At 55.4% G+C, this 57,671-nt stretch carries 49 protein-coding genes (1 of these 49 running past the window's edge); 26 read left to right on the top strand and 23 right to left on the bottom strand.

What is annotated here, in order from left to right:
- Positions 1-271, top strand: partial view of a F0F1 ATP synthase subunit epsilon gene (locus tag ACT3XD_RS05185; protein ID WP_192536783.1) — the 3' portion only. The gene continues 158 nt to the left of window position 1, outside the view; the window shows 271 of its 429 coding nt (coding positions 159-429); its start codon lies beyond the left edge, outside the window; it ends in the stop codon at positions 269-271.
- A gap of 108 nt (positions 272-379) precedes the next feature.
- On the top strand, positions 380-1,762 hold the full coding sequence (gene mgtE, locus ACT3XD_RS05180; protein ID WP_192536784.1) for a magnesium transporter: 1,383 nt from the start codon (positions 380-382) through the stop codon (positions 1,760-1,762).
- Between the two features lie 20 nt (positions 1,763-1,782).
- Here mgtE and ACT3XD_RS05175 read toward each other — a convergent pair whose 3' ends face one another.
- Entirely contained in the window at positions 1,783-2,382 is a 600-nt protein-coding gene (locus ACT3XD_RS05175) for a phosphatase PAP2 family protein (protein ID WP_192536785.1), read from the bottom strand.
- Between the two features lie 119 nt (positions 2,383-2,501).
- A complete protein-coding gene (locus tag ACT3XD_RS05170; protein WP_018918441.1) occupies positions 2,502-3,695 on the bottom strand; it encodes a cation diffusion facilitator family transporter in 1,194 nt (397 codons plus the stop codon).
- A gap of 198 nt (positions 3,696-3,893) precedes the next feature.
- On the opposite strand from ACT3XD_RS05170, the gene ACT3XD_RS05165 reads away from it, so the two are divergent.
- The 5 genes from ACT3XD_RS05165 (at position 3,894) to nhaD (ending at position 10,697) form a co-directional block, all read left to right on the top strand.
- Positions 3,894-4,694: an undecaprenyl-diphosphate phosphatase gene (locus ACT3XD_RS05165; protein WP_192536786.1), complete on the top strand. Its 801-nt coding sequence runs from the start codon at positions 3,894-3,896 to the stop codon at positions 4,692-4,694.
- 9 nt (positions 4,695-4,703) lie between these two features.
- Positions 4,704-5,822 (top strand): FAD:protein FMN transferase, encoded by a 1,119-nt coding sequence (locus ACT3XD_RS05160; protein ID WP_412767939.1) that lies wholly within the window; start codon positions 4,704-4,706, stop codon positions 5,820-5,822.
- Position 5,823: 1 nt separating this feature from the next.
- Positions 5,824-7,194, top strand: coding sequence for a bifunctional UDP-N-acetylglucosamine diphosphorylase/glucosamine-1-phosphate N-acetyltransferase GlmU (gene glmU, locus ACT3XD_RS05155; RefSeq protein ID WP_192536787.1), 1,371 nt, complete (start codon positions 5,824-5,826; stop codon positions 7,192-7,194).
- 48 nt (positions 7,195-7,242) lie between these two features.
- The gene (gene glmS, locus ACT3XD_RS05150) at positions 7,243-9,072 is read left to right on the top strand and encodes a glutamine--fructose-6-phosphate transaminase (isomerizing) (RefSeq protein WP_192536788.1); all 1,830 of its coding nucleotides are present in this window, start codon (positions 7,243-7,245) and stop codon (positions 9,070-9,072) included.
- Positions 9,073-9,230: 158 nt separating this feature from the next.
- On the top strand, positions 9,231-10,697 hold the full coding sequence (nhaD, locus tag ACT3XD_RS05145; protein ID WP_192536789.1) for a sodium:proton antiporter NhaD: 1,467 nt from the start codon (positions 9,231-9,233) through the stop codon (positions 10,695-10,697).
- Between the two features lie 130 nt (positions 10,698-10,827).
- Here the strand turns inward: nhaD and ACT3XD_RS05140 are convergent, their stop codons facing one another.
- The 3 genes from ACT3XD_RS05140 to ACT3XD_RS05130 all read right to left on the bottom strand — a co-directional run bounded on the left by ACT3XD_RS05140 (position 10,828) and on the right by ACT3XD_RS05130 (position 13,565).
- Positions 10,828-11,430, bottom strand: coding sequence for a CBS domain-containing protein (locus ACT3XD_RS05140; protein ID WP_192536790.1), 603 nt, complete (start codon positions 11,428-11,430; stop codon positions 10,828-10,830).
- A 99-nt stretch (positions 11,431-11,529) separates the two neighbouring features.
- Positions 11,530-12,888 (bottom strand): ATP-binding protein, encoded by a 1,359-nt coding sequence (locus ACT3XD_RS05135; protein ID WP_192536791.1) that lies wholly within the window; start codon positions 12,886-12,888, stop codon positions 11,530-11,532.
- The gene (locus ACT3XD_RS05130) at positions 12,885-13,565 is read right to left on the bottom strand and encodes a response regulator (RefSeq protein WP_018918449.1); all 681 of its coding nucleotides are present in this window, start codon (positions 13,563-13,565) and stop codon (positions 12,885-12,887) included. Before ACT3XD_RS05130 ends, ACT3XD_RS05135 begins: the two co-directional genes overlap by 4 nt.
- 113 nt (positions 13,566-13,678) lie before the next feature.
- On the opposite strand from ACT3XD_RS05130, the gene ACT3XD_RS05125 reads away from it, so the two are divergent.
- Both ACT3XD_RS05125 and ACT3XD_RS05120 read left to right on the top strand, forming a co-directional pair.
- Positions 13,679-14,596: a GNAT family N-acetyltransferase gene (locus ACT3XD_RS05125; RefSeq protein ID WP_192536792.1), complete on the top strand. Its 918-nt coding sequence runs from the start codon at positions 13,679-13,681 to the stop codon at positions 14,594-14,596.
- 506 nt (positions 14,597-15,102) lie between these two features.
- Positions 15,103-15,576, top strand: coding sequence for a c-type cytochrome (locus ACT3XD_RS05120; protein ID WP_318782729.1), 474 nt, complete (start codon positions 15,103-15,105; stop codon positions 15,574-15,576).
- 109 nt (positions 15,577-15,685) lie between these two features.
- On the opposite strand, the gene rep is transcribed toward ACT3XD_RS05120, so the two are convergent.
- A complete protein-coding gene (gene rep / locus ACT3XD_RS05115) occupies positions 15,686-17,755 on the bottom strand; it encodes a DNA helicase Rep (RefSeq protein ID WP_192536793.1) in 2,070 nt (689 codons plus the stop codon).
- 76 nt (positions 17,756-17,831) lie between these two features.
- Here rep and ACT3XD_RS05110 point away from each other — a divergent pair, with 76 nt between their 5' ends.
- Entirely contained in the window at positions 17,832-18,302 is a 471-nt protein-coding gene (locus ACT3XD_RS05110) for a tRNA (cytidine(34)-2'-O)-methyltransferase (RefSeq protein ID WP_018918454.1), read from the top strand.
- Positions 18,303-18,316: 14 nt separating this feature from the next.
- Here the strand turns inward: ACT3XD_RS05110 and pyrE are convergent, their stop codons facing one another.
- Entirely contained in the window at positions 18,317-18,982 is a 666-nt protein-coding gene (gene pyrE / locus ACT3XD_RS05105) for an orotate phosphoribosyltransferase (protein WP_192536794.1), read from the bottom strand.
- A gap of 141 nt (positions 18,983-19,123) precedes the next feature.
- Here pyrE and ACT3XD_RS05100 point away from each other — a divergent pair, with 141 nt between their 5' ends.
- Positions 19,124-19,891 (top strand): exodeoxyribonuclease III, encoded by a 768-nt coding sequence (locus tag ACT3XD_RS05100; RefSeq protein ID WP_018918456.1) that lies wholly within the window; start codon positions 19,124-19,126, stop codon positions 19,889-19,891.
- A 76-nt stretch (positions 19,892-19,967) separates the two neighbouring features.
- On the opposite strand, the gene rph is transcribed toward ACT3XD_RS05100, so the two are convergent.
- On the bottom strand, positions 19,968-20,705 hold the full coding sequence (rph, locus tag ACT3XD_RS05095; RefSeq protein WP_192536795.1) for a ribonuclease PH: 738 nt from the start codon (positions 20,703-20,705) through the stop codon (positions 19,968-19,970).
- Between the two features lie 115 nt (positions 20,706-20,820).
- Between rph and ACT3XD_RS05090 the strand changes: the two genes are divergently transcribed.
- Together ACT3XD_RS05090 and ACT3XD_RS05085 are read left to right on the top strand one after the other, a co-directional pair.
- Complete coding sequence (locus ACT3XD_RS05090; protein ID WP_192536796.1) at positions 20,821-21,699, top strand: YicC/YloC family endoribonuclease; 879 nt, start codon at positions 20,821-20,823, stop codon at positions 21,697-21,699.
- A 464-nt stretch (positions 21,700-22,163) separates the two neighbouring features.
- Positions 22,164-23,018, top strand: coding sequence for a LuxR C-terminal-related transcriptional regulator (locus ACT3XD_RS05085; RefSeq protein WP_192536797.1), 855 nt, complete (start codon positions 22,164-22,166; stop codon positions 23,016-23,018).
- On the opposite strand, the gene ACT3XD_RS05080 is transcribed toward ACT3XD_RS05085, so the two are convergent.
- The 7 genes from ACT3XD_RS05080 to ACT3XD_RS05050 form a co-directional block, all read right to left on the bottom strand.
- Positions 23,006-26,263 (bottom strand): DEAD/DEAH box helicase, encoded by a 3,258-nt coding sequence (locus tag ACT3XD_RS05080; protein ID WP_192536798.1) that lies wholly within the window; start codon positions 26,261-26,263, stop codon positions 23,006-23,008. The two genes, ACT3XD_RS05085 and ACT3XD_RS05080, sit on opposite strands and share 13 nt — an antisense overlap.
- The gene (locus ACT3XD_RS05075; protein WP_192536799.1) at positions 26,260-27,690 is read right to left on the bottom strand and encodes a restriction endonuclease subunit S; all 1,431 of its coding nucleotides are present in this window, start codon (positions 27,688-27,690) and stop codon (positions 26,260-26,262) included. The genes ACT3XD_RS05080 and ACT3XD_RS05075 overlap by 4 nt, the downstream gene beginning before the upstream one ends.
- Complete coding sequence (locus tag ACT3XD_RS05070) at positions 27,687-29,261, bottom strand: class I SAM-dependent DNA methyltransferase (protein ID WP_192536800.1); 1,575 nt, start codon at positions 29,259-29,261, stop codon at positions 27,687-27,689. Before ACT3XD_RS05070 ends, ACT3XD_RS05075 begins: the two co-directional genes overlap by 4 nt.
- 55 nt (positions 29,262-29,316) lie before the next feature.
- Positions 29,317-29,853 (bottom strand): hypothetical protein, encoded by a 537-nt coding sequence (locus ACT3XD_RS05065; protein ID WP_192536801.1) that lies wholly within the window; start codon positions 29,851-29,853, stop codon positions 29,317-29,319.
- 4 nt (positions 29,854-29,857) lie between these two features.
- Positions 29,858-31,042: an AAA family ATPase gene (locus ACT3XD_RS05060; RefSeq protein ID WP_192536802.1), complete on the bottom strand. Its 1,185-nt coding sequence runs from the start codon at positions 31,040-31,042 to the stop codon at positions 29,858-29,860.
- A gap of 93 nt (positions 31,043-31,135) precedes the next feature.
- A complete protein-coding gene (gene hsdR / locus ACT3XD_RS05055; protein ID WP_192536803.1) occupies positions 31,136-34,648 on the bottom strand; it encodes a type I restriction-modification system endonuclease in 3,513 nt (1,170 codons plus the stop codon).
- A gap of 172 nt (positions 34,649-34,820) precedes the next feature.
- Positions 34,821-35,846 carry a PDDEXK nuclease domain-containing protein gene (locus ACT3XD_RS05050; protein ID WP_192536804.1) on the bottom strand — a complete coding sequence of 342 codons (1,026 nt, stop codon included), beginning with the start codon at positions 35,844-35,846 and terminating at the stop codon, positions 34,821-34,823.
- A gap of 246 nt (positions 35,847-36,092) precedes the next feature.
- On the opposite strand from ACT3XD_RS05050, the gene ACT3XD_RS05045 reads away from it, so the two are divergent.
- A complete protein-coding gene (locus ACT3XD_RS05045) occupies positions 36,093-36,968 on the top strand; it encodes a pirin family protein (protein WP_192536805.1) in 876 nt (291 codons plus the stop codon).
- A gap of 11 nt (positions 36,969-36,979) precedes the next feature.
- On the opposite strand, the gene ACT3XD_RS05040 is transcribed toward ACT3XD_RS05045, so the two are convergent.
- Positions 36,980-37,591, bottom strand: a complete 612-nt coding sequence (locus tag ACT3XD_RS05040) for a DNA-3-methyladenine glycosylase family protein (protein WP_192536806.1) — start codon at positions 37,589-37,591, stop codon at positions 36,980-36,982.
- A 207-nt stretch (positions 37,592-37,798) separates the two neighbouring features.
- On the opposite strand from ACT3XD_RS05040, the gene ACT3XD_RS05035 reads away from it, so the two are divergent.
- Both ACT3XD_RS05035 and ACT3XD_RS05030 read left to right on the top strand, forming a co-directional pair.
- Positions 37,799-39,001 carry an MFS transporter gene (locus ACT3XD_RS05035; protein ID WP_192536807.1) on the top strand — a complete coding sequence of 401 codons (1,203 nt, stop codon included), beginning with the start codon at positions 37,799-37,801 and terminating at the stop codon, positions 38,999-39,001.
- A gap of 69 nt (positions 39,002-39,070) precedes the next feature.
- A complete protein-coding gene (locus ACT3XD_RS05030; protein ID WP_192536808.1) occupies positions 39,071-39,322 on the top strand; it encodes a hypothetical protein in 252 nt (83 codons plus the stop codon).
- A gap of 73 nt (positions 39,323-39,395) precedes the next feature.
- Here the strand turns inward: ACT3XD_RS05030 and ACT3XD_RS05025 are convergent, their stop codons facing one another.
- On the bottom strand, positions 39,396-40,091 hold the full coding sequence (locus tag ACT3XD_RS05025) for an extensin-like domain-containing protein (protein ID WP_192536809.1): 696 nt from the start codon (positions 40,089-40,091) through the stop codon (positions 39,396-39,398).
- A gap of 180 nt (positions 40,092-40,271) precedes the next feature.
- Between ACT3XD_RS05025 and gmk the strand changes: the two genes are divergently transcribed.
- From gmk to ACT3XD_RS05005, 4 genes are all read left to right on the top strand, one after another.
- Complete coding sequence (gene gmk / locus ACT3XD_RS05020) at positions 40,272-40,886, top strand: guanylate kinase (RefSeq protein ID WP_018918466.1); 615 nt, start codon at positions 40,272-40,274, stop codon at positions 40,884-40,886.
- 107 nt (positions 40,887-40,993) lie between these two features.
- Positions 40,994-41,254 (top strand): DNA-directed RNA polymerase subunit omega, encoded by a 261-nt coding sequence (gene rpoZ / locus ACT3XD_RS05015; protein WP_018918467.1) that lies wholly within the window; start codon positions 40,994-40,996, stop codon positions 41,252-41,254.
- Positions 41,255-41,279: 25 nt separating this feature from the next.
- On the top strand, positions 41,280-43,415 hold the full coding sequence (locus ACT3XD_RS05010) for a RelA/SpoT family protein (RefSeq protein WP_018918468.1): 2,136 nt from the start codon (positions 41,280-41,282) through the stop codon (positions 43,413-43,415).
- A 172-nt stretch (positions 43,416-43,587) separates the two neighbouring features.
- Complete coding sequence (locus ACT3XD_RS05005) at positions 43,588-43,977, top strand: RidA family protein (protein WP_192536810.1); 390 nt, start codon at positions 43,588-43,590, stop codon at positions 43,975-43,977.
- Positions 43,978-44,089: 112 nt separating this feature from the next.
- On the opposite strand, the gene ACT3XD_RS05000 is transcribed toward ACT3XD_RS05005, so the two are convergent.
- The gene (locus ACT3XD_RS05000) at positions 44,090-44,971 is read right to left on the bottom strand and encodes an SDR family oxidoreductase (protein WP_018918470.1); all 882 of its coding nucleotides are present in this window, start codon (positions 44,969-44,971) and stop codon (positions 44,090-44,092) included.
- A 153-nt stretch (positions 44,972-45,124) separates the two neighbouring features.
- Between ACT3XD_RS05000 and ACT3XD_RS04995 the strand changes: the two genes are divergently transcribed.
- Both ACT3XD_RS04995 and recG read left to right on the top strand, forming a co-directional pair.
- Positions 45,125-46,054 carry a hydrogen peroxide-inducible genes activator gene (locus ACT3XD_RS04995; RefSeq protein WP_018918471.1) on the top strand — a complete coding sequence of 310 codons (930 nt, stop codon included), beginning with the start codon at positions 45,125-45,127 and terminating at the stop codon, positions 46,052-46,054.
- A complete protein-coding gene (gene recG / locus ACT3XD_RS04990) occupies positions 46,051-48,129 on the top strand; it encodes an ATP-dependent DNA helicase RecG (protein ID WP_192536811.1) in 2,079 nt (692 codons plus the stop codon). Before ACT3XD_RS04995 ends, recG begins: the two co-directional genes overlap by 4 nt.
- A gap of 17 nt (positions 48,130-48,146) precedes the next feature.
- On the opposite strand, the gene yccS is transcribed toward recG, so the two are convergent.
- From yccS to ACT3XD_RS04965, 5 genes are all read right to left on the bottom strand, one after another.
- The gene (gene yccS / locus ACT3XD_RS04985; protein WP_192536812.1) at positions 48,147-50,369 is read right to left on the bottom strand and encodes a YccS family putative transporter; all 2,223 of its coding nucleotides are present in this window, start codon (positions 50,367-50,369) and stop codon (positions 48,147-48,149) included.
- Positions 50,370-50,459: 90 nt separating this feature from the next.
- A complete protein-coding gene (locus ACT3XD_RS04980; RefSeq protein WP_192536813.1) occupies positions 50,460-51,467 on the bottom strand; it encodes an MDR family NADP-dependent oxidoreductase in 1,008 nt (335 codons plus the stop codon).
- A gap of 170 nt (positions 51,468-51,637) precedes the next feature.
- On the bottom strand, positions 51,638-51,994 hold the full coding sequence (locus tag ACT3XD_RS04975; protein WP_192536814.1) for a hypothetical protein: 357 nt from the start codon (positions 51,992-51,994) through the stop codon (positions 51,638-51,640).
- Entirely contained in the window at positions 51,994-52,266 is a 273-nt protein-coding gene (locus ACT3XD_RS04970) for an HU family DNA-binding protein (protein WP_018918476.1), read from the bottom strand. Before ACT3XD_RS04970 ends, ACT3XD_RS04975 begins: the two co-directional genes overlap by 1 nt.
- A gap of 105 nt (positions 52,267-52,371) precedes the next feature.
- Entirely contained in the window at positions 52,372-53,565 is a 1,194-nt protein-coding gene (locus ACT3XD_RS04965) for an NAD(P)/FAD-dependent oxidoreductase (protein ID WP_192536815.1), read from the bottom strand.
- A gap of 86 nt (positions 53,566-53,651) precedes the next feature.
- On the opposite strand from ACT3XD_RS04965, the gene ACT3XD_RS04960 reads away from it, so the two are divergent.
- The 4 genes from ACT3XD_RS04960 to phoR all read left to right on the top strand — a co-directional run bounded on the left by ACT3XD_RS04960 (position 53,652) and on the right by phoR (position 57,228).
- Positions 53,652-54,209 (top strand): chorismate--pyruvate lyase family protein, encoded by a 558-nt coding sequence (locus ACT3XD_RS04960; RefSeq protein ID WP_192536816.1) that lies wholly within the window; start codon positions 53,652-53,654, stop codon positions 54,207-54,209.
- Between the two features lie 35 nt (positions 54,210-54,244).
- A complete protein-coding gene (gene ubiA, locus ACT3XD_RS04955; protein ID WP_192536817.1) occupies positions 54,245-55,135 on the top strand; it encodes a 4-hydroxybenzoate octaprenyltransferase in 891 nt (296 codons plus the stop codon).
- 108 nt (positions 55,136-55,243) lie between these two features.
- Complete coding sequence (gene phoB, locus ACT3XD_RS04950) at positions 55,244-55,933, top strand: phosphate regulon transcriptional regulator PhoB (RefSeq protein WP_018918480.1); 690 nt, start codon at positions 55,244-55,246, stop codon at positions 55,931-55,933.
- A gap of 2 nt (positions 55,934-55,935) precedes the next feature.
- Complete coding sequence (gene phoR / locus ACT3XD_RS04945) at positions 55,936-57,228, top strand: phosphate regulon sensor histidine kinase PhoR (RefSeq protein ID WP_192536818.1); 1,293 nt, start codon at positions 55,936-55,938, stop codon at positions 57,226-57,228.
- Positions 57,229-57,671 lie beyond the last annotated feature (443 nt).

Below are 57,671 nucleotides of genomic sequence, written 5' to 3'. Positions count from 1 at the left end.
GATCCACGATGGTGGCAAGGAAGAAAACTTCTTTGTCTCAGGCGGCTTTATGGAAGTCCAGCCTGATGTCGTGACGATCCTGGCTGATGCGGCTACGCGTGCCAGCGACCTCAATGAGGCCGCCGCTGAAGAAGCGCGCAAAGAAGCATTGAAAGCCTTTAACGAGAAGTCAACAGAGCTTGACTATACTCGTGCGGCGGCAGAGCTTGCCGAAGCCGTTGCCCAGTTGCGTACGATTCAACAGCTGCGCAAAAAAGCGGGTAAAGGCTAAAAAACGCACTTAGCGTTCATAAAACGCTCCTTGAACCCGTGCTAGGGTTTAAGGAGCGTTTTTTTTGTCTGGTAGAATGATGGTTGTCAGCAACGTAGGAGGATAGCGATGGCATTGAATGATGAAACCTTGCAGGAACTAAAAGCCGAGTTGCTCGACGAGCTGGCCAAAGATGAACCCAGTAAGGAACGGCTTTCCGAACGATTAGCTGAAATTCGCTCCGCCGATATTGGTGAAGTGCTCGAAGAGCTGATCGAAGAAGACGAAGAGCTGCAGGCGGCACTATCGATTCTGGATGTGCTTTCTACCGAGCGTGCGGCAAATGTACTGGGCTACCTGCCTGGAGAAAGCCAGCTTGAAGTCGTTGGCGAATTAGGCGATACCCAGGTACTTAAACTGCTGGAAGAAATGGGCTCTGATGAGCGGGCCGATTTGTTTAACCTGCTGGGCGATGACCGACGCGAAGCGCTGTTACGGCGTATGGCTCATCAGGAGCGTGAAGACCTCAAACGGTTAGCCAGTTACGAAGAAGGAACGGCCGGCGCCATTATGACCTCTGACTATGTCGCCATAGCCAGTGGCATGACGGTGTCTCAAGCGCTGATGCGCGTGCGTCAAACGGCCCCAGACGCTGAAACGGTGTATCAGCTGTATATATTGGACAGTGACGGTGAGTTGATTGGCACGATGTCACTGCGCCAGCTGATGGTTGCACGTCCTGGGGCGGTGGTTGATGACATCATGATCAAGGATGTGATCAGCACCACGGTGGATGAAGAGCAGGAAGAAGTGGCGCGTATTGTGGCGCGTTACGATTTGCTTGCACTACCGGTGATTGATAACGATGGCAGGATGGTGGGTATTGTTACCCACGATGATGCCATGGATGTTGCCGAGTCTGAGGCCACCGAGGATTTCCATAAAGGGATGTCGATCGGTCAGCTAGAAGATGGTGTAAGCCGTGTACGGCTGTGGAGCCTTTATCGCAAGCGGGTTTTTTGGTTGGTATTACTGGTATTTGCCAACCTGTTTTCCGGTGCGGGTATTGCCTACTTTGAAGATATTATTGCCGCCCAGGTGGCGCTGGTGTTCTTCCTGCCTTTATTGATTGGCAGCGGCGGTAACGCGGGGGCTCAGGCCGCTACGCTGATGGTACGCGGGATGGCAACCGGCGATGTAGGGGTTAAAGATTGGAGTAAAATGCTCGGTCGAGAACTGCTGGTCGCTGGCTCGTTAGGGCTCACCATGGCGATTGCCGTGACCCCGATCGGTATTTTACGCGGCGGCAATGAAGTGGCCATGATTGTGGCACTAAGCATGGTAACGATCGTACTGTTTGGCAGCCTGATCGGAATGTGCTTACCCTTTGTGCTTGAGCGCTTCAAGGTCGACCCGGCTACCGCCTCCGCACCTTTGGTAACCACGTTGATCGATGCCACGGGCGTATTGATCTACTTCACCATTGCAACATCGATTCTCTCCCATACCTAGCGCTTGACGTGGGTACGGCCCTAACGCCGTACCCAGCCGCGGTTGATCAGCGGCGAAAACACCAGGTGATAGCAGCGCATGACAACGCGCTCATAAAGCGGCAGAACCAACCAGGCGCGACCAAGGCCGGTAAGTGCAGCCGCCACCGGTGCAAGCATCAACGCGCCTATCATGTCCTGAGGAAAGTGAATGCCCAGAAAGATTCTGGCCCAGGCGACCGGCAGGGCAAGTAATAACAGACAGTGCCCTATACGCCGGGTGGCATCAAACAGAGTCAGACTGAAAGCCATGGTCAGCATGATCGTCAGATGGTTGCTGGGAAAGGCGGGCGTGGCCGCATGCACCTGAAGGTATTCGCCCATAGGCACCATGAAAGGGCGTGGCATGGGCCACAGCGCGCCGATGGCCCAGCTTGCCGCTAACGCCATCACCGTTGCAATGAATGCTTCCAGTAGCGGACGTTTAAGCGTTTCATCGCCGAACAGCCAGCCGATGATGAGAAGCGCCGGTACCAGCAAGATAATATCCGAGGCGCACCAGTGGGCAATCAGCACAAGCCAGGCAGGCGAGTCGGGGGGCGAATTGAGTAGATCGAAAAGAGCCAGATTGAGCGCGTCCATGTCTTCCAGAGCATCATGGTTAATATAGAAGCAGGCTTTTTTGGCCTGCCGCGTACGCTTGCTTTAGTAAGCAGCGCGACGCTCTAGGACCGCGTTTATCGTTGATTGTTCTAAGATGCTCAACGCATTGAGCTACTGGCGGCTCGGGTGATGAACATGACCTCTACGTGTCCCAGCCATTCGATGTCACTGGCCAGGGCCTTCAGCTGGCTGGCCAGGCACTGGGGGGGTTGGTGAACCGCATCGTCAATGATCAGTGACACCGATACCTTGTCATCCAAATAGTGCAGCTGCAGCTCATTCAGCGTGCGCCACACCGGATGACGGTACCAACGCTCGTTAAGTGCAGCTTCTACTTCAGGGCGTAAAGGCAGGCCGGGCAAGCGGCTTGGATCGCCTTCCCCAGCATCATCCTCCGGGTCGACGTGGAAAATAACGTCGGTGAGCAGGGGGAATTCATGGCGCAGGCGGCGGCTGACTTCATTGCCGATTTCGTGGGCTTCAGACACGGTAATCTTGGGCCTGACCACCACATGCAGATCGACCATGACCCAGCCCGCCGATTGACGGGTACGCAGGTCGTGAACGCTATCCACCCCTGGCACGCTGCAGGCAACGTCGTGCATCTGGTGTTGAATGTCCTCGGGTAGGGCCGTATCGACTAATTCTCGGGCTGACTCCCAGAGTAAATCCCAGCCTACTTTACCGACCAATAAACCCACCACGATAGCCGCTACCGCATCCAGCCAGCCCAGACCAAACTGAGCACCAATCAATGCAATGAGAACGACTGCCGTGGAGAGGGCATCGCTGCGCGAATGCCAAGCATTGGCTTCAAGTAAGCGTGACTGGATACGCTTGGCCACCCGCATGGTATAGCGAAATATCCACTCTTTACTCAACAGCGCAATAAACGTAATGACAATGGCCCAGAGACCTGGGGCGGTCACTTCTGCACCACTGAATAAGCGGCTCAGGCTGGACCAGGCTATGCCGCCTGCGACGAATATCAGCACGCTGCCCAGCAGTAATGTGGTCAAGGTCTCTATGCGGCCATGGCCATAATGGTGGTCATCGTCGGGTTCCTGACGACCATAATGAATAGCCGCCAGCACGAAGCCATCGGTTACCAGATCAGACAGCGAATGGATGCCATCGGCAATCAGTGCCGCCGACCCAACAAGAAACCCCACTGCCACTTTGACAATGCTAAGCAAGCCATCTAACCAAGCGCCAATATAGGTGACGCGCTTGGCAATTTGACTATCTAGCTCGCGGCTGGGAACCACTGGCGTTTCAACGGTCTGAGTCATGTAATACCTGACGGGGGCGCGCTTTCAATGAAATAGGATTGTAGCGCAAAGCATAGCTATCTCTTAAGCCCTTTACAGGGAAGTATTCGCTAACGCGTAACGTCATACGACGGTGGCCATGGCGGACATTCGCCTGATGGAGGTGTATCCTTATGCGCCATTGTCATTCAATAAACGTTTTGATGTACAGGATGACCCATGGAGTGGTTACAAATACTGGTGCTTGCCGCGGTGCAAGGCCTGACTGAATTTTTGCCTGTTTCAAGCTCCGCGCATTTGATTTTAGTACCGGTACTTACCTCGTGGGAGGATCAGGGGCTCGCCTTTGACGTAGCGCTCCATGTGGGAAGCCTAACCGCCGTTATGGTTTATTTTCGTCAAGAAATCCTGCAAATAGTGCGCAGTAGTTTAGCGGTCGTCAAAGGCGGTGCCATTAACGAGGATGCTCGGCTAGGCCTCTGGATCGTCGTTGCTACCTTGCCCGTCTGTATTATTGGTTTCTTGCTCCAGGACATTATCTCAATCTATATGCGCTCTACGCTGATTATTGGTATCAGCCTTATAGGATTCGGGTTATTGCTGGGTTATGCCGACTATTTTAAACGCGGCACCAAAAGTGAATATCAGATGGGCTGGAAAGAAGTGCTGATTATTGGCTTCTCCCAGGCACTGGCTCTGATTCCCGGAACTTCACGTTCAGGCATCAGCATGACAGCGGCACTGATGGTGGGGATGAGCCGTGAAGGCGCTGCCCGTTTCTCCTTTTTACTCTCTATACCCGTTATCTTACTGGCCGGTGGGCTTGAGGCCATCAAGCTGTTACGCCAGCCTCAGGCTATCGACTGGTTGTCCCTGGCGGCTGGCACGCTGCTATCGGGTGTGATCGCTTATTTGTGTATCCATTTTTTTCTGGTGGTAATTAAAAAAATAGGCATGCAGCCCTTTGTCGTTTATCGCGTACTGTTCGGTGCGTGGCTTATCTGGTTCTTCCACTTTTAGAGCAATCTCATGATGTCATTACTCCCTGGATCGACACGGTTAATAGAAAAAGCAGCGCTGGTAATGGTGCTTTTGCTCTTGGTCGGCTGTTCAGAAAAGGATCGCCCGCTTGAATCGCCAGTACGTTTGGAAGGTGGCATATTTGGTACCTTCTACCAGGTATCCATTAGCGACCCTCTCACGCAAGGAGAGGCTGAGAAGCTGGAAACCGGTTTCCTGGCGGAGCTTGAAAGCGTCGATGCGGCCATGTCGACCTATCGTGATGACTCTGAGCTAAGCGTATTTAACCAAGCACCGCTCAACGAGTGGCAGCCGCTTTCCAATGCGCTTATTGAAGTGCTGGCGATTAGCCGCTCAATCGCGGAAGCCAGCAGCGGTGCGTTTGATATCACTATCGGTAATCTGGTCAACCTATGGAGCTTTGGCCCTGAAGCGCGCCCTAAAGAGATTCCTTCCGAGCAAATGCTCGCCCAGCGCTTGGCCCAAGTCGGCTTTGATGCTGTACAGGTGGATACCCAGGCTATGCAGGCGCGCCGTGAGCGCGATGTCTATGTAGATCTCTCCGGTGTCGCCAAAGGTCATGGCACCGATCGCGTAGCGGCGTATCTAGACCAGCAGGGCATAGAGGGCTATTTAATCAACCTGGGCGGGGATATGCTGGCACATGGCTACCGCGATGATAATGAAACGCCCTGGCGAGTGGGTATTGAAACCCCACAAGATGGCGCGCCTCAGGCACAGCATATTTTACCGTTGCATGATATGTCCGTTGCGACCTCAGGTGATTACCGCAATTATTTTGAGGTGGACGGCAGGCGCTTTGCCCATACCATTGACCCGCGCACCGGTCAGCCGGTCACACATAACCTGGCATCGGTATCGGTTTTTCACCCCTCCAACGCCTGGGCCGATGCCTGGGCGACGGCATTACTAGTCGTGGGTAGTGAGGCCGGTATGGAAATGGCATTAGCCAATAATCTTAGTGTTTTGATGTTGATACGCGAGGGTGATCATTGGCAGAGTATCGTAAGCCCTGCCTTTGTAGATTATTTCGGTGAAGCGCTGGTCGATGAGCTAGGCATCGAGCAATGGACGGCCCCTAACGAGAAGCTAGAACAAGGTAACTAGGATGCAAAAAGAACTCGATGTTGTGATTCTCGCGGCGGGTAAAGGCACGCGAATGCGTTCACAAATGCCCAAGGTGCTCCACACCCTGGCGGGCAAGCCCATGGTGGCGCACGTACTGGAGACGGCTGCTGGCTTGCGCCCAGAGCGTACTCACGTGGTCATCGGCCATGGCGCGGATCAGCTGCGTCAGGCATTGGCGGACGAGAACGTCACGTTTGCGGTACAGGAAGAGCAGAAGGGCACAGGGCACGCGGCTGCCCAGGCCTTAAGCCAGCTTGGCAGCGGAACCGTTTTGATTCTTTATGGTGATGTGCCGCTCATCCAGCGCGAAACGCTGTCAGCGCTTTTAGCCCATGTCGATGAGCAGCATATGGGGCTTTTAACCGTCACCTTAGATGACCCAACAGGCTATGGCCGTATCGTGCGTAATGACGCAGGCGAAGCGGTGGCTATCGTTGAGCAAAAAGATGCCAGTGACGCCGAGCGCGCTATTTCCGAATGCAACACCGGCATTATGGCGATGACCAGTGACCAACTAAAACGCTGGCTACCCAAGCTCTCCGCTGATAATGCACAGGGCGAGTACTATCTGACCGATGTTATCGCGATGGCTGCGGCAGAAGGTATCAAGGTATGCACCGAGCAGCCTGGCCGCGCCGTTGAAGTCGAGGGTGTGAATAATCGCGCGCAAATGGCGCGGCTGGAGCGTGCCTATCAAACGCATCTGGCTAACCAGCTAATGGAGCAGGGCGTAGCGCTAGCGGACCCGGCTAGGCTGGATGTACGCGGTAGCTTAACCTGCGGTCACGACGTATTTATCGATGTGGGCTGTATTTTTGAAGGCAAGGTAGAGCTGGGTGAAGGCGTACGCGTGGGCCCTTACTGCGTCATTAAAAACAGCACTATCGGCGCCGCAAGCACCGTTGATAGCCATAGCGTGATTGATCATACGGTAGCTGCCGGACATAACCAGATTGGCCCCTACGCGCGGCTACGCCCCGGTACACGCCTGGCGGTCAATGCCAAGGTGGGTAATTTTGTGGAAACCAAAAATGCTGACGTTGGCGAAGGCAGCAAGATAAACCACTTAAGCTACGTGGGTGATGCGCGCCTGGGGCGCAACGTTAATGTTGGCGCGGGTACGATTACCTGTAACTACGACGGCGCCAATAAGCACCATACCGAGATAGGCGACCACGTTTTTGTTGGCTCTAATAGCGCGTTGGTGGCACCGGTCACGATTGGCCGCGGAGCGACGGTGGGCGCAGGGTCGACCATTGCCAAAGATGTCAGTGAACATGCCCTTGCGGTGACGCGTAGTAAGCAGCTGGAAAAAGCCGATTGGCCGCGGCCCGTCAAGACTGCCAAGTAAGGTATTCGTCCAACAATCGCTGGTTAATACGTCCTAGGAGAACTGCTTATGTGTGGCATCGTCGCGGCGGTTGCGCAACGTAACGTGCAAGAAATACTGTTAGAAGGGCTTAAACGCCTCGAGTATCGAGGCTACGACTCATCTGGCATGACGGTGTTAGACGCTAAGAATGAACTCACGCGCCATCGTGCGCTAGGCAAGGTTGCAGCGCTTGAGCAAGCGCTGCAACAACAGACACTGCCGGGCACCTCGGGCATTGCACATACGCGCTGGGCAACCCACGGTAAGCCCTCAGAAGCCAATGCCCATCCACACCACAGTGGCCAGCAGGTGGCCGTCGTACATAACGGCATTATTGAAAACTACGAATATATTAAAGAGACTCTGCAAGCCAGCGGCTACACGTTTAGCTCAGAAACCGATACTGAAGTAATTGCTCACTTACTTTCTGACAAGCTGCAAAGTGGTTTTAGCCTGTTCGATGCCACCCAGGAAATTGTCAATGGTCTGGGCGGCGCCTATGCCTTAGGCGTTATGAGTAACAAGGAACCGGGCGTGGTGGTGGGAGCTCGTCAGGGCAGTCCTCTGGTGGTGGGCGTGGGGATCGATGAGGCATTTTTAGCCTCAGACCCGCTTGCGTTGCTGCAGGTTACCGATCGGTTTATCTATCTGGAAGAGGGCGACCTGGTCGAACTGCGCGAGAAAGGCGTTATTCGCATCGTGGATCGTGACGGCCATTCGGTAACCCGGCCCGTACACATCTTCGAGCATGGCGATGGGGCTGCCAGTAAAGGCGACTATCGCCACTATATGCTCAAAGAAATCTATGAGCAGCCCACGGTCATTCAAGCCGTTCTGGAAGGTCGTCTGAGCGGCAACAGCGTACTGATAGAGAGCTTTGGCCCAGATGCCCAGGTGCTGTTCCAGAAAACGCGCCAAATACATATCATCGCCTGTGGCACCAGCTATCATGCGGCCATGGTGGCACGCTACTGGCTTGAACGTTATGCCTGCGTACCGGTACAGGTTGAAGTGGCATCAGAATACCGTTATCGCCATCCGGTCGTAGCGGAAGGCAGCCTGTTTGTGACGCTTTCCCAATCTGGTGAAACGGCCGATACGCTGGCGGCCCTTCGGTTTGCCAAAACCTTGGGCTACGTAGGCACACTGGCAATCTGCAACGTGCCGGGAAGCTCTTTAGTGCGCGAGTCCGACATGACGTTGATGACCCGTGCAGGCCCCGAAATCGGTGTTGCTTCGACCAAGGCCTTCACTACCCAGCTGGTCGCGCTCATGCTGCTGACACTATCGGTCAGCAAGGCCAAAGGCCAGGAAGAGCACGTGGGTATTGTGGAAGCGCTACACACGCTTTCCAGCGTCTGTGAGCAGGTACTGGCGCTAGATGGCCAGATAGAAAAGCTTTCCCAAGCCTTCGCTGAAAAGCACCATGCGCTGTTTTTGGGCCGCGGTGCCCATTATCCGATTGCGCTGGAAGGTGCGCTTAAGCTGAAGGAAATTTCTTATATCCATGCTGAAGCCTACCCGGCAGGCGAGTTAAAGCATGGGCCGCTGGCGCTGGTGGATAGCGAGATGCCGGTGATTTCGGTCGCCCCTAATGATGACCTGCTGGAAAAGCTAAAATCCAACCTGCAGGAAGTCCGTGCCCGCGGCGGCCAGCTATTTGTATTTGCGGATGAAAACGTCGGTATTAAACCGCAAGACAATATTCAAGTGATTGAATTGCCGCATGTTCATGAAGCATTAGCACCACTGCTGTACACCCTTCCCCTGCAGCTTTTGAGTTACCACGTAGCGGTACTCAAAGGTACCGATGTGGATCAACCACGCAACTTGGCAAAAAGTGTTACGGTCGAGTAATCACGCAGTAATAAAAGTTAAGGCGGTATGCTAAAATTGCGCTGCGTTGGGTGTGGCAATTAGCCGCGCCCTATGCGCCTTAGCTGCGTTGCAGCACTTAGTTAGTGTGCTTATCATCGTAGCGTTCTCTTTCCTCAATCTGCCAGGATCCCGCTGTCATGAAACCACCAAACGCCCTTGCTCCCCGGCTCTCAGCCCGCCGGGTCGCTTGGCTGTTGATTGCTCTCTGCGCTGTTGTCTTCCCTTCCTTGTCTTACGCTGCTGCTGGTCCGCTTGATTTAACTCTCTCCGTTGCTGGTATTACCTGTGTTGTTATCTTCGTACTTGCCTATGCACTGGTAATGTCGGAAGAAATCCTTCACATGCGCAAATCAAAGCCTGTGCTGGTCGCGGCCGGTCTTATTTGGGCCATTGTGGCGTGGGTGTATGTGCAGGCGGGAATGCCGGAAGAGGCCGAAACCGCGTTTCGTGAAACGTTGCTGGAATACACCGAACTGCTGCTGTTCTTGCTGGTCGCCATGACCTACATCAACGCCATGGAAGAGCGACGTACCTTTGATGCGCTGCGTGCCTGGCTTGTGCGCAAGGGGTTTAGCTATCGCAGCCTGTTCTGGATAACTGGTTTTCTTGCGTTTGGTATTTCAGCCATTGCCAACAACATGACCACGGCCATGTTGATGTGTGCGGTGGTGCTCAAGGTAGCGGAAGGCGATAAAAAGTTTATCGGCTTATGCTGCGTCAACGTGGTGGTGGCCTCCAACGCAGGCGGTGCGTTTAGTCCATTTGGGGATATCACCACGCTGATGGTTTGGCAGGCCGGACAAGTGCCGTTTGGCGGTTTCTTTGCACTACTGTTGCCCGCAATCGTTAACTTCATAGTGCCCGCGGTGATCATGAATTTCTTCATCGTTAATCGCCAACCGGCAGCACTTACTGAAACCGTTTGGCTCAAGCGGGGCGCGCGGCGGATTATCGTGCTGTTTTTAATTACCGTTGCCATTTCGGTACTCTGCCACTCGGTTCTGCATCTGCCGCCGGCCATGGGCATGATGTTTGGTTTGGGATTACTTCAGTTCTTTGGCTACTATCTGCGCCGCAGCCTGCCACGTTCGCTGGAGCGCAAGCGGGAGCGCTATTCGCGCCGTGGCGACTGGAAGAAACTTGAGCAGCTAGGTAGCGTGGTACCGTTTGATATCTTTAGCCGTATTGCCCGTTCAGAGTGGGACACCCTGCTGTTTTTCTACGGGGTTGTGCTTAGCGTGGGAGGTCTTGGCTTTATGGGTTACTTAGCTCTGCTGTCTGAAACCCTTTACGGCGGCTGGAACCCGGTATGGGCTAACGTGGTGCTAGGGCTTATCTCCGCAGTAGTCGATAACATCCCGGTCATGTTTGCGGTGCTCTCTATGGCGCCGGATATGTCGGAAGGCAACTGGCTGCTGATTACCTTAACCGCTGGCGTAGGGGGCAGTCTGCTCTCCATGGGGTCAGCGGCAGGCGTGGCCCTGATGGGGCAGGCGCGCGGTATCTATACGTTTGCGGTTCACCTGCGCTGGGTGCCGGCTATTTTGCTGGGCTACGCGGCGAGTATCGCGACACACCTATGGATTAACGCGTCGCTTTTCTAAGTGATCAATTGGTACGGCATTAAAAACGCCCCTTACCGGTAACGGTAAGGGGCGTTTTAATAACAAAGCATCTAAAAAGCTAGCTGACAGACCAACCTTAAAAGCGTTTCACTAAACGACAAACTCAGACTTACAGGTCGTGGCCGGTAATAACCTGGCAGATATCTGCAAAACTGCGTGCCATGGGAACCACGGTGTTTACTTCCTTGCCGACTGCATTTTGAATATCGGTTGCTGAGATTAAGCCACGGATGGTCAGTTCATGCTGAGCATCGTGCTGGGTAATCAGTAGGTGCTGTTCGGTGACGCCTTCCATGATGAGCACAAGGTCTTCAATTGTCAGCGCGGAAAGCTGCTCATATGTCATGGCGCTAAGTTTGTTCCAGGGCGTCATGATCATGTCAGCAGTAATCTCGTTACGATCAAGGTTGCGCTGCTGCATGGCCAGGTTAATACGCCGTGTGCCGATCACTTCTTTAGAGGTCAGAATACCAATGCAGTGGTCTTTTTTATCGGTGACGAATAAAAGACGCACACCGCTGTAGCGCATTTTGAGATGCGCTTCATCGATCGGGGTATCTGCCACTACCGATTGTGGCTTCAGGCTTTGAAAGTCGGTAAGAACTTCTATGGCTGAGCTTTCAGTCGTTAAACGCTTGGCGCTCGGAGATGTCAGGCGCGGTGTTGAGCTGAATTGAATTAATGATTTAGGTGAAAAAGCCACTTGGTTCATCAGGGTACTCCCGTTATAAGTGGCCAATAGCTTTCTAACCATTGGCCTAGTACCTTCAGAGTCACAGCTAATTCTTATCAGAACCTTAAGGCATGAAAACTATTCTGAAGGCCCGTAACGTTTAAGCGTTACGTTAACGCGTAACCCCCCACTTGGCGCATCTTCGAATGCCAGCGTGCCATCATGTTGGGCGACGACCCGTTCAACGATGGATAGGCCCAGCCCTGAGCCTGCACCAGGGCCTGCGCGATGAAAACGCTCTGTTACCGCCTTACGCTCGCTTGGCGGAATCCCTGGCCCCTGGTCATCGACGATCAACGTGATGCTCTCCTCGGCAGCGTTAAGATATACCTGTATCGCACCCTTGGGCGGTGAGTGCTGTATGGCATTACCTACCAGATTCTGGATTAACGTCCCCAGCGCGCCGGGCACCTCGTCCAATGCCCACTGAGCCGTTTCATCGGCTTCTAGCTGCAGCGTCTGTTGCTGTTGCCGAGCCAGGGGAAGCAGTTTGGCAAGCGCGTCGCGAACCTCAAATAATGCGTCCACCGAGCGTAAAGGTGGGCTTTCCTCATCGGGGTCAAGGCGTGCCAGGGTGAGGAGTTGGCTGACCAAGTGCGTCGCCCGGGCGACCCCCTGGCGCAAGTAAACCAGCGATTCCTCACGATCCTGCGGGCTTTCAGCGGTTAACGCGTTTTGAGCATGTAGATCAAGTACGGCAAGCGGGGTGCGAAGCTCGTGCGCGGCATCGGCAATAAAGCGCTTTTCACGCTCACGCAAGCGTTGAATCCGCATCAATAGACGGTTAAGCGCGCCGGAAATAGTGGCCAGCTCATAAGGTAGTGGCGAGAGTTTAAGCGGCTGAAGGTTATGCGGATCCCGATTGCGAATCTGTTCCGCCATACGTGATAGCGGTGAAAGCCCCCAGCCGATACTCCACCACAGCAGCGTGGCCAGAACGATCAAACCGATAAATTCAGGCAGCAAGGTGCGCAGCGCTACCCGCCTGACCAGGCTCAAACGTACGTCATCCCGCTCGGCAACAATCACCCGCCGCGTGCTCTCGCCAAGCGGTAGCGTATAGGTTTGCCAGGTTTGTTCATGGTATTGCTGCCTGGAATAGCCTTTCTGGGCGGCGGCAAGGGGCACTAGCGGCGCATCGGCTGAGCGAAGCAGCAGCGTGTCTCCCTCCCAAAGCTGAAACACGAGCGCGTCAGGGGTGCGTGGTTCGGTCTGTAAGGTATTTTCCACACTTTGCAGTAGCGCCTGCTGGTAGGCGGGTGGAATCGGCGCCTGCATAAGCTCGCCTAAAAGGTTGGCGTGCCGGGCGAGGCTGGCATCGTGTAGCTGCTGGATTTCATGGGTGGCGTAGCGATAGCTGACCAGGCTGATCACCATAATACTGAGCAGAAACAGCAGCAGCGTAAGGCCTAGCGTGCGCCGACGAATAGAGTTCACCGATCGCCTCCGTGCGGTGTTTTATCCATCACATAACCAATCCCGCGTAGCGTGCGGATCACTTCGGGGAACAGCTTGCGCCGCAAATGATGGATATGAACCTCAATGGCGTTGCTTTCCACATCCTCATCCCAGCCATAAATCAGGCTGGTCAGCGTATCTCGGGTAAACACCCGGTCAGGGTGGCCCATAAACTCTTGCAGCAGGGTAAATTCACGCCGCGAAAGGACAATCGTTTTGCCCTGATAGCTGACGCTCAGTGTTAAAGGATCCAGCCGAATGCCTCGGCACTCCAGGTGGCTATCCAACTGCCCTTGACTGCGGCGTAGCAGGGCGCGAAGGCGCGCCTTTAGCTCTTCGACTTCAAAGGGCTTGACCAGATAGTCGTCGGCCCCGGCATCAAGTCCGGCAATACGGTCGTTAATACCGTCGCGAGCGGTCAGCACCAAAATAGGGATCTGGCTGCCGTGGCGGCGCACGGCCTTGATAATTTGCAAGCCATCCAGGCCCGGCAAGCCTAAATCGAGTATCACGGCATCAAACGGCTCGGACTCTTTAAGTGCTATAAGTGCACTATTGCCATTATCCAATTGATCGACCGTATAGTGCTCCGGCTTGAGCGCCAAGCGAATGCCCGAAGACAAGCTGGCATCATCTTCAACCAGCAATATGCGCATGGTGTCAGCTACTCCTGTAACGGCCCTGGTTAAGAAATAACAAAAGGTAGCATCGTTAGGGGGAGTCAGTCAGGATTAACGTCAACGCAAGCAATCCAATGGCGCTTTAATTAATGATAACACCGACTGCCAGCAGCACTTCTATGGCTGTCTGCCCTTCAACGCATCGCCGGGAAGCGTTGCTGCACTTGGCGGCCGTCCATGAACCGGCGCTACAGCCAATGCTGCAAACCGCCTTACAGTCGGCCAAGCAAGCCGATGCCTGGGAGGGGCTGTGGGTCTCTCAGCAACATGGTCGTATTGATGGCGCTATCTGGGTACAGCTGCTTGGCAATACCACGGCGCAGCTATGGCTTCCCCGCCAGCAAGGCCACGTTGCACAAGCGCTGTTACGTGCCGCTTATCGCTGGGTAACCGAGCAGGGGATAACGTTTTGCCATACGGTGTTACCGCCTAGCCATTATGCCTGGGAAGCAACGCTTCTCGCCCACAGCATGACGCGCCTGGCTGAGCTGCATTACCTGTCAGGCAGTATAACCTCCCCACTAGCCTCATCCGCCAATAAGCCAGCGGCCATTCAGCTACAGGCGTTTACAGAGCTGGACGAATCGGCGCAAAAGGCGTTAATCGATGACGTTAGCCAGGAGTCACTAGATTGCCCAGACTTACGCGAAGCGTTGTCTTCTGAAGCCCTATTGGCCGGTTTTTATCAAAAGGCGCCTCAAGCACCCCATCACTGGTATAGCGTTCACGTGGCGGGTCAATCGGTGGGCGTACTACTGCTCTCACCCCTTAAAGACCGCTGCTGGGAGCTTTTATTAATGGGCGTTGTGCCTGAGTGGAGAGGCAAAGGCATCGGACGAGAAGTGTTACAGGCGGCCTTTCGGCTGGCAGCACAACAAGGCGCGACCGAGATGATGCTAACGGTTGATGGCCTCAATACGCCCGCCCTGCGCCTTTACCAGCGGGCAGGGCTTGCCCACTATGCTGAACAGCGGCTGCTTGCCTGGAAAGCGCCGTTTAGCCCTTAAGGGCAAGCTCTTCAGAACGAGTCCTTAAGAGCCGTTGCCAGACTATATTTGTAACAATGAGCAGCCAAAAACCTTAAATGTTTGATGAGGCGCATAAATTTAAGTAAGCCGTTGGCAATGTTCGCCAACGGTTTGATTTTTCTTCTATACTGGAGGCGCTGCACTCAGGAATACTTTTTCAATCATGGAGGAAAAAATGAAAATTCTACTGTGGATTATCATCTTTATTTTTGCGGTCGGTCTACTTACCTTAACGGGCGTTTTTAAGCTTATTTTCTAAATAAGTCTCCGCAAAGCTCATGTTTCGCATGAGCTTTTTGGCTTGTACAATTGTAAATGCTACTTCTATCGCTCGCTTAGTCACCTGACGTTAACAACTGGCGCCATGTCCACTAGAAACAAGGCATACTATTTCTTTAGTGGATGGGCTGTTATCGGTAGCGATTAAAGACGTTACGGATATGGCGACTCACAAGGCAAGCCGTGGGTAGGCTAAAGGGGGCTAGGTGAATTTTAAATACATTGCATGCGTTATTACGGCTTTGGCGTTGTTGCCAGCCAGCACGATGGCTAATGACGAGGCGGCAGTCGAACGCGAAGCGTTGGCTAAACGGCTGGCACCCGTGGGGCAGCTGTGTCTGGAAGGGCAGACGTGCACGTCTGCTGAGGAACCCTTGGCCGCGGTGGATGATTCCCAAACTATGGTTGAAGAGCCCAGTGTCGCCGAGGTGCCCGAGCACGACGGCGAAGCACTTTATGCCCAGGCGAGCTGCGGTGCCTGTCATGCGGCGGGCATTGCGGGCGCCCCGGCCACGGGCGACAGCGCCGCCTGGCCTGCGCGGCTCGCCAAAGGAACTGACGAGCTGTACGCCAGTGCGATTAACGGCCTTGGTGCCATGCCGCCCAAAGGGGGCCGGTTTAACTTTAGTGACGACGAAATTAAAGCAATCGTCGACTATATGATCAGCGAGGTCGAATAAGTTACCCACAGGCAGTTTAATAAGCATGCCTGTGGATAATTTATGTGTGGTTAGAAAGACTGCTGCTTAGTGCGCGTCTTCAGCCTAATAACGTTAAGCTTAATCACCCTCAGCCCAATAAAGAGCGCAGCCCGGCAATTGCATCTTTGCCGCGCTCTTGTTTTTTATCCGGATCTTCCTTGTCGGCGCGACCTTCCCATTCCAGATCTTCCGGGGGGAGTTCCTCTAAAAAGCGGCTGGGCTGACAGTCCATCAGCTCGCCATAGGCTTTGCGCTGGCGGGCAAGCGTAAGCGTTAACGTGCGCCGCGCGCGGGTAATACCCACATAGGCCAGGCGGCGCTCTTCTTCTACCGTGCCCATTTCGATCGCGTTGCGGTGGGGCAGCAAGTCTTCTTCCCAGCCCATCAGATATACGTGAGGAAACTCAAGCCCTTTTGATGCGTGCATGGTAAGGAGCTGCACACGGTCAGAATCATCCTCTTCGGCCTGCTGCTCCAGAATATCGCGCAGTACCAGCCGGGAAATAGCGGCCTCTACGCTATCGGTTTCGGTAGCCTCGGAGGCAGTATCCTCTTCCGGGTCGCGGTTAAGCGACTTTTCTAACTGATCAATCAGAATCCATACGTTGGCCATGCGCCGCTCGGCGATCGTCGGCGCACTGGCGTTCTGGTAGAGCCACGCCTCGTAATCCATATCGCGCAGCATGTCGCGGATGGCGGCGATCGCATCGCCCTGGTCCATGCGCTTGCGCACGCCGTCGATAAAGTGGGTAAAGCGCGAAAGCCGCTCCACCGCGCGGGTGGGCAACACTTGCTCCAGGCCCAACTCATGGCAGGCGGCAAACAGCGAAATCGAGCGCTCGGTGGCGTAGTTGGCAAGCTTCTCAACCGTGCCGGGCCCGACTTCACGGCGCGGCACGTTAACGATACGTAGGAAGGCGTTGTCATCCGCCGGATTGATCAGCAGACGCAGGTAGGCCATGGCGTCCTTGATCTCGTTACGCGAGAAAAACGACGTGCCGCCGGAGAGCTTGTAGGGAATCTGGTAGTGCTGCAGCTTGAGTTCCAGGAGCCTGGCCTGGAAGTTACCCCGATAAAGTACCGCAAAATCCCGCCACTCGGCCTTCTCCTTGATCCGTCGGGTGAGCATTTCGCTGGCCACCCGCTCGGACTCCGCCTCTTCATGACGATTCACGATCACGCGGATCGGCGCACCGTCACCCATATCCGACCACAGGGTCTTGTCGTAGACGTGGGGGTTATTGGCAATTAGCGTGTTGGCAGCGCGCAGGATGGTGGCTGTCGAGCGGTAGTTCTGCTCCAGCTTGATCACCTTGAGCCGCGGAAAATCTTCGCCCAGCGTCACCAGGTTTTCCGGCCGCGCACCGCGCCAGGCGTAGATCGACTGGTCGTCATCGCCCACCACGGTAAAGGTCGAGCGTTCGGCCATCAGAAGCTTTACCAGCAGATACTGGGAGACGTTGGTGTCCTGATACTCATCCACCAGCATGTAGTGGATCTTGCGCCGCCAGCGCTCCAGAGCCTCAGCATCGTTTTTCAACAGCACGACGGGCAGCAGGATCAGATCATCGAAATCCACCGCGTTGTAGGCTTTCAGGTGGCGGTTATAGGCCTCGTACACTCGCGCGGCGAAGTGTTCGTCGTCATCGGCGGCAAAGGAAAGCGCGTCACCCGGCAGCACCAGATCGTTTTTCCAGGTGGAAATCTTGCTCTGCACGGTGTTGATCTGCTCGGCGTCGACCTGAGCATCCTTGTTCATCAGATCGCGCAGCAGCGCCTTGGCATCTTCCGGGTCGAACAGCGAAAAGCCCGGCTTATAGCCCAGGGTTTTTAGCTCGCCGCGAATAATATTGAGTCCCAAGGTATGAAAGGTCGACACCGTCAGGCCATGGCCCTCTTTGCCCTTGAGCATCTGCCCGACACGCTCTTTCATTTCGCGAGCGGCTTTATTGGTGAACGTGACCGCGGCGATTCGGCGCGCGCTCATCCCGCATTCTTGAACCAAATAGGCAATTTTAGTCGTGATAACGCTGGTTTTACCGGAACCCGCCCCTGCCAGCACCAAGCACGGGCCATCAATGTAGCGCACGGCTTCCTGCTGGCGCGGATTAAGGCCCTTGATGCGGGTCAAAATGCTTTGTGGGGTCGATGGCGTCATTAGGCACGTTATCCTTTGCGGTTTTTCATCTACAATCAGCCGTTTCTACGCGCACAACATGGATAGGCAGGTGGTGATGTTTGAAGTAGCGCTGTTTGAACCACGCATGGCGCCCAATACGGGTAACATCATGCGCTTGGTCGCCAATAATGGCTGTCGTTTGCACTTAATTGAGCCGCTCGGCTTTGATCTTGAAGAAAAAAAGCTGCGCCGTGCCGGGCTCGACTATCGTGACCTGGCCAATGTGACTCGTCATGCTGATTTTGCCGCGTTTCAAAAAGCCATGCCGGGACGGCGAATCTGGGCAATTACCACCAAAGGCACGCGGCCCCACAGCGAGGCTGATTTTGCACCGGGAGATGTGCTGCTGTTTGGCTCTGAAACCGCCGGGCTTTCTGCTGAGGTGCATCAAGCGCTGCCAGACGCCCAAAAGCTGCGTATTCCCATGCAGCCCAATAACCGCAGCCTCAATCTTTCCAACGCGGTGGCTATTGTGAGCTATGAGGCGTGGCGCCAGCAAGGTTTTGCTGGCGCACTTGCCACCTAGCTAAATGGCAAATACTAGGCAGAAATGCCGTAACGGTCGCGGTAGGCGCGCACGGCTTCCGCATAGGCGAGCATTTCGCCACCGGCATGCTCTTCAAGGTAAGTGAGCACTTGCTCAAGGGTTACAATGCTCACCACCGGCATGCCGTACTCGGCCTGAACTTCCTGAATAGCGCTCTGTTCGCCCTGACCACGTTCCTGGCGATCAAGGGCAATCATTACACCGCCGGCGCGGGCGCCACTTTGCTCAATCAGACCCATGACCTCGCGGATCGCAGTGCCTGCGGTAATTACATCGTCAATGATCAAAATATCGCCGGCAAGCGGCGCACCTACGATATTGCCGCCTTCGCCGTGGGTTTTGGCTTCCTTGCGATTGAAGGCGTAGGGCATATCCAGATCGTGGTGGTCGGCAAGCGCTGCCGCGGTGACCGCCGCCAACGGAATGCCTTTGTAGGCAGGGCCAAACAGCACGTCGGCTTGCAAACCGCTGTCCACAATGGCCTGGGCATAAAAACGGCCTAGCTTGGCAAGCGCACGGCCTGTCTGGAATAAGCCTGCGTTGAAAAAGTAAGGACTCACTCGTCCTGATTTCAGCGTAAATTCACCAAACTTAAGAACGCCCTGCTCAATGGCAAAAGCAATGAATTCGCGCTGGTAGGTTTGTAAAGTGGTAGCCACGGCGTTCCTCATAAGGCAGTAGGGGTAAGTCGGCACGAAGGCAACAATAAAACACAGGTAAATAGCAAGAATTGGTTTGTCTATTTACCCAAACGTCTAAACGTCGGGTATCATACAGCAGCGACGCAAAAGGGACGATTTATGAAAATTGCCAGCATCAATGTTAATGGTATACGTGATGCCGTCGACCGTGGCTTCCTGGACTGGCTGGCTCAGCAGGATGCCGATGTGGTTTGCGTGCAGAACATCAAGGCAAAAAGTTTTGAATTGGATGATCATATTCTTTATCCGGAAGGCTATGAAGGCTATTTCCTGGATGCGGAAGAGGATGGTTTTTCCGGTGTTGGGCTTTACTGCCGTAAAATTCCCAAGGCGATCATGTATGGTCTGGGCTTTCCACAGTGTGATCACGAAGGGCGCTTTCTGCAGGCGGATTATGACCGCTTCAGTATCGCTACCTTCCTCATGCCTGACGGAAGCGATCAGAAAGCCAAACAGGCGTTTATGGATCAGTACCAGGAATACCTGACGAAGATGTCGCGCAAACGGCGCGAGTACATCATCTGCGGTACCTGGAACATTGCCCATAAAACGGTTGATCTGGCCAACTGGTCTGATAACCAGCTGACGTCTGGTTTTCGCCCGGAAGAACGCGCCTGGATGGATCAGGTGCTCGGCCCAACAGGGTTTATCGACACCTTCCGCGAAATCAATCGCGATGCAGGTGAGTACACCTGGTGGCCGAAGCTCGACCAAGATGTACCGCGTAGCCGTCAGGAAGGCTGGCGGATCGACTATCAGTTAGTCGGCCCCAACTTCCGTCGTCACGTGGTCGACGCATGGATCGATAAAGAGGCGACTTTCTCCGAGTACGCCCCGCTAATTGTCGAGTACGATCTCGCCCTTTAAGCATCTTTCCCGCGTCGTCGTTATCAATGAGCCGACCCAGAGGTCGGCTCATTGAGTTAACGATATTTACACTTCTCTAGCCGCGAATGCCCAGCGCTTCGCGCTGATGCTCAAGTAGCTCAGAGCCTGCCTTTTCGGCAAGATCCAGCATGGCGTTAAGCTCGACACGGCTAAACGCGCCCGCCTCAGCCGTACCCTGCACCTCGATCAGCTCACCGTTTTCGGTCATCACCACGTTCAGGTCGGTATCGGCCTTGCTGTCTTCCGGGTAGTCCAGATCCAGCACCGGCACGCCTTTATAGATACCCACCGAAACCGCGCTGACCAACTGCTTGAAAGGGTCGCTCTTGATCTTCTTCTCACGCTGCAGATAGCGAATCGCATCCATCAACGCCACACAGCCGCCGGTAATCGACGCGGTGCGCGTGCCGCCATCGGCCTGGATCACATCGCAATCCACAGTGATGGTGAACTCGCCCAGCTTCTTCAGGTCGACTGCTGCCCGCAGGCTACGACCAATCAAACGCTGAATTTCCAGCGTACGCCCGCCCTGTTTACCACGGGTGGCTTCACGGCCGCTGCGTGAGTGAGTCGCGCGGGGCAGCATGCCGTACTCGGCAGTGATCCAGCCCTGGTTCTTGCCACGCAGCCAGCGCGGCACGCCCGCTTCGACGCTGGCATTACACAGCACCTTGGTATCACCAAACTCGACCAGCACGGAACCCTCTGCATGGCGGGTGTAATCGCGGGTCAAGCGAATTTCACGGAGCTGGTTGGCTTCGCGGCCACTGGGGCGAACAACATCAGGACGCATAGCACCTCACAATAAGCGCGTTGTTAAGAAAAGGCCGCCATTGTACACGTCTTAACGTTCAAACCCGCGCTTATCGGGTAGACTGAGATAAATGCGTTATTAACAGGATGAACCCATGGCCACTTCAAGCCGCGTACACAGCATGACCGCATTTGCCCGCACCGAGGAGGCCGCCCCTTGGGGCACGCTGCAAGTCGAAATTCGCTCCGTTAACCAGCGCTATCTGGAGCCCCACTTTCGCCTCCACGAGAGCCTGCGTGATCTAGAACCTGTGCTGCGCGAAACTCTGCGTACCCGCCTGGCGCGAGGCAAAGTAGAGTGCAGCGTACGCTTTGAAAGCGCTGAAACCGTGCAGGCTCCGGCGGTTAATTCCACTCGCTTAGCCGCTATCGTTGAGGCACTCAATGCCGTGCAGCAGCAGGTGCCCAGCGCCCTGGCGCCGACGGCGCTTGAACTGCTAAATCAGCCGGGCGTAATGGAAACCCAGCATCTGGACCAGGACGCTATTAAAACGGTTGCCAAGGCGCTGTTTGATCAAGCGCTGGATGAGTTAATCGACGCCCGCGCTCGGGAAGGCGAAAAACTCGCCGAGATGATCGCCACTCGGCTAATGGCGGTAAATGAGCAGGTCGCTACGGTTAAAAGCCTGCTGCCGCAGATTCTGGAACGCCAGCGCGCCCAACTGCTGGAACGCCTGGAAATCGCCAAAACCGAACTCGACCCCCAGCGCCTGGAAGCCGAGCTCGTACTAGTCGCGCAAAAGGCCGATGTAGATGAAGAGCTCGACCGCCTAACCACCCACGTAGGTGAAGTCAGCCGTCAGCTCGCTGAAAAAGGCCCCAAAGGCCGCCGCCTGGATTTCCTAATGCAGGAACTTAACCGCGAAGCCAACACGCTCTCGTCCAAGTCTGTGGTAGCTGAGACGACGCGCTGTGCGGTGGAGTTGAAGGTGTTGATCGAGCAGATGCGCGAGCAGATTCAGAATATTGAGTAAATGATATGAGCCGAGCGACACAGTGGAGTACTAGCGAGGTAGCGTCGATTGTCGTCCAGGTATCGACAGCGCTCGTGTGTTCATTCGGACCATACTGTGTTGCTTGATAGACGATCTCTGGCAGCCGCGCTGGCTCTAACCCGCTAGCGGACGGGGCTTTGATGCCAGCGTGATCCGAAGAAGTGTGCTCAAGTCTCTGTGATGGTCACACGCTATTCATAATGAAGGCTTATATTTGTCATTTTTTCCTCAACGTGGCCCTTTCTCTTAATAAAAAGCAACCGATTGATTATAAAAAATAAAAACCGGTCTGACTGATTCTCCCTACCCAAGAACGTCATTCGAGCTTTTAGCCATTGGTCGATAGTCGCTACCAAGTTGCCGATATGTGCTAACGCCCTCACTCGACGATAAGCACTATGAGTGCTGCTGCATTCGCATAAGACATCGCCGAGGGACGCGTAATGGACAACAACACCAAGATCGATTTTATCTATCTTTCCGAGCAGGACATGATCCGCGCTGGCGTCACCGATATGGCCGCCTGTGTGGATACCATGGAAGAGGTCTTCCATCTGCTTCACATTGGCGATTATCGCATGGCCGGGCCTAATAATGACTCGCACGGCGCGATGATCATGTTCCCAGAAGAGTCGCCCTTTCCCACCATGCCAAAGCCCACTGCGGATCGACGCATGATGGCGATGCCGGCCTATCTGGGCGGCAGCTTCTGCACCTCTGGGGTGAAGTGGTACGGCTCCAACATCGCCAACAAGGAGAAGGGTTTGCCCCGCTCCATTTTGATGTTCACGCTGACCGACCCGCTCCAGCCCGGTTACTGCCAGCGTATCGGAGGAGGGGTTGTTTCCCTGCGCGACGCCCAGGCGCTGCAATCGAAACAACACAACGAGGGCTATCAGACGTTTCTGAGTCAGCATGACGTTGTGGACGTGACCGAAGTGCTGTTTTACATCCAGAGCCGCCCGGTCATAGGTATGTCGCTGCTGCGCAAGTCACGCTACGGACGATTTACCCCGCAGGAGTTTGATACGCTACAGTCGCTTCAGGAAATGCTCCAGCTGGCTGTTTCGACCAGCGCCTTTGAACCCGCTCTGGCGCTTTCCGAGCACGCTCAAGTGGCGTTAACCGAGCGCGAGGCGCAGCTGCTGCCGCTGTTGCGTCAAGGGCTCAGCAACAAGGCCATGGCTCGCGAGCTTGGCATCGCGCCCTCTACGGTCAAGACTCACCTCGACAACCTGTACCGCAAGTTCAACGCCACCAACCGCACCGAGCTGGTTGGGCGGCTTTATCTAGACTGACGTGAAGTGGCATGAGAAGGCAGCTGCTCTCTGGCATCGGAAAAGTACTTCTTGCCTGCCCAAATATCGGTACTGCCTACTACGTAAACGCGCTTTTTTGCCCGTGTCAGGGCAACGTTAAGGAGGTTCGGCTTGCTGGAGGCCCACTCGGCGGCGCCGGGTGACTCTTTTGAAAGGCCCAGTACAAAAATGACGCTGTCCTCTTCCTTGCCTTGGAAGGTATGGACCGTCCCGACCCGTTCACGCAGCCAAGCGCCCCGTTTGTCGCGTCCGCCGAAAACATCGGCGGGCAGCTCTTTTTCTAGGTGCTGCCTGATACCATTAGCCACTGCCTTGAAGGGGGAAATCACATAGACGCTCGGCGGTTTGCCGGTTTTTGCGATATGCGGTTTGAGCATGCGAACCACCTGCTCTGCCTGCGAGCGGACAAAGTGCTTGCCCTGAACGTTGCCTTCTACGTCGAACCAGCGGCTATCGCCTGGGCCTGGCGATAATTTTTCATTCCCATGAAGCATTTTGTCGTTGTAGGCAATGCGATTGGCAATGCTGAACATCGGTTCATCGCAGCGGCGGTGAACGCGTAGCGGGCTACCCACCCAGAATTCATCGGATATCTCGTTCGTACCGTAAGGGTTGGCGCGATCCGCGACGACCTGAACGGATGACACGGTAGGCGACCATTTATACCAGTCGCGGTCGAACTCGCCTTTAGCCATGGCCTCGACCAAGCCGGCAGGTACGGTGAATACCGGCTCGATCTGCAGCGGATCGCCCACCACCACGGCGCGTTTGGCACGCCAGAGCGCCCCAACGGCCTGTTGCGGCGATGCCTGGCCCGCTTCGTCCACGAACAGCCAGCCAATTTCGCCTTCATTCAGCGCCTGGAACTGGTTGGATACCGATGCGAATGTCGATGACACTACCGGCACGATCATGAACAGCATCTGCCAGAGAGCCTTCGCGGCATCACGATCATCCACTCCGCCATTCAGCACTGGCATCAGGGAGCCTACCGTTGGCCAAAGCTTATTGTTCTTATCGGTATAAGCAGCGACAAGCCACGCTTGATGCAGCTCGAAAGCGCGTGCCGTCAGCTGTCCCCGGGCCTGGTTCAGCGCTTGGCAATGGCCAAAGGAAGTGCGCTGCACCTCCGGCATTTCCAAGTCCAGTGCCTCGTCGGGCAGCAGAACATCAGCGTAATTTTCCTTCAGCGGCGCGCATTCGTAGCGCTCCGTTTCCAGCCGTCGCTCTATCGAGGCAAGGCGTTGCTGGCTTACTTCGGCCTGCTGGGTGGCGCGCTGTTCTCTCTGTTTTATCTGCTGAAGTACCGCCCGGTTCTTAAAGTATGCCCCCAATGGCCAGAAAGGCACTTTTGTTGCCTGCCGTTGGCTTTTCCAGAGTGCGATACGCGCAGCAAACCCCTGATGGGCTTCAGCCTTGCGCCGTACTGCATCAGTTTGGGTTTCCAGGCGTTGAAGATCCTGCAGTCGCTTGAGTTCCTTTTGAATCGTTTCGACCTGACGTTCGGCTTCCTTGAAAGCCCGCTGCGCCGAGTGGAAGTCCCGCTTCGCATCGCGGCCTTCCGCCAATGTCTTGAGTGCGGGAACCAGCGTTGAGTAATGCTCGGCATCGTCATGTGCTTCGCACTGGCTGATGGGCTTAAAGAAGGCCCGTTCGCCAAACGTAGTGCGGTTGCCTTTCTTACCCAGCGATGTGGCAATCAGCCCCCAGCACTCCTTACCCGGCGTAAGCGCATCGACGTGCAGTTTTCCGTCGTCCCGCTTGTCATGTTGAGCCGCAAGCTTCTGACCCACCGGCTTCAGATAGGCAAGGTCATGGTACGCCGCGCCCAACGCCTTGGATTGCGGCAGTTCCCGTGTAACGTTCTCGACCGCTGCGTTGTTGCTGGAAGCGACCACCATCTCGAACCCCGTTAGCTCAGGAATAAGAGTCTTGATGGGTTTCAACTGGTCATCGATATTGGCGTACACATCTTCGCCGAATGCCGCACCAGGTGAGGGTAGTGAAGCCAACACCTTGGCACGCTTGACCACGTTGCGCGCTACCAGGTCACGCAGCATCGTCGTCTTGCCGGTGCCGGGCGGGCCGTTGACTGAGTAGAGCCCGGTTTCCGTCAGCGTCTCATCAAGCGTATTGATTGCAAACTGTTGCATCAGACTCATCGATTGCTCATCTTCGCCTGGCCAGCGCCCCGCTGGCATGCGGTTTAACGCCAGGTTGCGCATCAGCAGCGAGCGGCCTTCGGGCTTCAGCAGGTCAGGGTGGCGGTCGCACTCACCCTGAAGATATCGCGCCAGCGGCGAGCCGGGTGCCAACCCTTTCGTTTTGGCTTGCTCAATAACCGTTTCCAGGTCGCGAATGAAGAAGCTGTTGAGAATAGCAATCTCGTTGATCGAAGGCGGCTCTTCGTCTGATGGCGCAGCGGTCTTCTGGCTTGCGGATGCGCCTTGATGCGTGGATTCCAAGCGAGGGGGAAGCGCGCCCACCGCTGACCACTCCTGCGCGCTATAAGGGTTGCCCGCTGCGCCCGCTGCCGATTCAACGTTAGCGCCTGGCTTGCCCCTAAGCAGCTGGACGACCAGTGCTGGCGCCTCGTCCTGAGGAGAAAATGCTGTCCAGCTCTGCATTGCCTTGAGCATTTCGATCAGCTCAAAGGTCGTAAGCCTGAGTGGCAGCCCATGTTCGCGCTTGAGGTTATCTGCAACCGTCAGGATGGTGTCCAGTCGTTGCTGAAATACGTCCGTTGCTTCCTTGAATGCCTTGCTCGTGACGTCATCTAGCGTCCCCTGCTGCAATGCACCCAGCATCCACGGCGCTGTGGAAATGGCAAAACTCCCGCGATCCACGACCCCGTTTTCATCAACCTCTACTGTCATCGAGCAGGTCAGCCCCTCATCGCGGCTGCGCTCCACCCAGGCCTCGGTCTTTTCCGGATACGCGTCACGTGCGACACGGAAAATTTCACTGCGTGCGAACAAGCCTAGGTAGAGCTTGAAACGGTAGGTTTTCTCAGGCCGATAGTCTTTCCCGGCGCATCGAACCCGTTCTGGGTTCAACCACGGCAGGCCGTTCGGCGTTTCCAGCAGCTCGCCACTGCGGTAGTGAATGGCGCCCTTGCCGTGATCGATATCCTTGAGCTCGGCAGATTCGAAAAACTCGACCTTGTGCCAAAACGACAGAATGCGCTCGGCCTGGGCGGCCGTTGATGAAACGGAGGAGATCATGCCGTCGCCTTCTTCCTTGTGCGTTTTACAGGCGCTTTCGCTGCCCGCTCGGCTTTGATGCGCTCGAGCAGCGCCTCGGCGCTGTTCTCACCGCTGATCAGCTCCGGATTGTCTTCCCGCCACTGTGTAGTCAGCTCGCCGCGAAACGCTTTGGCGAGGATGGACTGGGTGAGCTGGTTGACGCGTTCCAGGGCGCTATTGACCTGGCGCTCGATGGTGTCGGCGTAGGCGAAGAGTTGATCGACCCGGCGGACGATTTCGGTTTGTTCTGTTATTGTGGGGTGAGGAAATGGCAATGTTTTAATACGGCTCAATGCAAGTTTGCCCTGGGCTGCGGATTTTGTTTCTAGCCGAATTAATTGCTGAAGATACTCGCTTCTTAACCACGCGCTTAAGTATTTAGGACTCAGATCAATTTTGAAATTCGTTATTTTTGCGGCATTTTCGGTGAGGTTTGCACCATCATGGCTGCCTGGAATAATACCGGCGTCACCAATTGATGCACCAACAATTGTGATGTAAGCGTCCCCAGGATTCACTGTGTACCGACTTATCGTCTTTTGTACAGATTCCGTGATGTAGAGTTGGATATTTCTGCCATTCTCACCACTGATAACGGTACCGTCCTTAAGTTGACCAGCACGTATATACGGAAAGCCGGTGTTCTCATAGACAAGCTCTTCTCCTTTCGGGATACGTTTCCCGCCCTTCACATCTGCAACATCACCAATAGTAGTGGCGGTCCAGCTTTTTGGTATTTCAAAAGATTCAAAGCATTGATTCTCGATTGAGCCTCTCCACTCCTCCGTCAACCGCCCACTCACCGCCGCTGCCAGCACGGATTGGCGAAAGCGTTTGAGAATCTCGGGAATGCGCTCGAGGCGGGTTTGGGTGTTGTCCACCTGCGCCAGCAGGGTGTCGAGCTTATCGGCGATGACCTTTTGTTCGGCAGTAGGAGGTAGCGCAATTGGAAAGGCTTCAACATAAGCACGTGGAACTCGGCGCAGGCCTACAGCGCCGGTCATGTTCTGCGCGCCCTGCTGCATAAAAGGCTGACTTTTAATGATCGCAAAAATCAGTGTTGATGAAATGTTTTTACTAACAGGCCTGAGAACATAAAACTCTGAACTGCCTGCTCCAATACCATTAGGCAAACCACTAACAACAGAAGCTTTGCCGTTCTCGAAACAAGGGGTCACTTTGGCGAATATGACATCCCCATTTGCAAAGTTGGTATAGGACTTTTTAATTTCACCCCACAGTTTTTCTTCAAAATTCAAAGTACCGTGGTAACTAGTAGGAGCCAAAGCCATGGGAACGAATCCAGCCACTTGCTCGGCGTTTGCTTCATTCTTTGGATTCAGCGTAACGATATCGGCTAGTGAGCAGTGTGCCCAGCCTATTGGTATGTTGTTTGGCTCCGTCATGCCTCATTCTCCAAGGCTGAGATCAGAGCTTCTAACTCACCAATAGCTGCTGTCAGCTCACTCATCGCCTCCCCGGCCAGCACTTCGGGTGCGGGCAGGTCCGCGGCATCGACACTGTCCTTGTCCTTCAGCCAGCTGATATCCAGCGAGTCGCCTTTGGTATCGCGAATCCACTCGCGGCTGAAACAGCGCCAGCGGGATTTGGCGAGGCGGTCATCGCTCACACCCTGGTTTTCGTCCGCGGCCTCAGCATCGACGGCGATCTCTTCGGCGTTGAATGACCACTCGCCTTCCTGGCGGGGGCTCCGGCCATTGGGGTCTTCGCCATACACGGCCTCAAACGGGGTCAGGTGCTGCTTGCCAAACGGCGTGCGCTTGCCGAAGCTCGGCATATTGGTGCGCAGGTCGTAGACCCAGATGTTGTCGGTGCAGCCGGTGTCCTGATATTTATTTATCGCGCTTCCCTTGGTGAAGAACAGCACGTTGGTCTTTACGCCCTGGGCGTAGAAGATACCGGTGGGCAGGCGCAGAACGGTGTGCAGGTGGCACTTGTCCATCAGGTCACGGCGCACCTCCGCCCCTACGCCAGCCTCGAACAGCACGTTGTCCGGCAATACCACCGCGGCGCGGCCGCCGGGCTTGAGGTTGCGGTAGATGTGCTGCAAGAAAGCGAGCTGCTTGTTGCTGGTTTTAAACGTCAGGTCATCGCGGGTAATGCTGGCATCACCGCCCTTGCTGGTGCCAAAGGGCGGGTTGGCGAGGATCACGTCGGCCTTGGCAAGGCCCGCCCCGGCTTGGCCCAGGGCGTTGCCCAGGTGCACTACGCCCTCGTCGTCGCCCTCCATACCGTGAAGCAGACAGTTCATCAGCGCCAGGCGCCTTGTGCCGGGCACCAGCTCGATGCCGGTAAAGGCCTTGTTCTTTTGAAACGCCTGATCACGGGCCTCTAGATCGAACAGGGCATCAGTCTGATTCTTAATATAGCGGTCTGCGGCGATCAGAAAGCCGGCCGTGCCGGCCGCTGGATCCTGCACGATTTCTCTAGGCTGCGGCTTGATACAGCGCACCATCGAGTCGATCAGCTCGCGCGGCGTAAAGTACTGCCCGGCGCCGGATTTGGTCTCGTTGGCGTTCTTCTCCAAAAGCCCCTCATAGAGATCGCCCAGGCCATCTTCCTGAATACTGAACCAGTCGATGCCGTCGAGCGCCTTGATCATCTGCTCCAGGTGGCGCGGTTCGCGCAGCCGGGTCTGGGCGTCGGCGTAAATCGCACTGATCAGCGGGTCGGCATGCACCACGTAACCGTTGCCATCGCGGCCGCTGGAAAGGCTCAGCAGAATGCGCTTGTAGTCATCCAGCAGGTTAAGGCCGGATTTGTTGTTTAGGTCCGTCCAGCGGCAGCCTTCGGGTAGCGGGTGGCGCTCCAGCGTGCCCGCCTCGGTATTCTCGTGAACCATCTTGATGAACAGCAAAAGCACCAGCTCAGTGACGTAGTCCGAGTAGTTGATACCGTCGTCGCGCAGCACATCGCAGAGGTTCCAGAGCTTTTGAACGATGTCGTTGTTGGTCATGAATTAGCCTGTCGCCCTGCCGAAATGGCCAGGGGGTGAATAGATAAGAAAAATGTTAAGCAAGTTGCCCGGTAAGCGCACGGCCTACCTCGATGACAGAGGCATTGGTGGCCGCCTGAAGTACCGGACGGGAAAACAGCACCGCATAGGCGCCGGGCTCGGTGTGATGCGCCGCCAACTGGGGGTGTAGTCGCGCTTTCAACTGTTGGGCCGTTTCGTGGTCGTTTACGCGCTCGCCCAGCACCTCTAAAAGCGCCCCTTCGAGGCAGGTAGGGGACCAGAGTATCAGGCGAAACCCTTGCTTTCTGGCCTTGTCGCGCTCCTGCTGCGAGATGGCTACATCCGAATCCAGCACGATAAAGCGCTGGTCGAAGTCCTGATGGGCGTACTTTCTGGCGGCGTTGTCGATGATATTACCCGGTGAGCCGCCGGACTGCTTTTCGATTTTCGGGCGAATGGCTTGCGAGGCCCGCAATTGCCCGTACATGTGTTTGATGAAGGCTTGATCATCTGGGCCTTCACCGACGACCAGGAGCGTGGTCTGGCTGGCCTGATGCTGGGGGCGCTTTCGAGAGGCGTGTTTTCTGGCCATCGGGTCACAGCTCCGGCGTGGCGCCCAAGGCCCCGGCCATATATTTGGCGTAGAGGTTGTCGTCGGCGCGTAGCCCCGTCATGTCGTCCAACCGCCAGGCCTCGCTCTGCTGGTTGCGCTTCGCGACCAGATACACCTGATGCTTCTGTAGCAGGTTCAAAACCTCCGGCGTGTGGCAGGTAAAGATCAACTGCGCCTGATGGGGGTTGGTGTGCTCGAACTCAAACCACTCCAGAAGGTGCGGCATCAGGTGCGGGTGAAGGTCGTTGTCGATCTCGTCGATCACGGCGATGCCGCCGTTATGCAGCGTTTTCAGGATCGGTTCGAGCAGGACGAAGGCGGACTGGGTGCCGCTGGACTCTTCAAAGAAAGAGAGCTCGAAGGAGCGGCCATCCTCATAAGTATGCTTACCAAGGGGTATATAGACCTCTTTCTCTTGGCCTGAGTCGTCACTCATGATGAGCTTTTGAATATCGACACTGTTTAATCCAAGATCAAATTCACACATGGCAGTTGACATGCGTTTAAGCAATTCAGGTGACTTGTGAAATTTTTCTGCAGCTTTCAGCAGTTTCCCATGCTGGAAATGCTGACGCCCAGTATTATTAATATTAGTCTCGATGCGGGAAAAAAAGTCTATAAAAGGCTTTGCCGCCTCAACATCAAAACTATGCGCCGCACTGATCAATGAGGCATTACCGCGCAGCTTTTCCGCTTGTGACTTGGGGAAGGGGAACCCCTTTTGCTTGAAGTCATAACCTTTCTCACGTTTCTCGCGCTTGAAAAGATAGCTGTACTGGCTGCTGGTTTTTTCGTAAAGCGCCTCAAACAGCACTTCCTTAGAGGTGAGTTCGAGCATATAGCGGTAATCGGTACCTGCTATCATACACTCAAGCTCGAAGCTGCTGGGGGACTCGTCGTAGAGTAAATGCGCGGCGAAGGGAATGTCGCGCTCGGGGTCGTTACCCAAGAAGGAATTGGCGACAAACCAGCGCAAAAATGCCAGCGGCTTGAGCAGCTGCGTTTTACCCGAGCCATTGGCGCCGACCACGGCGATCGCTTTATTGTAACGCTCGCCATCCACGTCGATGTCGTACCCCGAGGGCGTCGGCTTCTTGCCCAGGGCAAAGTCGATGACGGTCTCATCGGCAAAGCTGTAGAAGTTCTTGAAGCTCAGGTTTTTGATCATATTCGGGGATAACCAACGAAATTTTGTTGATTGTGGTTCTTTATCGCAATCGGAGCAAGAGTAGTTGATGTATCGATATGGCACTCGTCGCGATTACGCGTGCCGCTGGGGCCACATCGCCTCATTGAGTTCTTCCAGCACGCTATCCAACTGGTCATCAAGCACCTTATCAAGCTGTTTGGCGCCACCGGGCAGGGCGGGGAGTTGGTTGACCGTCTCGCGGTCGAGAATCACTTCATGTATTAGCTGTTTGGCTAGGCGCTCCAACCATTTCCTCTGCACGGGTGTCCAGACGTGCTGAGTATAAATACGCTCCATGGCCATATACACACGCTGTTCGAACGGGACCAACGCCTCGCCTAATGCGGCACGCCGAATATGCCCGATGATACTGGCCGCAATGTTTTGATTGGTTTGGTTGCGCACCGCCGTTTGCAGGTTGGCTTCGGAGTAGCCGTGGTTATCCAGCAGCAAACGCACTTGCTTGAGTTCTTCGCGAGTCAGGTCACGAGGTTGATTGACTACCGTCGCCAGGGCCGCCGAGTCGTTAAGGTTCTCGCGAATGAAGGCTTCGAAGCTCTCCAGATAATCTTCCGGGCGCTTGTGCACGCCGTAGCTTTGAGTACGTTCGCGAATTTCGTCTTCGTGTTCGGAGATTAGCGGCATGCGCTCGCTGCCCATCAGCGCTTTTACATCCGCTAACTGATGAAGTAATCCCGAATGCTGCTGGACGAACTCGGCGGCCTTGACCGGCCCCAGTTGCAAGAGATGTTTATGCAGTGACTTGGGCGGCACTTCCCACAACGCTTCCAACTCATCGAGCTTTTGGCGTACTGCCGGTTTGTGCTCGGCGGTGTTTTCTGCTTTGCGCAGTATCCGCATCAGCTTCTGACTGAGCTGGCTGAGCACCACGTGAGCCTGACTCTCATCTGGCTGCTCGCCAGGCGAATTCAACGCCTGCTCAAGCCGGTCCGGGGCCGTCAGCTCATGGGTTAGCTGCTCAAGCGTCACGTTGGGATCTTTGACCAGCGGCTTCATGGTGCTGACTTCTGCCAGCGCGGCGTAAATATCCACGGGATCGTAAATGCGAAACACGGTTTTGCCAATCTCATCGCAGCGCCGCGTAGCACGACCGATCATCTGCTCGTAAAGAATGCGCGATTTCACCCGGCGCATGAATACCAGATGGCAGATTTTGGGCACGTCGATACCGGTCGTCAGCAGGTCGACGGTGATCGCTATGTTGGGATAGCGTTCGTTTTTGTACTGGCGAATCAGTTGCCCGGCCTTGTCGCTCTTGCCGGTAATCTTCTCAACGGCGGCTTGCGAATAGTCGTGGTCGTAAAGAGCCTTGAATGCCGTATCCAGCTGGCGCTTGACCATGTCAGCATGGCGATCAGAAGCGCAGAAGATCAGCGTTTTCTCGTCACCGAAGGGGTCCAGCTCTTTGGCCAGTTGCTCGCAGATAACCCGATTGAAGTCGTCGTTGATGACGCGTCGGTTGAAGGCCTCGACCTCAAAGTTCAGCTCATCGTCCAGCTCTGCGCTTTCAAGCTCACCGGTTTGTGTATTAACGACGTGAACGGTTTCACCCTTCTCGAAGGTAATGCCTTTCTGGGTGAGCAGGGTTTCATAGCGAACGGGCGGCTCGTGGTCGATTAGCCAATCATCGGCAACCGCCTCACGGTAAGAATACGTATACACCGGCTTGCCAAAGATCTCGCTGGTGTGTCGGGCGGGCGTTGCGGTGAGGGCGATCTTCACTGCATCGAAGTATTCGAGCACCCGCCGGTAGCTGGAGAGATACTGGCGTGCGTCACGTGTCGCCAGCTCGCCTTCGGTCATTTCCTGGTCCAGCGTGTAGCCACGGTGGGCTTCGTCGATGATGATGCAATCGAACTGATCTACCGGCGGTGGTGCATCACTGGCGAAGACGCGTTTGACCATCGCCTGTACCGTGGCGACCTGAACGCGAGTTTCGGCCTCTGCCGCCATATCGCCAAGTTCGGCGACGTTGTAGATGGTCGAGAGCGTCTGGTTCTGCTCGAGTCTTGCTTCATCGAAAGCCCCCAAGGCTTGCTCGCCGAGTGCCGTGCGGTCGACCAGAAACAGAATCCGCTTGAAGCGCTCCGCCTTGAGGAACCGATACATCAGGCCGATAATCGTGCGCGTCTTGCCGGTCCCGGTGGCCATGGCCAACAGTGCCTGTCGTCCGCCCTGAGAGAGACGCCTTTCCGTCGCCGCGATGGCCTTTTGCTGATAGTCGCGCAGCCCAAGGTAGCCAAACGGTTCCTGCGCCAGCTGCTGCTCGGCCTCAGCTTGGCTGCGCTTGAGTTTATCTACAAGCCCCACGGGCGAATGAAACGTCTGTAGGGCACGCTTTAGATGGCTAGGCTCGCGAACATCTCGAAACCAGGTGCCTGACTGTTCTAGCTGCTGAGGAATGTAGGGGCGGCCATTGCAGGAGTAGACGAAGGGTATCTTGTAGTGCCCCTCGGCTTCATCGGCCCAGGCAACCGTCCGGCCCGCCAGTTCCCAAGCGCTGGTCAACGGTGAGGTGACCGTTATGCCGCGGCTGTAACGTTCCGCCTGCCCGATCTTGCCAGCAACGTTGATGTTTTCTTTTTTGGCTTCCACTACTGCCAGCGGCGTCAGGCCATGGAACAGCACATAATCAGCCTTTTCATTGCCTGTGGTCGGCCATTCGGCAATGGCGCGATTGATGCCTTTTTCGGGTCTGACGCCTTTTTTGTAGGTCAGCATCTGCGTGTCGGCTTCCCAACCCGCCTCCACTAACTGTTGATCGATTAGAATGCGGGTCAACTCTTCATTGAGCACGATCTGCTGGCTGGCGGCCTGAGTCTGTTGAGCGACCTTCACGCGCTGCGAAGATACCTTTGATGCATCCTGCTGCAATAACTGCTGCTGCAATGTTTGGATCTTCTGCTCGTAAGCCTTCTGTTGGGCCGCCAGGGCCTGCTCGTGATCTTTTGCTTCCTGTGCCTTCTGGCGGGACTCTTCATCCATCGCTAGCGCCAGTTCTTCATACTCGGCGCGCTCCCGGGCGATCAATTCATTGAACTGCTGGCTGGATTCAAGCTGTACGTTGGCTTCTTGCAGTTCGCCTTTGAGCTTTTCGATATCGGTATGCAACGTCTGGAGCTGACGGCTGGGGTCGACGGGGGGAATAAAAGTCCCCGCCTTGAACTGGACGCCTGCCTGGCTGAACGATTGGTGAAACCAGATCGCTAAAGCCCGGGCGACCTTCAGCCCCTCCATGGCTTCCCGGTGCTGCGTTCTGAACTGATGCGTGGCTTTATTACCCTCAATGCGTAGGGTGTGAAACAGCTCACGCACGACCGGCTCAAAATGTAGCGTTTTGTCGAGACGAAGAAGAAGATCCAACTGGGAGGTTTGTTCATCGAATTCGACACCCGATTGCGCGGCGATGTGCTGGGCGATAGCCTCACCGAACTGGCGCAGCTTAATCAGGGTGGTGTTGGGGTCGTTGGAAAAAGCATGCTCAGCGGCGCTGGCAAGTTCGACAAACAGTGCATCGTGTTCTGCTAAAAAGCCAAAATTGGTGGGAGGATGGGGTGATGTCATTAAATTTACTCTCCACGTTTTTGTAATATGGCTTTGTCGCTACTGCAGAATCAAAAGTCATACTAATCAAATAGAGAATGCTTGGCTAAGCCTACTTTTGATTTTGGCGCTATGTGGTGACAGCGGTGTTTGGCGTACTTTTACTACTAATTCATTCGTTACTCGATGTCGGTTACTGAAGCTGTTCAATGGCGTGCGCCCGTTCGCGCTCCAGCTCACGTTTGAGCTCTTCCTCGGAAGGCAAATACGGCAGATACTTCGCCGCAAACAGCTGCTTCTGGTCAGCCAGTACCGAGTACTTCACTACGGCTTCGCTTTTCTCACTGCATAGCACCAAGCCGATGGTGGGGTTGTCATCGCTGCCTTTACGCTGCTCATCATATAAACGCACATAGGTATCCATCTGGCCGATATCCTGATGCTTGAGCTTGCCGAGCTTCAGGTCTACCAGTAAAAAGCACTTCAGCTTGAAGTTGTAGAACACCAGATCAATGTAGAAGTCCTCATCATCAAAACGGATGCGCTGCTGGCGCTCCACAAAAGCAAAGCCTTTGCCAAGTTCCAGTAAAAACTGCTGCAGGTTGCTGATGATGGCCTGCTCTAGCCGGCTTTCCTGATAGGTTTTATCCTGCAGGTTGAGGAAATCCAGGATGTAAGGGTCGCGCAGGTAGTCCTTGGCGGTTTCCGCCAGCGGCTGGGTGTTTGCCTTTGCTTCCTGTTCTACTAGCGCCTTATCCTGACTGGCTAGCAGGCGCTCGTAGTAGAGGGCGCTAATCTGACGCTCTAAAGCTCTCGCGCTCCAGCTTTGATTGATCGCTTCTTGCAAATACCAGTCGCGTGCTTGAGCATTTTCCACCCGTACGAGGGTGCGGTAGTGGGTCCAGCTCAATTCGAGACGCACTGCGTCGCGAATTGGAAAGCCCAGGTAAAACTGACGCATATTACGCAAATTTGTGACGTCGAATCCCTTACCCAGTCGTTCGGTTAGTTGTTTCGAAAGCTGCTGTAACTGTTGCTTGCCGTATTCCGCACGGCTGCTGCCTTGCTGCTCATGCTCGATAATCAAGCGGCCTATTTCCCAGTAGCTTTGCACCATGGCTGTGTTGACGGCTTGGCGCACCTGTCCGCGTGCTTGTTCTATCTGCTGGGTAATTGCGCTAACAAGGTCGCTAAAGGCCGCTGGGTTCTGCTCAGTCATAGGCTTAACCTCAGGCGTAATAAAAGATGGCAACTAGGTCGGCCTCAACAATAGCAAATTTTACCTGTGAAAATATAAGCGTAAGCCGCCGCTAAACTGACCGCTTGAAGAAGACATCAGTCGTTAAGCATTAGCCGATACGTAGTTAAGCACTCATCAATTTCCTAGAACGATCCAAAGAAAACTATTCGCTCCTCATCCTTTGGCTTAGGTTTTAAGCTAAAGGTAATCGTTAAGGAGTATTTTATGTCGGACTTATCCGTAAGCTCAGTTCGCCGCGTTATCGCCCTGCACCCGGCACACCGCGATGATATCGGTGATTTAACCACTCGGCGGCCCCTGCCTGCGCGTCAGCTTGAGCAGCTTGACCCCTTTCTGTTTCTGAATCACCACGGCCCGCAGGTTTACCCGGCCAATAATCAAGGCTTGCCGTTTGGTCCGCACCCACACCGCGGCTTTGAAACGGTAACGTTTATTCTGGAAGGCTCGCTTGCCCATGCCGATAGCGCTAAGCACCAGAGCGTGATTCATAAAGGCGGCGTGCAGTGGATGACGGCGGGCAGCGGTATTGTGCATGCGGAAATCTCACCGCCTGAGTTTTTGCGTGAGGGTGGCCCGCTGGAAATTCTGCAGCTGTGGATCAACCTGCCCTCGCGCCTGAAAATGAGCAAGCCGCGCTATGTGGGGCTGCAACAGGATTCAATCCCGTCGATTACGCTGCCGGGCGGCGCTGAGCTTAATCTGATTGCCGGGGAGTGGGGCGATACGCGCGGTCCTATCGAGACGTTAACCAACGTGTTTATGTCGACGCTTAAGCTGCCTGCTGGAGCACGTGAGCAGCTGCCCGTTGCCCCTGGGCGGCAGGTGTTTCTGTATATCGTGAATGGCGACGTTACGGTGGGTGGTGAGCCTGCCAAGCCTCACCAACTGGTCGAGCTGGACCGGGATGGCGACAGCGTCGTGATTGAAGCCGCAAGCGATGCCCAGCTGTTGTTTGGCCATGGCGATGTCATCGACGAGCCAGTTTACTCCCATGGGCCGTTTGTGATGACTACCCGGGATGAGATCGTTCAGGCCGTCGAGGACTATCAGGCCGGAAAATTTGGTGGGCTGAGCGCTTAGCGGCGTTCGCCTTAAACCGGTTCGCCGCGATAGTAATGCCACAGAAACAGCGAGCCCACGCTGCGCCAAGGCGCCCAGTGTTCCACAAGCTTTCGCGCCTGCTGGGGTGTGGGTTTGTCGTCAAGGCCTTTTAAGCGGCCTAAGGCTACGCGCAGGGCGAGGTCGTCGGCGGGAAAGATATCCGGGCGTTTGAGCGAGAACATCAGGTAGATTTCCGCGCTCCAGCGCCCAAAGCCACGCAGTTGGGTAATCGTGGCAATCACTTCTTCATCGCTTAGATGCTCAAGCCCGTCGGCACTGAAGGTGCCGGCAAGCTCTGCTTCTGCAAGCCCCTTGGCGTACTCGATTTTGCGCCACGAGAGACCCGCATCGCGTAGTGCCTGACCTTCGGTGTCGATGACCGCCTTGGCGTGCAGCTCGGGCAGTAGGGTATTCACCCGGCCCATAATCGCGCGGGCTGCTTCGGTGGAGAGCTGCTGGCTAACGATGGTGGAGAAGAACGTCGCAAAGCCTTTATCACGCACGCGTGGTGAAGGCGCACCCACCAGCGGAAGGGCACGAGCTATATCCGGGTCAGCCTTGGCTAACGCCTGCATGGCGTGTTCGATTGTTTCAGGGGTCATAAACGGCCTTCCTTATGTAGAACATCGATAGGCGTTGGTGTTTATTAAGCCTTCAAACCTGGGCGTGCTTCAATGGCTAGCTTGTTAAAGTGAAATATTCGCCTGCTAATATTTTGCTGAACATATTTATACTTTCGTCTAGTCTTGCGATCATTATCTGTTAGCCATTAGCAAGAGCAGCACGCCAGGCGTGCGTTGGGAGAAAAAATGCAAGAGTCGACCCAGGGGCTGGCGCGTAATCCGCGTCTGGCCGAATTCGCCTTGGCGCTAGGTGGATTTGGTATCGGCACCAGTGAATTTGTGATCATGGGGCTGATGAACCGCGTCGCGGGGGATCTGGCGGTCAGTGTGCCGCAAGTCGGCTATGCGATCAGCAGCTATGCGCTGGGCGTTGTGGTGGGGGCGCCGCTGATTTCCGCCCTGGCCGCGCGCGTGCCCAAGCGGGCGTTACTGATTGTTTTGATGCTGGTATTTGCCGTGGGCAATATTGCCAGTGCCATGGCGCCGGGGTTCTGGTCGTTTGTGGGGCTGCGCTTTATCGCGGGCCTGCCGCATGGCGCTTACTTTGGTGTGGCCGCGCTGGTTGCTGCGGGAGCCGTGCCGGTTGATCAGCGCGCCCGGGCCATTTCACGGGTCATGCTGGGCTTGACGACGGCTATCTTGATTGGCGCACCGCTGGGCACCTGGGCGGGAAATCAGTTTGGCTGGCAGATCGCCTTTGTGGGTGTAGGCGTCATTGCCTTGCTGACGGCTATGTTGATTCGGCTATGGGTACCTTTACAGCCCTTCGATGCGCTGGCAAGCCCATTGCGTGAGCTGTCGGCGCTGGTGAAACAGCGCGTGCTGGTGACGGTTGCGATTGCCTGCGTAGGCTGTGGCGGCATGTTCTCGATTTTCAGCTACGTGATGCCGACATTGACGCAGCAGGCGGGCATGAGCGAGGCACTGGGACCGCTGGTGCTGGTGATTTTCGGCATTGGATCGATTATCGGTAACTTGGTCGGCGGGCGCATGGCCGACAGAAACCTGATGCGTGCTATTCCGCGCATTCTGATCTGGTGCGCCGTTATTCAGGGCGGGTACTACTTTGCCGCCGATTACGTCTGGTCAGGGCTCTTGTTTGTCGGCCTGGTGGGCACCTGTATGGCGCTTGCCCCGTCACTGCAAACCCGGTTAATGGATGTGGCGGGCAATGCTCAGACCATGGCGGCTTCGCTTAACCATGCGGCGTTCAACGGTGCTAATGCTTTGGGTGCCTGGCTTGCCGGGCTAGTGATCAGCGCAGGCTTTGACTGGTCGAGCACGGGGCCGGTGGGTACCGGTCTGGCACTCTGTGGACTGGCTATTTTCTTCTTCGGAAAATGGCTTGAAAAACGTAGCCCTGAGCCAGTGGCCGCCCACGCCCGGTAGCACGAAAGTGGAAAAATAGCCTAATCGTCTCTAATGTGTATAGGGTGCAACCCATAAGGAGGTGACCCCATGCATACTCAAATGACGAAAAAATCGCGTATTTTGACCCTCAGTGCTATTGCCGCATTAACGCTAGGCTTAGCAGGCTGCGGTACGACCACCGGTGAACGTGCGGCCAGCGGCGCAGGTGTTGGCGCGGCGGTAGGCGCCGGGGCGGCAGCGGCAACCGGCGGCAGCATCGGTCAGGGTGCAGTGATCGGCGGCGGCGTTGGCGCAGCTACTGGTGCCGCGACCGACCGAGAAGATATCAGCCTGGATTAAGCGCTATATTCAGCACCGGCTATGACGCAATCAGTATTCAGCCACGTTGCGATAGATGTTAACGAGCTAGATGTTAACGACATAGCCTGAAGCCGCGCATGCCCATATGAAAATGATCGGCGTGCGCGGCGTTATAATCAGGCCCCAATACGTTACCAAACGTGCCGCAAGCGCCATCCCGCGCTGCCCGTAAAAACTCTCCAACGCTTCCTTCATCATCCCAGTGTTTGATCAGCGTAATGCGCTGTCCATTCTCGAATCGAAAGCCGATGACATCCAGCGCTTCAGCTGTCGCGTGTTCGCTGCGCCGGGCGTTTTCTCGGTGATAGATATTACGGCAGGCGAAGCTGCCCACGTGATCAACCTGGCGAACAGGGCTGCCCATTATCTCCTGGGCCGCAGGCTGTAACTCATGGCGTTCATACATCACCCAGGCAAGGGCCAGCGGGCAGGTGGCAACAAAGCTTTGGTTAAACCGCACGCTGCTGGACTGCATACGCACAACATTGGTGAGTGGGCAGCTTGCTGTGGGCGCATAATCGGCAAGGGGTGTATAGCTAAGTTCGCCATCGGGCACGGTATCCAGCGCGGCCAGGCAGGCTTCTCTGTCACCGCTTAAACGTTTAATTTTCAGCTGAGTGATAGGAGTGATTGGGTCATCGACATAAAGAGGAGCCCACGGCGCCCAGTGGCGAGGGATTTCAATAATGCCTTTCTGTACGGCTACCCCAATGGCAATCAGCAATAATATAAACAGTGTGCTGCGCATCTAACCTCCTTGTGTATTCACGCAAACGCTACAGTCCACGCGGTGGGTGTGCGATACTGCGCACCTTTATAAACTTGTTGTTGGGCTACGTGTTTCGCCCGCTATGTTTTTAAGCCGTGTTTTTTTAAACTAAGTTTTTTTAAACCATGTTTTCTTTTTCGCTAACTAGGGAAGCGCTTAATGTCCCAAGGTACGCTTTTTATTGTTTCGGCGCCGTCAGGTGCGGGCAAAACCAGCTTGGTTCGTGAGCTGATTGAAAGTCTTGATGGCATTCAGGTCTCGGTATCGCACACTACGCGTGCTAAGCGTGAGGGTGAGGTGGATGGTGTGAATTACCATTTCATCGACGTGCCGGATTTTGAGGCGATGATTAAGCGTGGCGATTTCTTTGAGTATGCCAAAGTCTTCGATAATTACTACGGCACGTCGCGCAAGGCAGCGCAAACGCTGCTGGAGGCGGGGCAGGATGTGATCCTGGAAATCGACTGGCAGGGCGCGCAGCAGGTACGCGAGCAAATGCCGAATGCGGTATCCATTTTTATTCTGCCTCCGTCGCGCGATGAGCTGGAGCGCCGCTTGGCGAGTCGCGGTACCGACGAGCATGCGGTAATCGCGCGGCGTATGCGCGATGCGGTTAGCGAGATGTCACACTTTAACGAGTATGATTATCTGGTGATTAACGATGACTTCACCACGGCGCTTCAAGAACTGCAGTCATTGGTGATCAGCCGTCGTCTAACGCTCGCCACTGTCAGCGAGCGGCATGCCCCGCTACTCGATGCGCTCTTGTCATAAGCGCCTAGCGTCGAGTAATCTATAAGGTCCTATCATCACACTTTTCGCTGGGTCGGTGACGTTATCCAACAACGTCGGCCCGGCGTTGTCATTACAGGAAGGCCCCCATGGCTCGCGTAACTGTTGAAGATTGTCTGGAAAATGTCGAAAACCGCTTCAAGCTGGTGATGATTTCCACCCAGCGTGCTCGTCAGCTGGCCCGCGGTTCGCGCGATGCCCAACTGGCCTGGGAAAATGACAAGCCCACCGTAATGGCACTGCGTGAAATTGCCGCAGGTCTTGTCGATCACACCGTACTCGACGAGCCGGTTGAAGCACCTGTTCGCGCGCGCCCTGCTATGGCGCCCAGCGCTCAGATCGACGACTAAGGCTGAACGGATAGGGGCGCGGTAAATGTTCACCATTGATGACCTGGCCGATCGACTCGGCGGCTACTTACCCTCGGACGAGATCCAGCAGGTCAAACGCGCCTTTTACTACGCCGAGCAGGCCCATGACGGCCAGCGTCGGCGTTCAGGCGAGCCCTACGTTACCCACCCGCTGGCGGTCGCCAATATTCTGGCCAATATGCACATGGACCATCAAAGCCTGATGGCGGCCATGCTGCATGATGTCATCGAAGATACCGGCGTTTCCAAGAAAGCCCTGGCGGCCCAGTTTGGCAAGCCCGTGGCGGAGCTTGTCGATGGCGTTTCCAAGCTGACTCAAATCACTTTTGAAGATAAAGCCGTGGCTCAAGCGGAAAATTTTCAGAAGATGGTGTTGGCAATGTCGCGGGATATTCGCGTCATTATCGTCAAGCTTGCCGACCGGCTGCATAACATGCGCACCCTCGGCGCGCTCAGGCCGGATAAAAAACGCCGCATTGCCCGTGAAACGCTGGAGATATATGCGCGTATTGCTGGCCGGCTGGGTATTAATACGATCCGCATCGAGCTTGAAGATCTCTCCTTTCAGGCGATCCACCCCATGCGCTCAGAGCGCATCAAGCGGGCCGTAGCCAACGCGCGTGGCCATCGGCGCAGCGCCATGCGTGAAATTCAGGCATCGCTACAGCAAAGCCTGGATGACGAAGTGCTTCAAGGCACGGTGGTGGGACGGCAAAAGCATCTGCTGTCGATCTATAAGAAGATGCGCGACCAGCGTAAGCCGTTTGCAGAAATCATGGACGTGTTCGGGTTCCGTATCATTACCGAGGACGTAGCCAGCTGCTATCGTATCCTGGGCGTGGTGCATAACCTGTATAAGCCGGTACCGGGGCGCTTTAAAGACTATATTGCCATCCCCAAGGCCAACGGCTATCAAAGTCTGCATACTACGCTGTTTGGCCCGCGCGGCATGCCGATCGAAGTCCAGATCCGCACCCGAGAGATGGAGGCCATGGCTAATAACGGCATCGCTGCCCACTGGCTTTATAAAGCAGGGCAAACGACCCATCCGATTGCCGAAGGCAGCCACGCCCGCGCCCGCGCCTGGGTCAAGGGGCTTCTGGAAATGCAGCGCCATGCGGGTAACTCGTTGGAATTTATCGAACACGTCAAAAACGACCTGTTCCCCGATGATATCTACGTGTTTACCCCCAAGGGCGACATCATGGAGCTGCCTCAGGGCGCGACGGTGATCGACTTTGCCTACAGCGTGCATACCGATATCGGCAATAACTGTATTGCCTGCCGTATCGACCGTCACTTGGCGCCGCTTTCAACGCGCCTGGAAAGCGGTCAGACGCTTGAGATCATTACCGCGCCCGGCGCACGCCCTAACCTTGCCTGGCTGAGTTTTGTATCCACCGCGAAGGCGCGCTCGGCGATTCGTCATGCCCTGAAGCATCAGCAGCAGACTGAAGCGATTACCCTGGGCCGTCGATTGCTTAATAAGGCGCTCACACCCTTTGAAACCAGCCTGGAAGAGCTTGATGAGAATCTGCTCAAGCTGGCGTTTAAAGAGTTGGATGTGGCCTCCCAGGATGCGCTTCTAGAGTCGCTGGGATTAGGCAACCGTATGGCGCACGTAGTGGCCAGACGATTAGTCGATATCGCTCACGGCGGGCGTCACGATGCTAATTTTGCCGCGGTTGATAGCGGCAAAGCCGTATTGATCAGCGGCGGTGAAGGCATGGTGATCAACTTTGCACGCTGTTGCCATCCGCTACCCGGCGACCCGGTGCTCGGGCATCTCTCCATGGGCAAGGGGCTTGTCGTTCACCGCGCCGAGTGCCGCAATCTTATTGAACATAAAAACGACCCGGACAAGCTGTTCACCCTGGAGTGGTCTGAAACCATTGATGAAGACTTCCCAGTGGCGCTGCGAATTGAAATTGAAAGCCGCCGCGGCCTTGTGGCCGAGCTTGCTGGCCTTGTCACCGATGCCGATGCCAATATTGAGCGCATCGGTATCGAAGAACGCGATGCGCGTCTCTCTACGGTCAATCTAACCCTGTCTGTGAAAGGTCGCGTTCATCTTGCGCGCATTATCAAGCGTATCCGTAACTTGCCTAATGTAAGCAAAATTACGCGTATGACCAATTAAAGCCGTAACACCCGTTTGGCTGAATCGTTATTGTGCATCGGCCATGCCGTGCTATGGCGGCGAGTCTTCATATTCTAATAAAAACGTTAGATAAATAAGCTAGTTAGATAATTAACGCTAAATAACTATTAATGTTAAAACTAATGTTAAGAACTCAGGAGCGAGACATCGTATGAGCAACAAAGCTGTTATTAATACCGATAAAGCCCCCGCCGCGATTGGTCCATACTCGCAGGCCATTAAAGCCGGTAATACGGTCTATCTTTCTGGTCAGATTCCGCTGGACCCGACCACCATGGAGCTGGTGTCCGAGGATTTTGAAGCGCAGGCGCGTCAGGTGTTTGCCAACCTGAAAGCGGTATGCGAAGAGGCGATGGGATCGCTTAGCGATGTGGTTAAACTGAATTTGTATCTGGTCGATCTGGATAACTTCGCCATCGTCAATAAAGTGATGGAAGAGTTCTTCTCCTCACCGTTTCCGGCCCGCGCCGCGGTGGGTGTGAAAGCGCTTCCCAAAGGCAGCCAGGTAGAAGCCGAAGCCGTTATGGTTATCGGTGATTAATACGCCGTAAAAAAACCGGCCAGACGCAATGGTTAGCGTCTGGCCGGTGTGTATCTAACGTTTACTTATCCAGCGTTTATGTATCTTTCACGCTGCTGTGCGCTTGTAGTGCTCAGGCTTTCTGAGGCTTTAAAAAGCCGCCCTCTTTGAGTATTTGTGCATATCCTTCACGGTAGCTTGGGTAGCTAAACTGGTAGCCGGTTTCGAGAATACGCTGGTTATCGCACCGCTTGCTGGCCCGGCGGCGCAGCGGCGACTGCATGGTATCGGTAGATTCCACCTTGAGCTGCTTTCCAATCCAGGCCATCACGTTATGCATGGTGACCGGCTCGCAGTCGCTACCCAGGTACAGGTTCGCAAGCGGCTGGCCGCTTTCCTGAATGCGGATCAAGTGGGCCAGAATACCGGTACAGTCGTCCCGGTGAATGCGGTTGGAGTAGATAACCGGCGTAACGGCGGCGATACGGCCTTCCGCTACCTGATGAATCAAGCGATCACGGCCTGGGCCATAGATACCTGAAAAGCGCACAACGGTGCCGGGTAGCGGGTGATCAAACAGCATCTGTTCGGCTTCACACATCAGCATGCCGGAGAAGCTGGTGGGGCCAGTGGGGCTCTCCTCGTTGACCTCTTCGCCTTCCTGCTGGCCATACACGCTGGTCGACGATACGAAGAAGACGCGGCGCGGCGGCTTTTCGTGCTGCTCCATCACGCTCAGCACTCGCTTCAGGCCTTCTGGGTAGGCACTTTGATAAGCGCTTTCTTCAAAGCGGTCGGCGCTTACGCTATAAATTACGTAGTCTGCCTGGGGAAGTGCAGACGCGTTGGTTTCATCAAGTTCGTTAAGGTCAAGCGCCAGGGGCTCAATGCCTGTGCCTTTTAATGCCGCTGTTTTACGACGTACGCCAATGACGCGATGTCCCTCATCAATTAACTCGCGCCCTAAGGTAATGCCAAGATCACCACAACCGATAATCAGTACAGTTAGCTTCACCTTATCCACTCCTTTTGATAAAAATTCCCTATTGGATACAAAGTCCCTGCGAGATATGACATCGTCAGCAGGGTTTGCTTATCCTTTTCCGTCCCGCTGACTGCCATGATGTTAGTCACGAGCTGCTACGAGAGGATGCCCACTGGCGCCGTTATGACTTTAACAGAACTTCGCTACATCGTAACCCTTGCCCAAGAGCGCCACTTCGGTCGTGCGGCTGAACGCTGCCATGTATCGCAGCCAACGCTTTCTGTGGCGGTGAAAAAACTTGAAGAGGAACTGGATATACCGCTGTTTGAGCGCTCCAAGTCCACGATTCAGGTAACCCCACTTGGCGAGAAGATCATCGCTCAGGCCCAGCGTGTGCTGGAGCAAAGCCGGCTGATTTATGAAATGGCCAGTGCCGGTAAAGATCAGCTCTCGAATCCGCTACGCATCGGGGCTATTTACACCATCGGCCCGTATTTATTTCCGCACCTGATTCCCGCACTTGCCAATATTGCGCCGCAAATGCCGCTGTATATTGAAGAAGGTATGACCGGAACGTTACGTGCTAAGCTCAAAAACGGTGAGTTGGATGTCATTATTGTGGCGCTACCGTTTACTGAAACCGATATTGTGACCAAGCCTATTTACGAAGAGCAATTTGAAGTATTGATACCGGCAAACCATCGCTGGGTTGAGCGCGAGGCTATTCGTAAAGAGGAGTTGCTGGAAGAGCGCCTGCTGTTGTTGGGTGAAGGCCACTGCTTTAGGGACCAGATTCTTGAAGCGTGTCCGGCGATTACCCAAAAGCTTAATAACCCGAATAACACCTTGATTGCCGAGGGCGGGTCGCTGGAAACCATTCGCCATATGGTGGCGTCACGGCTAGGGATTACCGTATTGCCGCAGTCAGCATTAGGAACCGATCAATATGAAAATGCCATGCTTGAGAGCCGCCCCTTCGTCGACCCAGCCCCTTCACGGACGGTGGCGATCGCCTGGCGGGCCAGCTTCCCGCGCCCTAAAGCGATCGATGCCCTAGTGGATGCCATCAGCCAGTGCCAACAGCCTGCTCAAAAGGGTAAAGCGCACTCATGAGCGATCTTAACGGGCCCGTTACTGCGCTTAAAGGCGTCGGTGAAGCGTTAGCGCTCAAGCTTTCGCGGCTGGGCATTGAACACGTTAGTGATCTGCTTTTCCACCTGCCGCTGCGCTACCAGGACCGTACCCGGCTAACGCCGATCGGCCTGCTACGCGCCGGCCAGGAAGCCGTGATCGAAGGTGAGGTGACCGCCTCGGATGTCGTCAAGGGGCGGCGTCGAAGTTTGTTGATACGCCTGCGCGACGGCAGCGGTATTTTAAGCCTGCGTTTTTTTCACTTTTCGCCTGCTCAACAGCAGCAGCTACGCCCAGGCGTTTCGGTACGTGCGTTTGGTGAAGCGCGGGCCGGGGCCACCGGGCTTGAAATTTATCACCCCGAGTATCGCTTGAATACGGCGGGTGAAACGCCGGTCGATGAGTATTTTACCCCGATCTACCCCACCACCGAAGGCTTGAACCAAGCCCGCTTGCGGGCATTGACGCAGCAGGCGCTAGGCTTACTGGATAGCGCGCCTGAAGTGCTGCCCGATGTTATCCCTGACGCGCTGCGCCAGCGCTTTCACCTGCCGGGGCTCCACGCCTGCCTGCATTTACTGCATCAACCCCCGCCTGATGTGGATATTGACAAGCTTTCCAGCGGCCAGCATTCCGCCACGCGCCGCCTAGCGCTGGAAGAGCTTTTAGCGCATCAGCTTAGCCTGCGAGAAGTGCGACTGCGCATTCAGGCCGACGGCGCGCCGGAGCTGCCTTCTGGGCGCGGCCTGCAGGCGCGTTTTTTAGCCCAGCTGCCGTTTGCCCTAACGGGTGCCCAGCAGCGCGTGCTTGAGGAAATTACCCTGGATTTAAGCCGTCCGGCGCCCATGCTACGCCTGGTGCAGGGCGATGTGGGGTCGGGAAAAACCGTGGTGGCCGCTATGGCCGCGCTGGCCGCGCTTTCCGGCAATTGCCAGGCTGCCATCATGGCGCCTACCGAAATCCTCGCAGAGCAGCACTACCGGGCGTTTAAAGCCTGGTTTGAACCACTGGGCATCGAAGTCGCCTGGCTTGCGGGCAAGCTGAAGGGCAAAACCCGCCTGGACGCCAAGGCCGCGATTGCCGATGGCCGTGCGCGCATGGTGGTCGGCACCCACGCGCTATTTCAGGATGACGTGCATTTTCAGTGCCTGGGCCTGGCGATTATCGATGAACAGCACCGCTTTGGCGTCCACCAGCGCTTGGCGCTGCGCGAAAAAGGTGAAGCGGGCGGGCTAACCCCGCACCAGCTGATCATGACGGCCACACCCATCCCGCGTACGCTTGCCATGAGCGCCTATGCGGACCTGGATGTTTCGGTCATCGATGAGCTTCCGCCAGGGCGTACCCCGGTTAAAACCGTGGTGGTAGCGGATGAGCGTCGCCCCGAAGTCGTCGAGCGGATTCGCAATGCCTGCAGCGAGGGCCGCCAGGCTTATTGGGTATGTACGCTGATTGATGAGTCCGAAGCGCTGCAGTGCCAGGCCGCGGAAGTCACCAGCCAGGAATTGACGCAAGCGCTGCCCGAGCTTGCCATCGGCCTGATTCATGGGCGTATGAAGGCCAGTGAAAAAACCGAAGTGATGACCGCCTTTAAAGAGGGTGAGCTGGATCTGCTGGTCGCCACCACGGTGATTGAAGTGGGGGTGGATGTACCTAATGCCAGCCTGATGATTATTGAAAACCCTGAACGCTTGGGGCTTTCCCAACTACATCAGCTGCGCGGACGTGTCGGCCGGGGAAGTACGGAAAGCTTCTGCGTACTGCTTTATCACCCGCCGCTTTCCAAAAGCTCCCGCGAGCGCCTGAGCGTCATGCGTGAAACCACCGATGGTTTCCGTATTGCGGAAAAGGATCTGGAAATTCGCGGCCCGGGTGAGGTGCTGGGCACCCGGCAGACCGGCCTTGCGCAAATGAAGATTGCCGACCTGGAACGCGATGCCGACCTGTTGGAGCGCGTGACCTCCTTGGCCTCCGAGCTGCAAAGCGAGCCGCATATTACCGCGGTACTGGTGCGGCGCTGGCTAGGCGAGGCCGCAGGACGCTACGGGCAGGTGTAGCGGCCTGCGGTGAAGTCTTATACCTTGACGCTAGCGCTGTTGGCATCTTCGATAGCGGCTGGCGTGCTGGTCAAGCGGTTAGCCGCTTCGCCTAGAGGCACCAGCTGTTCGGCAATCAGGCGTAGCTGGCTTTGAATGGGCCGATACAGCGTCAGCGCTTTCTCTTCCCCCTCTTCCCGGTGAACGCTCTGCTCGTTTAGCTGCGCGAGTAGCTCGCTTGCCTGCTCATCCAGCGGGGCGATGAACTGGCGTTTATCCAACTGTTCGGACAGTTGCCCCAGCAGTTCGCTGATACGCTTGGCAGAAGGCATCGATGCCGCGTCTTCCTCATCTTCCGCCAGGCGATGGCGGTGGGCGCCCAGCGCTGAGAGGTGGCTCAACAGCGTATTGGAAAGCACCAGAAAGCGCAGTCCATTGTCGGCATCCTGCTTACGGTAGTGTCCCGGCTCATGAAGCATATTGGTCAGCAGCGTAGAGAGCGCGGCATCGGCGTTATGGGCATTACGCCGGGCCAGGCGATAAGCCAAATCATCCTGCTTGCCCTCTTCATACTGATGAACAATTTCATCCAGATAGCGGCGGTGATTGGTAATCGCCTTTGCGGCTTCACGGTAGAGCCGACGGCCCTGCCAGTCGGGCAGAATGAAAAACACCGCAAGCCCTGCAATCAGCGAGCCAATCAAGGTATCAAACAAGCGCGGCCAGATAAGATCAAAGCCGTCGCCCACCTGATTAAAGCTGCACAGCACCAGCAAGGTGATGGAAGCTGTCGCCACGACATAACGTTTTTCCCGGTTGGCAAAAAAGGTGACACCGGCGGCCACCGCAATCACGCTCTGCACGCTTGGCTGGGGGAACAGGCTGATCGACACCCAGCCTGCCGTAAGGCCCAGCACCGTGCCCAAAATACGTTGGGAAAGAAAGCGCCGCGTCGTGGCGAAGTTAGGTCGACATACAAACAGGGTCGTCAGCAAGATCCAGAAGCCCTGCTCGGGGTCCAGCCACTGAAGCAAACCGTAGCCCACCATCAGCGCGGTTGTCAGGCGTACCGCATGACGAAAGGTGGGAGAGCCAAGCGTAAAGTTGAGCTGTACTCGCTTCCACGCTTCCAGCAGGCTGGAAGGCGAGCGATCATAAAGTGCGCTATCGCGACGGTCATCAGTGGTGTCCGGGTTATGCGCACTGGCAATCTGCGCTTCAAGCGTGGCAAGGTTACTGGCGAGTGCGTTAAGCGGATGCAGCAGGGCACGCCATTCGGGCTTGCCGCGTTCGCTTAAATTATCGATGGAGGCTCTCAGGTCAGCAAGCGCCTGTTCGCTCTGCTGGTGATCAAAGGGCCGGTTAAGCAGTAGTGATTTGGCCAACTGACGGCAGGCGCGCCCCTGCTGATCTAACAGCCGCTGGCAGCGAAACAGCACATCGTGGTGGAAAAACGCCTCGGTGAGCGCGCTATAAGGGTAGTGGGTCGAGCTTGCCCGCTCATGAATGTCCTGGGCAATAAAGTAGATGCGCAGATAGCGGTTAAGTTTTTGACTGCCGCGCTGGCCTTCCAGGCGACGAAAAATCATCTCTTTGGCCTGATTGAGCGCATCCACCACTTTGCCATTCTGGCGCGCCAGGGCCACTCGGCGAGCCTCGACATCGACGCCGCGTACCGGCTCAAACAGAGCCGATTTGAGTATTAAGAACTCGCCTAGCGCTTTATAGACTCGTGCCATGCTTTGTTTGACGGGCTGACGGGAAAAAAGCGCACACCAGATAACCGAAATAACCCCGTACCAGGCGGCGCCTGCTAAGAGCAGCAGCTGGCGAGACGCCACGTCGGCATCCACGCCGCCATGCTGCTCAATATTGATCATTGAGTAGATCGATAAAATCAGCGTGCCGGAGGCAATCGTGGCGTACCGCTGACCGATAGCGCCCAACATGATCAGAGTGAACGTGGAGGTTCCCAGCCCTAGTGCAAATAGCCATGGCCAAGGGAAAAGCCACTGCACGATAAATGAGGCCAAGGTAAAACATATCAGCGTGACCAGCAGCGCCTGTAAGCGGCCCTGCCAGCTGTCATCGGTTTCGGAAAGGGCACAGGCGATAATTCCCAGGAAAAGCGGAATAACCAACGCTACATCGCCCATTATGCCGCTAAACAGTAGCGCTGCGCTGAACGCGATAAAAACGCGCAGACTATAAGCAAACTTATCGAGGGTCCAAAGACGCCGAAGCGGCAGTGAAATAGGCATAGATGCTCTTGTTGTGGGTCGATGTTAGACTTTAGTATAAACGCTAAGCTTGGGTCGTTGCTATGGCTTGTGGCTTAACTTGGCGTGCGCCTAAGGCATTTCGACGACCCGTTTACCTAAATTATCCCCATTGAGTAAACCAATCAGCGCTGGCGCAACGCTATCCAGCCCGCCGGAAATTTTATCGAGCTTCCACGCGAGGCGTTTTTGAACGACTAACGGCTGCATAAATTGTTGAAAGGCATCCCAGTAACGCAAGTAGTCGGGCACGACAAAAGGATGAACCGCGACGTTTTTTTGCCTTAGCTGTGCAAAGTTATCAGGGCTTTTACGCGGATTACGGGTCTGATACTGGCTTACTAACCCACACAGCACAATGCGTCCGTTAGTAGCCATTGATTCAATCGCTGTCGTGAAGGCGCGCCCCCCGATATTTTCAAAGTTAAGCGTAATTCCAAAAGGCGCCGCGTCATGTAGCTGCTCGATATAATCCGGGCTGCGATGATTGAGTACGCTCTTAAATCCTTTGTCATGCAGCCAGGCGCGCTTGTCGGCCCGCCCGGCCGTGACGATGACGTTTGCCCCTTGGTGCTGGGCAAGCTGCGCCGCGATAGAACCCACCGCGCCTGCGGCGGCGCTGACCAGTACGCTATCTTGAGCAGTAGGCTGCCCCAAGCGCTGCATACCCACCCAGGCGGTAAATCCCGTCATTCCCAGCGGATGCAGGTAGGCTTCTGGATCGCTACCCTCCGGAACAGGGGTTAGCTGCTGCCCGTCAGAAGCAACGATCTCCTGCATGGGAAGGTGACCTACGACGAAATCGCCGCGCTTGAAAGAAGGCCCGTTGCTGGCAATTACTTCGGCCAACGTCCAGCCGGACAACGGGCTGCCGACGGCCCAGCGCTCGATATAGTCGTACCCGGCTGGCTGCATACGTGTACGCATATACGGATCAACGCTGATATAGCGGGGTTTTAACAGTAACCGTGGTGTTTTGGGCAGGCTAATCAATGTCTTTTGGATATGCTCAGGGCGTAGTTTGCCGGTAGGCAAGTGTGCAAGCTTTAAGCCTATCGTGGTTACTATGGATGCGGTCATGGCTATCCGGTTATCGAATTAACAGTGTTAACGTTACCGCGAATAAAAGCCCAAGGCGTATTTAAGGCGTGTTTAAAAAGTCGTGCTCATAACATTATGACGGGGAGATGATAGGCAAAGAGAGCAGGGGCCCGCCACCCAAGGGTGGCGGGTAACCGCTAGAAGTAGCGCTACAAGTACTTCAGCAGCTTTTGCAGCTTGTTCATATCGGCGGAGTCACCGACAAGGCGTACCTCGCCGTTGAGCATTCCGTCGAGGAAGGCCTGCTGCGTTGGTTTCCTGAGGATACGTAACGCGGCGTCTTGATCGCGAAAGCGTAGCTCAAGATCCAGATCGACCGGCAAGCCTTTACCTGAAGTGATGCCTTTTGGCGTCATTCGGTAGTAACGGGCGACGGTTAAGTCTTCCGTGGCAATACCCCAGTCTAGGCCGCGCATTCGTTCAAGCTGTTCACGAAAGCGCGGCTTGCGGCGCAGGGCGCGTTTGAGCATAAAGCTCAGCAGCCACAGCGTCAGCTTGAGCTTCATTAGGAAACGGCGTCCTTAAGCGCTTTGCCCGGCTTGAAAGCAACGTTTTTGCTTGCCGGAATCTGTAGAGGAGCGCCTGTTTGTGGGTTTTTACCGGTGCGCGCTGCACGCTCACGAACAGTAAAGGTACCAAAACCGATCAAAGCCACATCTTCGCCTTTCGCGACGCTGTTGGTGATTTCATCCAGAATGACGTTCAGGACCTGGCCTGCTTTGTCTTTGGAGAGATCGGCACTTTCAGCGATGGCAGCAGCGAGTTCAGGTTTGCGCATAAGGAATTCCCCTCATTAAAATTAAGTATGAAGTGTAGCGGTGTTATTAAAAACGCCACCCAGGCTGGGTTAGCTTATCTAGCCTAGTCGTGAACGCGGTGAAAATCAGCCCAGTAGCGCAGGTGCGGCTCTGGAAAGCTCCACTTTCCGTCTCACGCAGCCCCCTGTCAACGCAAAACCGACTAAATTCCCGTCTTTATCTTCGCCAAGCGCGCTCATGTCGCTCCCTTCGCCCTCAATTCGCCAGCGTTCGGGTGGGATAAGCGGCGGGTAGGCTACCACCGGCAATAGCGGTGTTTTAACGATAACGGGCCAGGCGCCGAAGCTTACCGGGGTTGGCGTGCCGGAAAGCGTTGCCGCCAGCGCCTTGGCGCAGGCCTGTAGCGGCTGGACATACATGGCGTTGATGCTGTCGATACAGGCAACGTCACCCAGGGCATAGATATGTGGATTCGAGGTACGCAGGTGACGGTCTACCTGAATACCCTGGTCAGAGACGGCAAGCCCTGCTGTTTTGGCTAACCCCGTTCTTGGGGCAAGGCCGGTGGCCAGTAAGACAATATCAGCGTTGATGACCGCGTCATTATCCAGTGTCAGCTTGACGCTGCTGTCCTCGCCGATGTCGATATCCTTCAGCGTGCGGCCAAGCGCCAACTGGATACCTGCTTCGCCAAAGGCTTCGCCCAGCGCAACGCCGAGCGGTTCAGGCAGTAGTCTGGGCAGCGGAGTGGTTTCCGGCGCAATCAGGCTTATCTGATGGCCGCTCGCGTGCAGGTCATTGGCGAATTCGCAGCCCACCAGACCCGCGCCGATAATGGCAATGCGCGCAGGCCGCTCATGCAGAGCGGTGTAAAATCGACGGTAGTCATCCAGATCGTTAATAACAAAAAAGTGCTGGGACACACTTGCTGGAATGGCAAACGGTGCCCGGGGCTCGGCACCGGTGGCAAGTACCAGGGCATCGTAGCTCAGCGTTTGTCCATTGCTAAGCCAAAGCGTTTGGGTGTCTGCAGATACCTGCTCTACCGGGGTAGAGGCCATGACCTGGATATTCAGCTCTTCAGCAAGGTCGGTGGCTGACTGCCTCGCCAGCTGGTCGGGTTTGAGCCCTTTCGCAAATCCGGTCGAGAGAAGCGGTTTGCTGTAATCATCGCCGCTGTCGGCACTGATCAGCGTGATGCTGCGCTGATCGCCCAGACGGCGTAACGCTCGGGCAAGCCCAATGCCTGCCATTCCCGTGCCGATAATGATCAGCTCGGCGTGGGCGCTGGTGGAATCAACCGTATGTGATGCAGGCATGCCATCCCCAAATAGTCAGTGCAACAAAAGCCAATAAGACCACCATGTTACACTACCCGCTCTGTTTTTTTGACCAGGAGTACTCGGTGGCGACTTCCTCTTTTCGGCAAGCACACGCTTTCCCTGTTTGGCAGCCCGTGGCCGCGCTGCGCCCTACCATGAGTGCTTCGTGGTGGCAGTGGGTGGCTTCTACTGATTCGTTAACCGCCCGCCTGACGGCAGCAGGGAGTGAAAGGCCATTTCGTGTGCGCCTTTTACGCCAAGGCGTCGGCATGCCCCAGCCAGACGAAGCCCAGGCCTTGGGGCTCGCGTTACGTCATTATGCCTGGCTACGTGAGGTGGCACTTTGCGTGGGCGATACGCCCTGGGTAGTGGCTCGCTCGGTGGCGCCTCTGACGCAGTTAAAGGGGCAGCATCTGGAGAAACTGGGCGAGCGCTCGCTGGGCAGCTGGCTATTTCGTCAGCCTGATTTGATCCGCGGCCCGCTTGAGGCCACCGTCTGTGTTCCACGCTTTGCTTACCCAACGGATGCCGAGAGCCTTTGGGGGCGGCGCTCCGTATTTCAGCACGCCGGGCTTTCACTGCTCGTGCAGGAGTACTTTTTATCCTCTATGGCTAATGATCTTCGCCTGCCTTCGCGGTAGGCTTGCTCGGCATCTCTTCTTTTCGTGAGGTAAGCATGGATCGTTCTTTGTTGCGGCCAACCGGGTGGGCGCGATTGGCAGATTTTTTACACTTGATGCGGCTGGACCGCCCCATTGGTACTTGGCTATTGATGTGGCCGACCCTGTGGGCGCTCTGGGTGGCAGCGGAAGGTGTGCCGGGCCGTAACGTACTGCTTATTTTTGTGGCGGGTGTATATGTAATGCGCGCTGCGGGGTGTGTGGTGAACGATTATGCCGACCGGCATTTTGATGGCCACGTAAAGCGCACCAAAAATCGCCCGCTGGCAACCGGACGTATCAGTGAAACCGAAGCCCAGCTGCTGTTTATCGGCCTAGTGGCGGTCGCGTTTATTTTAGTGCTGCTCACCAACTGGTTTACGGTGCTCTTATCGCTGGGCGGGGTCGTACTGGCGTTTATTTATCCGTTTATGAAGCGCTACACCCACTTTCCTCAGGTGGTGCTCGGGGCGGCTTTTTCCTGGGCGATCCCCATGGCGTTTGGCGCCGTATTAGGGCATGTACCGCTAGATGCCTGGCTACTTTTTTTTGCCAACGTGCTGTGGACGGTGGCCTACGATACTCAGTACGCCATGGTTGATCGTGATGATGATTTGAAAATCGGCATTAAATCAACGGCAGTGCTTTTTGGTGACGCAGATCGTCTGATCATTGGCTTGTTGCAGATCGCCACGCTCGCGCTTTTGGCCTGGGTCGGCGTGCGCGTCGGGTTAGGCGGCTTTTTCTGGCTGGGGCTTGCCGGTATGGCGGCGACATTTATCCATCAGCAGCGCCTGATTCGTCATCGTGAGCGTGACCCGTGCTTCCAGGCATTTTTGAATAACCACTGGGCGGGGCTACTCATTTTTGCAGGCATTGCGCTTAGCGAATGGCCGGTTGTGGGCTAAGCCTGCTCAGCGCGATTAATGCTTGTCATATAAGTGTCATCAAGTCATGGTGTTATTGTCACTGAGATGTCATTGAATTTCCTTCTTTGAACACCGTGAGGCCCTGGGATGACCGCCAAGACCGTTTTGATTGTCGATGATGAAGCGTCTATCCGCGAGATGATCGCCGTAGCGCTGGAAATGGCGGACTATCGCGTGCTTGAAGCGGATAACGCCCAGGATGCCCACGCGCTGGTGGTAGACCATCAGCCCGACTTGCTACTGCTTGATTGGATGATGCCGGGCACCAGCGGTATTGAGCTGGCAAGACGCCTAAAGCGTGAAGAAGCGACGGCTGAACTGCCCATTATTATGCTCACCGCCAAAGGCGAAGAGGATAATAAGATTCAGGGGCTTGAGTCGGGGGCGGATGATTACATTACCAAACCTTTTTCACCGCGCGAGCTGGTCGCACGCCTGAAAGCCGTACTGCGTCGCGCCACGCCACGCGGCGTGGAAGACCCGATCGAAATCAATGGCCTGCTGCTGGATCCGGTTAGCCACCGCGTAAGCGCTCACGGTAAGGCGCTTGAAATGGGACCTACCGAATACCGCCTGCTGCAGTTCTTTATGACCCACCAGGAGCGGGCTTACACACGCAGCCAACTGCTCGATCAGGTGTGGGGCGGCAATGTCTACGTTGAGGAGCGCACCGTGGATGTCCATATACGGCGCTTGCGTAAAGCATTGGGCGAAGTGCATCAGAACCTGATCCAGACGGTACGGGGTACCGGTTATCGCTTCTCTGCCCGGGTGTAATTGTGCGCCTGTGGAGCCGTGAGCTGTGGCGCATTGCCTGGTTAGCGACCATTGGGGTTTGCCTGGGATGGCTATTGGGTTCGGCAGGGCTGGGGTTGTCGGCCGGATTGGCCGTCTGCTTGTTCTACCATCTACGTCAGCTACGCGTGCTTTTTCAGTGGCTCACCCTCAATCCGCATAATGAACCGCCCGCGGCCAGTGGCATGTGGGGGGATCTGCTTGATCGTCTTTATCGCTATCAAAAAAGCCAGCGTATCACCCAGGGACGATTACGGGCGACGCTGGCACGCATTCAGGAATCCTCTGAGGCTATGCGCGACAGCGTAGTCATGCTTGACCGGCACGGTGATCTTGAGTGGTGGAACAGCGCCGCAACGAAGATGCTGGGCCTGCAGACAGCGCATGATCGTGGTCAGCACATCACCAATCTACTGCGCGACCCAGACTTTATCAGCTACTTCAATGCACGCAATTATAGCGAGCCGTTAACTCTGACCTCGCCGATTGATGAGCGTAGCGTCCTGCAATACCAGATTACCCTCTACGGTGACGATGAGCGCTTGGTGATGGCGCGGGATATCACCCGTTTACATCGCCTTGAGCAAATGCGCCGCGATTTCGTCGCCAATGTTTCCCACGAACTGCGTACTCCGTTGACCGTTCTTCTGGGCTATCTGGAAACCTATGGCGATCTGGCCGACCAGCTTCCGCCCCGCTTAGGCCGGGGTATTGAGAAGATGCAGGAGCAGACCCAGCGTATGCAAAATCTGGTGAATGATCTGCTGCTGCTGTCGCGTTTGGAGATTGATCAGGGTGGCGAAGATCATCAGCCGCTATCTATTGAGCGCCTTCTGAATAGTGTTTGTCAGGATGCACTCGCTCTATCGCACCACCAGCATAGCGTGCGTGTCGAGATTGAAAACGATGCGGGGTTGGTGGGGAGTGAGCAGGAAATTCGCAGCGCCATTTCCAACCTGACTTTTAATGCCGTGCGCTATACGCCGCCAGGTAGCCAGATTACTCTGCGCTGGATGGCAATGGCGAACGGTGATGCCTGTATCGAAATCGAAGATAATGGCCAGGGGATCGATCCTGTGCATATCCCCCGGCTAACCGAGCGTTTTTACCGCGTTGATAAAGGCCGCAGCACCACCACGGGCGGTACGGGGTTAGGGCTTGCCATCGTTAAACACGTATTGTTACGTCATGATGCGCAGCTTCAGGTTGAGTCACATCCTGGTGAAGGCGCTCTATTCCGCTGTGTTTTTCCTGCCGTTCGATTGGCTGTCCTTTAAAGCCCTCTTCTTTTGCCTTTTAATAATCCTTGTACAAGTGTGTCACGATGTCAGTCAATTATGGTCAAAGGTTACCCATGTGCCATTTTTAACCAGTATGTGCTCCATTTAAACGGCAATAGAAAAGCTATTTGGCATGTGGGTGTTTTTGTAAGATGTTGTTTTATATTAAATATTTATTTTTTTGTCATTTTTGGCATTGGTCCTGCAATACTTTAAGCAAGGAAGACTACCGCAGGAAATGGTAAGCCAGGATGGCGCTTCCTTAAAATTATGCGGTATTAAACAGCGATCTAGGAGACGGAATATGATGTCCAAGGAACTACTCAAGAAAGCTGGTATTTTAGGTGTAACATTTGGTCTGATGGCAAGCCCATTTGCGTTTGCTCAAGAACCAGCTAACCCAAGCGGTAATATTTCTCCAGATGAGCAGCCGGTTGAAT

Origin of the sequence: Halomonas sp. AOP7-B1-5, assembly GCF_052353045.1 — a bacterium.
Lineage (GTDB): Bacteria > Pseudomonadota > Gammaproteobacteria > Pseudomonadales > Halomonadaceae > Vreelandella > Vreelandella colorata.
Note: the sequence above shows the minus strand (reverse complement) of the source record. Positions and strands in the feature narration are given on the sequence as shown.

What these genes read in the sequence shown, in the direction of transcription:
- nhaD (WP_192536789.1), top strand. Translation starts at nt 9,231, where the DNA reads ATGAAACCACCAAACGCCCTTGCTCCCCGGCTCTCAGCCCGCCGGGTC.
- gmk (WP_018918466.1), top strand. Translation starts at nt 40,272, where the DNA reads ATGTCCCAAGGTACGCTTTTTATTGTTTCGGCGCCGTCAGGTGCGGGC.
- ACT3XD_RS05130 (WP_018918449.1), bottom strand. Translation starts at nt 13,565, where the DNA reads ATGCGCATATTGCTGGTTGAAGATGATGCCAGCTTGTCTTCGGGCATT.
- ACT3XD_RS05035 (WP_192536807.1), top strand. Translation starts at nt 37,799, where the DNA reads ATGCAAGAGTCGACCCAGGGGCTGGCGCGTAATCCGCGTCTGGCCGAA.
- mgtE (WP_192536784.1), top strand. Translation starts at nt 380, where the DNA reads ATGGCATTGAATGATGAAACCTTGCAGGAACTAAAAGCCGAGTTGCTC.
- ACT3XD_RS05140 (WP_192536790.1), bottom strand. Translation starts at nt 11,430, where the DNA reads ATGAACCAAGTGGCTTTTTCACCTAAATCATTAATTCAATTCAGCTCA.
- ACT3XD_RS05065 (WP_192536801.1), bottom strand. Translation starts at nt 29,853, where the DNA reads ATGGCCAGAAAACACGCCTCTCGAAAGCGCCCCCAGCATCAGGCCAGC.
- rep (WP_192536793.1), bottom strand. Translation starts at nt 17,755, where the DNA reads ATGACGCCATCGACCCCACAAAGCATTTTGACCCGCATCAAGGGCCTT.
- ACT3XD_RS04980 (WP_192536813.1), bottom strand. Translation starts at nt 51,467, where the DNA reads ATGACCGCATCCATAGTAACCACGATAGGCTTAAAGCTTGCACACTTG.
- ACT3XD_RS04995 (WP_018918471.1), top strand. Translation starts at nt 45,125, where the DNA reads ATGACTTTAACAGAACTTCGCTACATCGTAACCCTTGCCCAAGAGCGC.
- ACT3XD_RS05175 (WP_192536785.1), bottom strand. Translation starts at nt 2,382, where the DNA reads ATGGACGCGCTCAATCTGGCTCTTTTCGATCTACTCAATTCGCCCCCC.
- ACT3XD_RS05045 (WP_192536805.1), top strand. Translation starts at nt 36,093, where the DNA reads ATGTCGGACTTATCCGTAAGCTCAGTTCGCCGCGTTATCGCCCTGCAC.
- rph (WP_192536795.1), bottom strand. Translation starts at nt 20,705, where the DNA reads ATGCGTCCTGATGTTGTTCGCCCCAGTGGCCGCGAAGCCAACCAGCTC.
- ACT3XD_RS05100 (WP_018918456.1), top strand. Translation starts at nt 19,124, where the DNA reads ATGAAAATTGCCAGCATCAATGTTAATGGTATACGTGATGCCGTCGAC.
- hsdR (WP_192536803.1), bottom strand. Translation starts at nt 34,648, where the DNA reads ATGACATCACCCCATCCTCCCACCAATTTTGGCTTTTTAGCAGAACAC.
- rpoZ (WP_018918467.1), top strand. Translation starts at nt 40,994, where the DNA reads ATGGCTCGCGTAACTGTTGAAGATTGTCTGGAAAATGTCGAAAACCGC.
- ACT3XD_RS05125 (WP_192536792.1), top strand. Translation starts at nt 13,679, where the DNA reads ATGATAACACCGACTGCCAGCAGCACTTCTATGGCTGTCTGCCCTTCA.
- ACT3XD_RS04975 (WP_192536814.1), bottom strand. Translation starts at nt 51,994, where the DNA reads ATGAAGCTCAAGCTGACGCTGTGGCTGCTGAGCTTTATGCTCAAACGC.
- ACT3XD_RS05110 (WP_018918454.1), top strand. Translation starts at nt 17,832, where the DNA reads ATGTTTGAAGTAGCGCTGTTTGAACCACGCATGGCGCCCAATACGGGT.
- ACT3XD_RS05070 (WP_192536800.1), bottom strand. Translation starts at nt 29,261, where the DNA reads ATGACCAACAACGACATCGTTCAAAAGCTCTGGAACCTCTGCGATGTG.
- glmS (WP_192536788.1), top strand. Translation starts at nt 7,243, where the DNA reads ATGTGTGGCATCGTCGCGGCGGTTGCGCAACGTAACGTGCAAGAAATA.
- ACT3XD_RS04970 (WP_018918476.1), bottom strand. Translation starts at nt 52,266, where the DNA reads ATGCGCAAACCTGAACTCGCTGCTGCCATCGCTGAAAGTGCCGATCTC.
- ACT3XD_RS05075 (WP_192536799.1), bottom strand. Translation starts at nt 27,690, where the DNA reads ATGACGGAGCCAAACAACATACCAATAGGCTGGGCACACTGCTCACTA.
- ACT3XD_RS05160 (WP_412767939.1), top strand. Translation starts at nt 4,704, where the DNA reads ATGATGTCATTACTCCCTGGATCGACACGGTTAATAGAAAAAGCAGCG.
- ACT3XD_RS05040 (WP_192536806.1), bottom strand. Translation starts at nt 37,591, where the DNA reads ATGACCCCTGAAACAATCGAACACGCCATGCAGGCGTTAGCCAAGGCT.
- ACT3XD_RS05060 (WP_192536802.1), bottom strand. Translation starts at nt 31,042, where the DNA reads ATGATCAAAAACCTGAGCTTCAAGAACTTCTACAGCTTTGCCGATGAG.
- yccS (WP_192536812.1), bottom strand. Translation starts at nt 50,369, where the DNA reads ATGCCTATTTCACTGCCGCTTCGGCGTCTTTGGACCCTCGATAAGTTT.
- glmU (WP_192536787.1), top strand. Translation starts at nt 5,824, where the DNA reads ATGCAAAAAGAACTCGATGTTGTGATTCTCGCGGCGGGTAAAGGCACG.
- ACT3XD_RS05025 (WP_192536809.1), bottom strand. Translation starts at nt 40,091, where the DNA reads ATGCGCAGCACACTGTTTATATTATTGCTGATTGCCATTGGGGTAGCC.
- ACT3XD_RS05170 (WP_018918441.1), bottom strand. Translation starts at nt 3,695, where the DNA reads ATGACTCAGACCGTTGAAACGCCAGTGGTTCCCAGCCGCGAGCTAGAT.
- ACT3XD_RS05010 (WP_018918468.1), top strand. Translation starts at nt 41,280, where the DNA reads ATGTTCACCATTGATGACCTGGCCGATCGACTCGGCGGCTACTTACCC.
- ACT3XD_RS05090 (WP_192536796.1), top strand. Translation starts at nt 20,821, where the DNA reads ATGGCCACTTCAAGCCGCGTACACAGCATGACCGCATTTGCCCGCACC.
- ACT3XD_RS05080 (WP_192536798.1), bottom strand. Translation starts at nt 26,263, where the DNA reads ATGATCTCCTCCGTTTCATCAACGGCCGCCCAGGCCGAGCGCATTCTG.
- ACT3XD_RS05165 (WP_192536786.1), top strand. Translation starts at nt 3,894, where the DNA reads ATGGAGTGGTTACAAATACTGGTGCTTGCCGCGGTGCAAGGCCTGACT.
- ACT3XD_RS05030 (WP_192536808.1), top strand. Translation starts at nt 39,071, where the DNA reads ATGCATACTCAAATGACGAAAAAATCGCGTATTTTGACCCTCAGTGCT.
- phoB (WP_018918480.1), top strand. Translation starts at nt 55,244, where the DNA reads ATGACCGCCAAGACCGTTTTGATTGTCGATGATGAAGCGTCTATCCGC.
- ubiA (WP_192536817.1), top strand. Translation starts at nt 54,245, where the DNA reads ATGGATCGTTCTTTGTTGCGGCCAACCGGGTGGGCGCGATTGGCAGAT.
- ACT3XD_RS05050 (WP_192536804.1), bottom strand. Translation starts at nt 35,846, where the DNA reads ATGACTGAGCAGAACCCAGCGGCCTTTAGCGACCTTGTTAGCGCAATT.
- ACT3XD_RS04965 (WP_192536815.1), bottom strand. Translation starts at nt 53,565, where the DNA reads ATGCCTGCATCACATACGGTTGATTCCACCAGCGCCCACGCCGAGCTG.
- ACT3XD_RS05005 (WP_192536810.1), top strand. Translation starts at nt 43,588, where the DNA reads ATGAGCAACAAAGCTGTTATTAATACCGATAAAGCCCCCGCCGCGATT.
- recG (WP_192536811.1), top strand. Translation starts at nt 46,051, where the DNA reads ATGAGCGATCTTAACGGGCCCGTTACTGCGCTTAAAGGCGTCGGTGAA.
- ACT3XD_RS05085 (WP_192536797.1), top strand. Translation starts at nt 22,164, where the DNA reads ATGGACAACAACACCAAGATCGATTTTATCTATCTTTCCGAGCAGGAC.